We start from the raw sequence: 56,143 nt of genomic DNA on the forward strand, positions 1-56,143 counted from the left end.
CAGCGTGCGCCAGTTGGTTGCCTATGGCCGCAGTCCGCACAACTCGCTGTGGGGACGCCTCAGTGGCAGCGATCAAACCCAGGTCACCCAGGCCATGCAGCGCCTGGAACTGGACAACCTGACCGACCGCGCCCTGGCGGACCTGTCCGGCGGCCAGCGCCAACGCGCATGGCTGGCCATGGTGCTGGCGCAGAACGCGCCGGTGGTATTGCTGGATGAACCGACGACCTACCTGGACATCAGCCATCAGGTCGAACTCATGGACCTGATGTGCGAACTGGCCGCTGAAGGCAAGACCGTGATCACCGTGCTTCACGACATCAATCAGGCCTGTCGTTATGCCGAGCATGTGGCGGTGATGCACGGCGGCAGGCTGGTGGCCGCTGGCACGCCGGCGGCGGTGATCAATGCGCAGTTGATGCGTGAGGTGTTCGAGGTGCAGGTGCAGATCATCAATGAGCCGGTTTCCGGTACGCCGATGTGCGTCGTGGAAAAAAGCACCCGCACTCACGGCTGACGCGGTCAAAAAATGTGAGAGGGCGTTTGCCCCCGCTCACCACAACAGCCCATTTGCCATTGGATCTCAGTGGGCTTCGGGATTCCACACTGCCTGCTTCACCTCGATCGCCTTGGGCAGCAACCGGTTCTGGAAAAACAAATCCGCCGTTGCCTGCTGCGCCTGAATGATCCCCTCATCAATCGGCAAAATCGGCGAAGGCGGGCGGTTGTCCATATAGCGCGCAACCACGTCGGCGGGCAGGCCCATGAAGTGGGTCAGCACGTTAAGGCTGTCCTCGCGCTGGCTGCGGGTCAATGCTTCGGCGGCGGTCAACTCACCCAGCAGGTCATGCACGAACCCAGCATTGTCCCGCGCGTACTCACGCCGTGCGGTGTACACCGGCCCCGACAACCCCAGCCCTTCACCATTGGCCAGCACATGGCTCGGGCTTTGGCTCAACGCTAGGGACGAGTAGGGCTCCCAGATCGCCCAGGCATCCACGCTACCTTGCTCAAACGCGGCGCGGGCATCGGCGGGTGGCAGGTACACCGGCTGGATGTCCTTGTAGCTCAGGCCTGCTTTATTCAGCGCGCGCAGGATCAGGTTGTGGGAGCTGGAGCCTTTCTGGAAGGCGACCTTCTTGCCTTTCAGATCCGCCACCGAACGCAGTGGGCTGTCATTGCGCACCAGAATGGTTTCGGCGCTGGGCTTGGGTGGTTCGGCACCGATGTACACCAGGTCGGCGCCAGCGGCCTGGGCGAACAGCGGCGGGATGTCGCCGGTGGAGCCCACATCCAGTGCCCCCACGTTCAGCGCTTCAAGCATCTGCGGGCCGGCGGGGAATTCGATCCACTTCACGTCCGTCTGCGGGAAGCGTTTTTCCAACAGGCCATGTTCCTTGGCGAGGACCAGGGCGATGGAGCCTTTCTGGTAGCCGATGCGCAGGGCGGCGGGCGCGGCCGCCCACGCGGTCTGACTCATCAGCAGGGCCAATAACAGTGCTGGGACTTTCATGCTTGAGCCTCCTTGAAGCGATTTTTCGGGCGGGCCAGACCGAGGTTTTCGCGCAAGGTCGTGCCGCTGTATTCGGTGCGAAACAGTCCGCGTCGTTGCAGTTCAGGCACTACCCACTGGGCGAAATCTTCAAGCCCACCGGGCAGATGGGGCACCAGGATATTGAAGCCGTCCGCCGCGCCGTTTTCGAACCAGTTTTGCAGTTCATCGGCGATCTGCACCGGCGTGCCGATCAGGCTGTAATGCCCGCGCCCACCGGCAATGCGCCGGCCCAACTGCGCCAGTGTCAGTTGTTTGCGGTGGGCCAGTTCACTGAGCAATTGCTGGCGGCTGCGTTGCCCGCTGTCGGTCAATGGCAGTTCCGGCAGCGGCCCGTCCAGCGGGTAGCCGGACAGGTCGAAATTGCCCAGCATGCGCCCGAGCAATGCCACGCCGACCTCGGGTTCGACCAAGTCCTGGAAGGCCGCGAATTTTGCCTGGGCCTCGGCCTCGGTATGCCCGACCACCACAAACACGCCGGGCATGATTTTCAGCGAGTCCGGCGCACGTCCGTATTGAGGCAGGCGCCCCTTGAGGTCGGCATAAAACGCCTGGGCATTGCCCAGCGACGTCTGCGCGGTAAACACCACCTCGGCGGTTTGCGCCGCCAGATCGCGGCCGGTTTCCGACGAACCCGCCTGCACGACCACCGGCTGGCCCTGGGGCGAGCGCGCCACGTTCAACGGGCCTTTGACCCGGAAGTGTTCGCCTGCATGGTCGAGCACGTGCAGCTTCGCCGGGTCGTAGTAGTTGCCGCTGGCTTTGTCGCGCACAAAGGCGTCGTCTTCCCAGCTGTCCCACAGGCCCGTCACCACCTGATGAAACTCGCGGGCGCGGCGGTAGCGCTCGGCATGGTCCACGTGTTCATCACGGCCGAAATTCTGCGCCTCGGCAGCGGCGTCCGAGGTCACCAGGTTCCAACCCGCGCGCCCTCCCGACAGGTGATCCAGCGAAGCGAATTTGCGCGCCACGTGGTAGGGCTCGTTATAGGTGGTGGTTGCGGTGGCGATCAGGCCGATATGTTCGGTCACTGCACTCAACGCCGAGAGCAGGGTCAGCGGCTCGAAATGATCCGAGCGCGCCATATGGCTGGCGATCTCGCCGGTGGGCGTGGCAATGCTGTCGGCCACGAACAGCGCATCGAACCGGGCCGCTTCGGCCACCCGCGCCAGGTGTTTGTACTGGGCGAAATCCAGCCCTGCATTGGCCGGTACGTCCGGATGGCGCCAGGCGGCCACATGGTGCCCGGTGGCCATGAGAAAGGCGCCGAGTTTGAGTTGACGGCTCATGTCAGAAATCCTTGCGCAGTTGCACGCCGAAGTAACGTTCATCGTCACGGGGTACGGCGCGGTAGATGTAGTTGCCGCCGCTGGCCAGCAGCGGCGAGTAGGATTTGTCGGCGAGGTTTTTCGCCAGCAGCGCCACGCGCCAGCCGTTGCTGTAGTCGGCCAGGGCCACGCTGGCGTTCCAGATGCCGTAGGCGCCTTGCTTGGTGTCGAGGTTCTGGCTGATGTCGTACTGCACTTCGCTTTGCCAGCTGTAGTCGGTGCCCAGTTCGATATCCAGGCCGTTATCCAGCGGGATGGTGTAGTCGGCGCGTACGTAGCTTTTCCAGTCCGGGCTGTAGGGCAGCGGTTTGCCATTGACGTTGCAGGTGGCCGCCGCGCCCGCCGGGCAGGCGAATTCATCGATGCGTGCACGGGTGTAGGCCAGGGCACCGGAGAGCTTGAGTTGCTGGGTGGCCTGCAAGGCGTAATCCAGCTCGACGCCTTCGGTGCTGACGCTGCCGGCGTTGATCAAACGGGTCACCACTTGGCCGGCGACCGTGTCGAAAAAGTTGGCCTGGTAGTTGTCGTAGTCGCTGTGGAATACCGCCAGATTGGTGGTCAAGCGGTTGTTCCAGGCGGTGGCCTTGATCCCGGCTTCCCAGGTATTGGAGGTTTCCGGCTTGAGCGCATCGGTGTCGCGCGGCTGCATGTTGAAGAACACGTTGTAGGCCGGGCCCTTGTAGCCGCGTGAATAGGTCAGGTAACTGGTGACGTTATCGCTGATGTCGTACTGCACGCCGAGGCGGCCGGACCAGCCGTCTTCGTCTACCGAGCCGGAGCTGGAGGTGGCCGGTTGAATCCCGCTGACGGTGGTGGCCGAGGTGGACACACGGCGGTGATCGTATTTCAGATCGTCATGGGTGTAGCGCAGGCCGGCGATGCCGCGAAAGCGCGAGGTGAAGTTGAGTGTGGTTTCGCCGAACGCGGCGTAGCTGTCGCTGGTGGTGCTGTAGTCGGCGACGCCACGCTCGGTGCGGGTGGTGGTGGTGAGTGTGGTTGTAGTGAGTGCGCGCTGGTAGGTTTCTTCGTCCTTGCCGTGCATGTAGAACAGGCCGCCGACGTATTCCAGGAATTCACCCTTGGGCGAGGCCAGGCGCAGCTCTTGGGAGTATTGGTCGAAGTCCAGCTGACCCTTGTCGGCGGTGCCGGGGAACGCGGCGGTCACACTGCCGAGGCGGTCGCCGTCCTGGTACTGGGTGTTGTCCCAGCCGCGCCAGGCGGTGATCGAGGTCAGGGTGTAGTCGCCGAGGTTCCAGTCCAACTGGGCGGATAAACCTTTGTTGGTGTCCTGCACATGGCTGCGGGTGTCGGTGTTGATGTCGCGGTTGTCGCTGGACGCGCGCACCGGGCTCAAGGCGTTGCTGAAGGCCGGGCTCAGCGACTTGCTGACGACACCGTTCGGCGCGTCGTCGTGGGACTGCATGTAGTCGGCGATCAGGGTCAGCGTCATGTCGTCATTGGGGGTGAATTCCAGCTTGCCGCGAATGCCCTTGTGGTTGTAGCCGTTGACCTCCTGGCCGTTGTGCTGGTTGTCGACGTTGCCGTCGTAGCTGCCGAACAGCGTGCTGACCGAGCCCTTGAGCACGTCCGGCACCAGGCTGCCGCCGATGCCGAAGCGGGTGCGGCTTTCATTGCCGCTGTAGTAGGACTGGTCGATATAGCCGTGGGTCTCGGCGGTCGGCGCCTTGCTGGTGATATTCAGCACACCGGCCGAGGCATTCTTGCCGAACAGCGTGCCTTGGGGACCGCGCAGCACTTCGATGCGCTCCAGGTCGAGCAGGTCGAGGGTGGCCTGGCCGGGGCGCGCGTAGACCACGCCGTCGATCACCGTGGCCACGGTCGGCTCCACGCCAGGGGAGGTGGAAATGGTGCCGACGCCCCGCACAAACAGCGAGGTGTCCTTGTTCGATGCTCCCGTGCGGAAATTCAGCGACGGCACTTGTTGCGCAATGCTTGCCACGCCGTTGCGGTTGTCGCGCTCCAGTTGCTCGCCGTCCAGTACCGAGACCGCCACCGGGACTTTCTGCAGGGATTCTTCGCGCCGGGTGGCGGTGACGGTCACCGTTTTGAGGGTGGCTTGCGGCTCGTCGGCGGCAGCGGTGCCGGCCACTGGAAGCGCGGTCAGACCGGCAAGAAACAATAAGTGAGAGTGTTTGTGCATGCTGTGCCCGCTCAAAAGAAATGCCCTGGTCCGCTGCGGTTCTGCGACCGTCAGCGCCTGTGAAACTGTCGTGGGCATTCGCTTGAGCGAGTAGCAGACAGCGCGCTTTGTTAGCGCTAACATCGGCATTATTGTGAGCTCTGCTTTAGAGCGTCAAATACTTAAAAATTAGTCCTATATTCTTTTTGGTTGTTAACAGGGTTTACCCGTGAACGAAGACAAACCGCGCAAACGCCGTGGCGCCGGGCGCGTCACCTTGAATACGGTGGCGCGCCAGGCCGGGGTATCGGCGATCACCGTGTCGCGTTACTTCAACCAGCCCGAGCAGGTGTCGCCTGAACGGCGTGAACGCATTGCCCAGGTGGTTGCCGAGCTGGGTTATGTGCCCAACCTGGTGGCTGGCGGGTTGGCGTCGGCGCGTGGGCGGATCGTGGCGATGGTGATCCCGAACATCTCCGGGCCGATTTTTGCCAACACGATCCAGGGCTTCAGTGACACCCTCAGCCAGCACGGCTATCAACTGTTGCTGGCGTCGAGTTACTTCAGCGCCGAGCAGGAAGAAAGCGCGGTGCGGGCGTTTCTCGGCTGGTCGCCGGCAGCGTTGGTGCTGACCAGCCGCTTCCACAGCGCGGCCACTGAAAAGATGATCGCCGACGCGGATATCCCAGTGGTGGAAACCTGGGACTACGTGCCCGAACGCGCGCCGGTGCAGATCGGTTTTTCCCACTATCAGGTCGGCGTCACCGCCGCACGCTACCTGCATGACAAGGGCTATCGGCGCATGGCCTTTGTGCACAACAGCGTGGCGGGTGACTTCAGCGCCCAGGAGCGTGGCGAAGGCTTTGCCGCGACCCTGATCGAGCTGGGCCTGCAGCCCGAGGCGTTTGTCCCGGACGCCGACCGCGCAGCGTTCGACGCGGGCAGGCAGGCCATGGAAACCTTGATGGGCCGCGCCACACCGCCGGACGCGATTTTCTTCGCCAACGACAACCTGGCCGCCGGTGGTCTGCTGGCCGGGCAGCGTTGCGGGTTAAAGTGTGCGGTGCTGGGGTTCGGTGACTACCCGTTTGCCGAGATGCTGCTGCCGAGCCTGAGCACGATCAAACCGCCGGCCCTGGAGATCGGCGTCCTCGCGGCAACCCGCGTGCTGCAAAGCCTGGGCGTGTTGCCGCAGGCCGTACAGCGTTTGAACCTGTTGGACTGCCACTTGATCGAACGGGAAAGCGCCTGAGCTTTTCTGCCGCCCACAAGGATTTGCCCATGACCGAACCTGCCCCCAAGACCCGCCGTGCGCCCAAAGGTGAAAAACGCCGCGAAGAGCTGCTGGACGCTGCCTTGCAAGTGTTTTCCCTGGAAGGCTACAGCGGTGCGTCGATGGCCCAGGTGGCGGGCATTGTGGGGATCTCGGTGGCCGGGTTGCTGCATCATTTTCCCAGCAAGATCTCGCTGTTGATGGGCGTGTTGCAGCGGCGCGATGAGGTCAACCAGCGCATTGCCGATGAAGTGCGTGCGGAGAAATCCCTGAATGGTTTGCTCGGCAGCCTGCGGGCGATCAATCGCTCGAATGCCACGGCGCCTGGCGTGGTGCGCGCGTTTACCATCCTGAATGCCGAAAGCCTGCTGGACACCCAACCGGCGTGGGCCTGGTTCCAGGCGCGCTACGCGGCGATTCACCAACGCATGCAAGGGCAGTTTGCCGACCTGGTGGCGGCGGGGGAGGTGCGCGGTGATGTGGACATCGCCGGGCTGGTGGAGGAGATCCTGGCCATGATGGATGGCCTGCAGATCCAATGGCTGCGGTTTCCCGAGCAAGTGGACTTGGTGGCGCGCTTCGATACCTACATTGCGCGGGTCGAAGCGGCCATCCGAACCTGAGGCCAAACCTGGTCCAAATGTGGGAGGAGCAAGCCCCCTCCCACAAAAAGCACCTTCTGTTACCCGTCAGTTACCGGCAGCGCTGCCCTGGGTTGTGTCATCGCTCATGTCATAGCCATCACCGTCGCTGGTGCCGCCATCCCCTTCATTCTGATGCAGCACGCCGCCGGTTTTAACCGTCGATTCACGCAGCGTCGAATTAAGCGCCGAACGCGGCAGCGGGTTGCTGGTGGTGGTCGACAGTTCCTGGCGGAACGGGTTGACCAGCTTGGCGTTCAGGCGGATGTCCTGGGACGACGCGCCCACCGACAGGTTGAAGCTGTCAGCGTCCACCACCCATTGCTTGCTCTTGACGTCGTAGTAGGCCAGCGAGCGGTCGTTAAGCTCGATGGTCACACGCTTGCTCTCGCCCGGCTTCAGGAACACCTTCTTGTAGCCCTTGAGTTCCTTGAGCGCACGCTCGACTTTCGGGTTGTTCTGGCCCACGTACAGCTCGGCGACTTCGGCGCCTGCCACCTTGCCGGTGTTGGCTAGGTCAAACGACACCTTGATCGGCGCCCCTGCAACCGCCACCCCCGGCGTCACGCTGATGTTGCTGTAGCCGAAGGTTGTGTACGACAAGCCATAGCCGAACGGGTAGAGCGGCTTGATGCCTTTTTTCTCGTAGCCGCGATAGCCCAGGAACAGATCGTCCTTGTAGCTCATCTCGGCCAGGGTTTCCTGGTTGTCGAACTTGGGGAAAGTCGCGTAGATCGGGTTGTCTTCGATGTTGCGCTCGATGCTGATCGGCAGCTTGGCCGACGGGTTGACCTTGCCCAGCAGGATCTCCGCCAGCGCCTGGCCGCCGTTCTGCCCAGGGTAGAACGCATGCAAGGCGGCCGGTACCTGCTCGATCCAGTCGCTCATCTTCAGCCCGGTGCCGCCGTGCAGGGTGACCACGGTATTCGGGTTGACCTTGGCGATGCTCTGGATCAGTTGGCCTTGGAACTCCGGCAGGTCGAAGCTGTGGTCGAAGCCTTCACCTTCGTATTCATTGCTGTTACCCGCCGCCACCAGCACGGCGTCGTACTTGGCCAGGTCCTGAGGTGCGACCAGCGACGCCCAGCTCATCTGCACGCCCACCAGACCGCCCATGGTCGAGAGGTAGCCGTTGCGGCGCGAGTATTCGAGCTTGATGTCTACGGCTTTGCCGGCTTCCAGATTAACCTTGGCGAATACCGGAATGGTCGGCGGGATGCTGTTGTTGGGCAGCGGCTTGCCGTCACCGTTATCCAGCACTTTCTTGCCGTTGACGTAGAGGCGCACGGCACCGTCGGCGCGGACCTTGAACACTTGCTCGCCACTGACCGTCGGGGTGATCTGACCGCTGTAGCGGATCGAGGTGGCCGCCGTATCGCCGTTGACCGGCAGGCTGTCGGTGGACCAGTCCAGGTCGACATGGCGGTCGGTGCGGCTGGCCGCCGGGTCGCCGGACCAGTTGGTGTTGCTGAAGAACTCGGTCTTCACGCCCTTGACGCTGTTGCCGTCGTTGTCGGTGTGGGTCCAATTGGAGGCCGTCGGGTCCAGGGACAGGCCGTCGATAAACTCGACCTTGGCACCCGGCGCCAATTGCTGCAGGCCGCTCAGCTCGCTGATGTAGTTGGCCGCCATCACATTCGCGCTGCCGAAACCGGTGGGCGGTGCGTACTTGGCCAGGTTGCCGACCACCGCGATGGTCTTGACCTTCTTGGCATCCAGGGGCAGCAGGTTGTTCTGGTTTTTCAGCAGCACGATGCCTTCGCGCGCGGCGTTCAAGGCCACGCGGTTGCTGGTGGCGCTGTTCATGTTGTGGCTGGTCAGCGGCGCTTTGCTGTCGAACTTGTACAGGTAGATCTGCTTGAGGATGCGCCGCACCTTGTCATCGATGGTCGCGCTGCTCAGCTCGCCGCTGTCCAGGAACGGCTTGAGCACCGTGCTGTTCATCTGGTAGCCCATCATGTCCAGGTCGGTGCCGGCCTGTGCCGCCGGCAAGCCGTTGACCACGGCGTTGTAGTCACTCTGCACGAAGCCTGGGTAGCCCCATTCGGTCTTCAGGATGTCGCGCATCAAGTGTTTGTTCTGGCAGGCGAACTCGCCGTTCACCTTCTGGAACGCGCACATCATCATCGCCACCTTGCTGTTCTTCGAGGCGGACTCGAAGGGCGGCAGGGTCATCTCGCGCAGCACCCGCTCGCTGATGATCTCGTCGAGGTGGAAGCGGTTGCTTTCCTGGTCGTTGGCCGCGAAATGCTTGGCGTTGGCCCACACACCACGGGACTGGATGCCGTTGATCACCGCCGGCCCCAGGCTGGCGCCGAGGAACGGGTCTTCACCGGACAGGTACTCGAACGCACGGCCGCTGTAGGGCATGCGGTACAGGTTCACGCCGGGGCCGGTGACGAACTGATAACCGCCGCTGGCGGTGTCATAGCCCAGGGCGCGGCCCAGGTCGATGGCGCGGCGCGGGTTCCAGCTGGCGGCCAGGTTCGGGCCGGAAGGGTAGACCACGCCCTGGGCGTTGCCTTCACTGGTGTAGCGCACACCGACGCCGCCGTCGGCACCGTGGATCTGCGGGATGCCGTATTGGCTCAGCGGCTTGACGTCCCAGCCCCCGGTACCGCCGATGTAGGCGAGTTTTTCTTCCATGGTCATCTTCGCCAGGGTTTTGTCCGCAGCCTTTTCCGCACGGTTCACCCGGCCTTCGTCCAGGGCGGGGCTGGTGGCTGCATGCACCTGGGACACGGCCAGCGTCAGCAGGGCAAATGCCGACTGTGCACCGATCATTTTGCGTTTATTCATGGGTTTCTCCGACAACAGTTCAGTAAAAATAGGACGACGCTCGTCACTTTTTCGTGGGCAATAGTTCGCCTTGATCGCAATGTTTAACCGATGGCTAATTGCAATTACTTGGCGGATTTTGCAGATTCTGTAAGTTTAATAATTGTATTAGTTATTGTTATAGATGATGTCTTGGCGATATCACGAGATGGCATTTTGAACCGCGAAAACCGCATAATTAAGGCAATTCTTGCGGTTATAAGTCAAACAAAAGCTAATTTTTGCGTGAAATAAGAAATATTTCATTACGATTTTGAACTAAGGCTAAACCTACCAGTCGATTGGTTTAAGAAAATAGTTGCTGGCATGGCGAACTAGTGGCTTTGCTCGGTAGTTCTAAAAGGCCATGTTTTATACACGCTGTCATACACAACGCTTTGGTGTAGGGTCTTGAACCAATTCAAGGCGCCACTTGAGCGGTTCGCGTTTTTTTATCTGGAGAATGTTTATGAAGAAGTCCCTGCTGGGTGCCGGTTTTGTGCTGGGCGTTGCATTGAGCGGCGCGGCCGTTGCGGCTGAAGCCACCGACGCGGATGCCAAGTCCGGCACCGCCGATTCCACCGTGCTGACCCAGACCCATGACGCCAAGGCCGCGAAAAAACAGAAGGCCGAAACCACCAAAGGCGGGCGGCCGTTGAATGGCACCCAGAGCGCGCCGAAGACCTCAAACTAACGGGAAAAACGCAATCCCCTTGTGGGAGGGGACTTGCCCCCGATAGCGGTGTATCAGCCGGAGTATGCGGCAGCTGGTCCACCGCTATCGGGGGCAAGCCCCCTCCCACAGGGGTTCCCAGAGTCCTTCAGAACATAGCCCCTCAGATAGTCACCCATGCCAAGCCCCTCAACGCCCATCAACGCCTGCGACATGCACATTCCGCACACCGAACAGGTCTGCGCATGGCTGTTGCAGCACGCCGGCTTGAAAACCGTTGATCTGGAACGCGCTCGGCGCCTGTCCCAGGAGTCGGACGACGCCGAATTGCTCGGCCTGCTCACGCGGCTTGGGCTGGTCTCTGAAGTGGAACTGGCCCGCGCCTGGGCCGACCTGCTTGGCGCACCGCTGTTACTGGCGGACGCCGCGCCACCGTTGCTCGACCCGTTGCCTGCCTTGACCGAGCGCTTCATGCGCCATTATCAGGTGGTGCCCGTGGGCTGGAGCCAGGGCGGCTTGCGGGTGCTGGCGGCCAACCCGGCGCTGGTCTATCCGTTCCAGGCCATGGCCTATGCCTGCGGCGTGCCGGTGTGGCTCTCGGTGGGGCCGCGCAACGAAGTCGACAGCCTGATCGAGCGCTACTACGGCCAGGGCCGCTCGGCCATGGGCACCCTGATCGAAAACCTCGACGAGCAGGGCGGTGCGCTGGAAGACATCGAACACCTCAAGGACATGGCCTCCGAAGCGCCGGTGATTCGCCTGGTCAATCTGATCCTGCAGCGCGCGGTGGAACATCGCGCCTCGGACATTCATATCGAACCTTTCGAAAACCAGCTCAAGGTGCGCTACCGCATCGACGGCGTGCTGCACGAGGCCGAGGCGCCGCCGTCCAGCTCTTCGGCGGCGGTGATTTCGCGGGTCAAGATCATGGCGCGGCTGGACATCGCCGAACGCCGCCTGCCCCAGGACGGGCGGATCATGCTGCGTATCCAGGGCAAGGAACTGGATTTGCGCGTGTCCACGGTGCCCACCAGTTTTGGTGAATCGGTGGTGATGCGTTTGCTGGATCGCCAGACGGTGCAGTTCGATTTCCAGAGCCTGGGCTTCGACGGGCAGCGCCTGGAAACCTTCCTCGAAGTACTCGAACGCCCCCACGGCATCCTGCTGGTCACCGGCCCGACCGGCTCGGGCAAGACCACTACGCTGTACACCGCGCTGTCGCGGCTCAATACCGCCGAGCGCAAGATCATCACCGTGGAAGACCCGGTGGAGTACCAGCTCGAAGGCATCAACCAGATTCAGGTCAAGCCCGCCATCGGACTCGATTTTGCCGGCGCGCTGCGCTCGATCGTGCGCCAGGATCCGGACGTGATCATGATCGGCGAGATCCGCGACCTGGAAACCTGCCGCATCGCCATCCAGTCCTCCCTCACCGGCCACCTGGTGCTGTCCACCCTGCACACCAACAGCGCGGCGGCGAGTATCACGCGCCTGCTGGACATGGGCGTGGAGAGCTACCTGATCGCCTCGACCGTCAACGGCATCCTCGCCCAGCGCCTGGTGCGCCGCCTCGACCCGGCCACCCGCGAAGCCTTCGAAGCGCCGGCGGAATTGATTGCCGAACACGGCCTGGAGCGCTTTACCGAGCAGCGTCCGATCCTGCTCTATCGCCCTCGCGCCGACGCACCGGGCGGTGGCTACCACGGGCGCAGTGCAATCACCGAATTACTGGTGATGAACGAGGAACTGCGCAGCCTACTGATGCGCCAGGCAGACGCCGCCACGCTGGAGCAGGCCGCCCGTCGTGGTGGCCTGCGCACCTTGCATGAAGAAGGCCTGCGTCAGGCCGTGGCCGGGGTCACGTCCCTGGAAGAAGTGCTGCGCGTGACACGCGGGGAGGGCACGTGAGCCTGTTCAAATACCGCGCCCTCGACAGCCAGGGCACCCCGCACAATGGCACCCTGGAAGCCAAGGACCAGGACGCCGCCGTCGCCGCGCTGCACAAGCGCGGCTTGTTGTTATTGCACATTGATCTGGCCGGCGCCCAAGGGCTGCGCAACGCGTTTGGGCGCGGGCAGTTGAACGGCGCGGCGTTGGTCAGTTTTACCCAGCAACTGGCCACGCTGCTGGGCGCCGGGCAGCCGTTGGAGCGCTCCCTGGGCATCTTGCTCAAGCAGCCCGGCCAGCCCCAGACCCGTGCGTTGATCGAGCGCATTCGTGAACACGTCAAGGCCGGTCAGCCCTTGTCCAAAGCCCTGGAAGAGGAGGGCAGCCAGTTCTCGCCGCTGTACCTGAGCATGGTGCGTGCGGGGGAAGCGGGTGGCGCGTTGGAAAACACGTTGCGCCAGCTCAGTGATTACCTGGAACGCAGCCAACTGCTGAGGGGCGAGGTGATCAACGCGCTGATCTATCCGGCGTTCCTGGTGGTCGGCGTGCTCGGCTCCCTGGCGCTGTTGCTGGCGTATGTCGTGCCGCAGTTCGTGCCGATTTTCAAGGATCTGGGCGTTCCGATCCCGTTGATCACCGAAGTGATCCTCGGCCTGGGCCAGTTCCTCGGCGCCTATGGCCTGGCGGTGTTGGCTGGGCTGATCGTCGGCATCTGGGGGTTGCTCGCTCGCCTGCGTGATCCCCGACGGCGTGAACGCTACGACCGCCGTGTGCTGGGCATTCGCCTCATCGGCCCGCTGCTGCAACGGGTCGAAGCCGCCCGCCTGGCGCGCACCCTCGGCACCTTGCTCAGTAACGGCGTGGCCCTGCTGCAAGCCCTGGTCATTGCCCGCCAGGTCTGCACCAACCGTGCCCTGCAAGCGCAGGTCGCCCAGGCCGCCGAGTCGGTCAAGGGCGGCGGCACCCTGGCCAGTGCCTTTGGCACGCAACCACTGCTGCCGGACCTGGCCCTGCAAATGATTGAAGTCGGCGAACAGGCCGGCGAACTGGACAGCATGCTGCTCAAGGTCGCCGACGTGTTCGACGTCGAAGCCAAACGCGGCATCGACCGCCTGCTCGCCGCGCTGGTGCCGTCCCTGACCGTGGTCATGGCGGTGCTGGTGGCGGTGATCATGCTGGCGATCATGCTGCCGCTGATGAGCCTGACCAGCAATATATGAACCCCCGAGGACCCACCCCCATGCGCTCAAAACCTGCACGCCGCCAAAGCGGTTTCACCCTGTTGGAAATGCTTGCCGTCATCGTGCTGCTGGGCATCGTCGCGACCATTGTGGTGCGCCAGGTCGGCGGTAACGTCGACAAGGGCAAATACGGCGCGGGCAAAGCGCAACTGGCCAGCCTGTCGATGAAAATCGAAAGCTACGGGCTGGATGTCGGCTCACCGCCCAAGACCCTGCAGCAACTGGTCGAAAAACCCGGCAACAGCGCCGGTTGGGCCGGGCCATACGCCAAGCCGTCGGACCTCAAGGACCCGTTCGGCCATGCCTTCGGCTATCGCTTCCCCGGCGAGCACGGCGCGTTCGACCTGATCTTCTACGGCCAGGACGGCCAACCCGGCGGCGAAGGCTACAGCGCCGACCTGGGCAACTGGGAATAACCCATGGCCAGCGCCCAACGCGGCTTTACCCTGCTGGAGATGCTGGTGGTGGTCGTCTTGATCAGCATCGCGGCCGGGTTGGTCGGGTTTGGCCTGCAACAAGGTCTGCGCGCAGCGAAAGAGCGCCAGGCGGTGGGGCAGATCGTCGAGGCGCTGCGCAGCACGCGGGCGCGGGCGATTGTCAGTGGCACCACGGAAAGTACCGTTTTCGATTTGCGCAACTTGAGCGTCCAGGCGCCCGGTCGCCCGAAACAGCACTGGCCGGCCGGTTTGCAAGTGACCCTGCACACCGCCGAGCAAGCGGGCTCGGCAGTGGATTTCTATCCCGATGGCAGCTCCACCGGCGGCAACCTGCTACTGGCCAACGGCAGCCGGCGTTGGCGCATCGACATTGGCTGGCTGACCGGCAGCGTCCAGTCCAGGGCCCTGCCATGAAGCACCAGCGCGGTTTCACCCTGCTGGAAATGCTCGCCGCGCTGACGCTGATGGCGATCTGTAGCACGGTGCTGCTGGTCGCCTTTGGCCAAAGTGCACGCTCGCTGTTGCAGGTGGCCCATAGCGACCGCCTCACCCATGCGGCCTTGAGCGTGATGGATCAGGAGGGCACGGGCCCGCTGGCGAGCGGCACGCGCCAGGGCGAAATGGACGGCGTCGCCTGGCAACTGCGCATTGCCCAACAGCCGAGCCGCATCGGCCAGGCGCACCTGTTTCGCCTGGACCTGAGCGTCAGCGAAGGCCCGCGCCAGGCGCAGTTCAGCACCCTGAAACTGCGTGCTGCCGGGGCCGGTTTGTGAAGCCTCGCCAGCAGGGTTTTACCCTGCTCGAAATCATGATTGTGCTCAGCCTGCTGGGGGTGTTGCTGACGTTGGTTGGCGGCGCGTTGCTCGGTGCCAATCGCGCGGTGCTCAAGGCCCAGCGTTACACGGTCAGCCTGGACGAAATGCGTGCCGCCCAGCAGTTTTTGCGCACCGCCATCAGCGAGGCGTTACCGCTGGATGTGACCGAGGACGACAGCCAGGTCGATGGTTTTTTCACCGGCGAGCCGCAGCGCATGCAGTTTGTCGCGACCCTGCCCGGTGTGCTCGGCGGCGGCATTCAGCGTTTCACCCTGCAACTGACCGGGCCCGAGGCGCCGCGTGATTTGCAGGTGGCGTTCGCCCGGTTTGAGTCCCTGGCGCAAGTCAGCGTACCGGCCTCGCGCAGCGAGCCACAGGTGTTGCTCAGGGGCGTCGAAGACCTGCAATTGAGCTATCGCGGCCTGTCGCCCAAGGGTCAGGCCACCGGCTGGATCAGCGCGTGGCCGTGGCCCAAGCGCCTGCCCTACGCGGTGCGGATTGCCGCCCGGGTCAACGGTCCGGTGCCGTGGGTGACCCAGGTGGTGGCCTTGCGCTTGAACCTGTCCGGCGGGGCGCCCGAATGATCAGGCATCAACGCGGTGTGGCGCTGTTGCTGGTGCTGTGGGTGCTGGCCTTGCTCAGCCTGTTGCTCGGCGGATTGGCCGGCTGGGTGCAGTTGGAAACCCGCCAGGCCGCGTGGCATCGCCAGCATACCCAGGCGGTGCTGGCGGCAGAGGCGGGCGTGGCGCTGGCGATGCAAGCCGTGGCCGACCCGTCGCAGCGCAAGCAATGGATTGCCGACGGGCGTGAAATCCCGCTGGTGTTTGACGACGCGCAGTTGCACGTAAGCCTGCGCAGCGAGCGCGGCAAGTTGTACCTCAACAGCGCCGAGGTGGGCGATTTTGCTCGCCTGGCCCTGGCCTGCGGTGCCACCCAGGCCCAGGCCAAGCAATTGGCCAGGGACCTGGAGATGCGCCGCAACCAAGGCCTGGCGCCGTTTCGGGTGGTGGAAGAAGTCCGGCAGTTGCCGGGCATGACCCAGGCGCTGTACAGCGCGCTGGTGCCGGAAATCAGCCTGTGGAGTGGCCTGGACCGGCCCGACCCGGCCTTCGCCAGCCCGTTGATGCGCCACGCCCTCAACCTGCCACACGCCAGCGCGGTGGGTGCCGACCCCGGTGATGTGCTGGTGGTCAGCAGCCGCGCCCAACGCTCCGGCGGTTACCACGCCGAGCTGCAAGCCACGGTGTTATTGAGCCCCGCGCAAGGCAGCGCACAACCTTATCGAGTCCTACGTTGGCAAGAATGAATAAATACCTGGAGCCCGCCGTGCAGCGTTGGCAAGGCAGCCTGTTGCAACAGGGCTGGGACCTGTGGCTCAAGGAGCTGCGTGGCTGCCTGCCTGGCTGGTTATTGCCCCATGACATGCCCGAGCGCGTCTACCCATGGCCGCTCACTGCGCCTGTGCAAAAGCTCCCTGGCGAGGCACGCCAGGTGTTGTTGCTGGCACCAGACGCGGTGCTGGTGCAGAGCCTGCAATTGCCGGTGGCGGCCGCACGCAACCTGTCGACGGTAGTCGGCTATGAACTGGACCGCTTCACCCCGTTCGACGCCGCCCAGCTGTACTTTGTCGCCCGCCAGGAACGCCGCACAACCACCCATCTGCAGGTGACGCTGGTGGCAATCCTGCGCGAGCGCCTGGACCAGATCCTCGACGACTGCGCGGCCCTTGGCTTGCAACCCCACGCCGTAGATGTCTGCGACAGCGCCGGCGTGCCCATGGGCATCGACCTGTTGCCGGCGCCGTTGCGTCCGCGCCAGCGCCCGGCGGGCAAGGGCCTGCAACGCAGCCTGCCGTGGCTGTGCGGCGCCTTGCTGATTGCCGCCATGCTGCTGTGGCTCAACGATCGCCAGCGCGTACTCGACGCCATGCAACACAGCGTGCAGTCCCAGCGCGCCCAGGTCGCCGAAGTCCAGGCCCTGCGCCAGCAACTGCTCAATACCCGCGGCGCCGCGCAGTACTTGATCCGCCGCAAGGCCGCGCAGCCGCCCCTGGCCGCGCTGCTCAGCGAGCTGACCGCCTGCCTGCCGCCCGACACCTGGATCGACCAGTTGGAAGTCAACGACGGCGCCGACGTGTCCTTCTCCGGGCAAAGCGCCAAGGCCAGCGCGTTGATCACCCGCATCAAGAACTGCCGCAGCCTGGAAAACGCCCAGTTCGAAGGGGTGATCCAACCCGATGCGCAAACCGGCAAGGATCAGTTCTCCTTGCGCGCCCACCTGCACCAGGAGGCCGCCGATGCGCCGACAACTGACACCCCGTGAACGCCGTGGCGCCGCGTTGATCGCCCTCGCGCTGGTGCTCGGCGCCGCCTATTGGCTGTTGATCGACAGCTGGTTTGCCGGCCCGTTGCGCACCTTGGGCGAACAGGCCGAGCAACTGCGCGAACAGCAACAGCGCTACGCCGGCGTGTTGCGCCAGGGCGACAGCCTGCGCCAGCAACTCGAAGAAGCGCGCCAGGACCCGGCCAGCAGCACCAGCCTGTTGCCCGGCGATGACCCCAGCGCCGTGGCCGCCGACTTGATGCAGCGCATCGCCGACCTGATCAACAGCCGCGCCGGCCTCGGTGGCGGCTGCAGTCTGACCCAGCGCATGCCCATCACCCCTGAGCAGGACGATGCGGAGCCCTATCGCCAAGTCAAAGTCAGCCTGACCCTCAACTGCGCCATCGAGCCCTTGACCGCGATCCTGCATGAGCTGGAGTACCAGCGGCCGTTTCTGTTTGTCGATGAAATGAGCATCCGCCGCGCCCCGAACGCCCCTGCTAGTGGCGGCGCGGGCAAGCTGGTGGTGCACCTGTTGGTGCGCGGCTACCTGCAACCGGCCGCCGCCGCGCAGGTGCGCCGATGATCAGCACCTTGCGTCCCCTGGAATGGGGTTTGATCGGCGTGGCCGGGCTGTTGGGTGTGCTCATGGCCGGCATCCTCAGCAGCCTCGGCGACGCGCCGCAGTGGTTACCGCCGCCCGCGCCCGATAGCCGCGCCAATGCCTCGGCCAAGGTGCTGGTGGCCCCGAGCGCAACCCTGGACAGCCTGGCCGGTACGTGGCAGGCGCCGTTGTTCAGCCCCGACCGCAGCCCCGACCGCGCGGTGGGCCAAGGCGCTGTCTCCAGCCTGTCGAGCCTCACGCTGACCGGCATCGTCCTCGACGGTGACCTGCGCGTGGCGTTGCTCAAGCGCGCCGACGGCCCACCCTTGAAAGTCCACCAGGACCAGACCCTGCCCAACGGCTGGCGCCTGGAACACCTGACCCCCCGCGACGCCCGTTTCGTACTTGACGGCCGCAGCCAGACCTTGAGCCTGCGGGCCCTGCGTTTGCCGCCGCCGTCCAGCACACCGCCGATTACCCTTCCTCACGAGTCCACCCCTTGATCGATACTTTCCCTGGCGCCTTGCGCACCACCGCATTTTGCCTGGCCACCGCCGTCGCCCTCGGTGGCTGCGGGACATTCCCCGAGCACCTCGACCCGGACGACGCCCTGCTGCACGAAGCGATGCAGGGCACCGGCTCACAACGTCCGCCCGTGGACCCGGCCAGTGAACAGACCCCGGTCGACAACGGCCAGCCCCAGGCAAAAACGCCGCCTCAGCGCCAACTGATTCGCGGCAACCAGCAGTTCGTGCGCCAACCGGTTGCGGCGGCGTCTGCGAAGGAGGAGGGCGGCGGCGACATCGTGTTCAACTTTGCCGACCAGCCGATTGAAGCGGTGATCAACAGCGTGATGGGCGACCTGCTGCATGAGAACTACAGCATCGCCCAGGGCGTGAAGGGCAACGTCAGCTTCTCCACCTCCAAACCGGTGAACAAACAGCAGGCATTGTCGATTCTGGAAACCCTGCTGTCCTGGACCGACAACGCGATGATCAAGCAGGGCAGTCGTTATGTGATCCTGCCGGCCAACCAGGCGGTGGCGGGCAAGCTGGTGCCGGAAATGCGTGTGTCGCAACCGTCCAGCGGCCTGTCGGCGCGGCTGTTTCCACTGCGCTACATCTCTGCCACTGAAATGCAGAAACTGCTCAAGCCGTTCGCCCGGGAAAATGCATTCTTGCTGGTGGACCCGGCGCGCAATGTGCTGAGCCTGGCCGGTACCCCCGAGGAACTGGCCAACTACCAGGACACCATTGACACCTTTGACGTGGATTGGCTCAAAGGCATGTCCGTCGGCGTGTTCGGCCTGCAACGGGCCTCGGTGGCCGAGCTGATGCCCGAACTGCAAAAGATGTTCGGCCCCGACAGCGGCATGCCGTTGGCGGGCATGGTGCGATTCCTGCCGATCGAGCGCACCAACTCGGTGGTAGCGATTTCTTCGCAACCGCAATACTTGAGTGAAGTCGGCGACTGGATTCACACCATCGACGAAGGCGGCGGCAACGAGCCGCAAATGTACGTGTACGACGTGCGCAACATGAAGGCCAGCGACCTCGCCAAGTACCTGCGGCAGATCTACGGCAGCGGCGCGATCAAGGACGACACCCCGGCCAAGGTCGCCCCCGGTTTGCGCACCGCGACCTTGTCGTCGCCGGGCACCAACAGCACGTCCGGCAGCACACCGGGTGGGCTGAACACTACCCAGCCGGTGGTCGATGACGAAGCGCAGGAGCCCGAAGCCGAGGACAGCGCCGAACCGCAAACCACCGAAGGCGCCCCGGCCAAAAGCCTCGACGCCGGCACACGCATTACTGCGCAGAAAAGCAGTAACCAACTGCTGGTGCGCACCCGTCCGGTGCAGTGGAAAGAGATCGAATCGGCGATCAAACGCCTCGACAATCCGCCGCTGCAAGTGCAGATCGAGACGCGCATTCTTGAGGTCAAACTCAGCGGTGAACTGGACCTCGGCGTGCAGTGGTACCTGGGACGCCTGGCGGGTAATTCCACCAGCACCACCGTGGCCAACGCCTCCGGCAGCCAAGGTGCACTGGGCGGTGGCGGGGCCGGGTTGGGGGCGGCGGATTCGTTGTTCTATTCCTTCGTCAGCTCCAACCTGCAAGTGGCGCTGCATGCCCTGGAAACCAACGGCCGCACCCAGGTGCTGTCGGCGCCGTCGCTGGTGGTGATGAACAACCAGCCGGCGCAGATTCAGGTGGGGGACAACATTCCCATCAGCCAGACCACTGTGAATACCGGTACTTCAGACACCACGTTGAGCAGTGTTGAATATGTGCAGACCGGGGTGATTCTGGATGTGGTGCCGAGGATCAATCCGGGTGGGTTGGTGTACATGGATATTCAGCAGCAGGTCAGTGATGCACAGGACCAGGCGTCCACTGGCAGCGATACGCCGACGAACCCGCGTATCTCCACGCGCTCGGTGTCGACCCAGGTGGCGGTGCAGAGTGGGCAGACGGTGTTGTTGGGGGGGTTGATCAAGCAGGACAACGCGGAGTCGGTGAGTGCGGTGCCGTATCTGGGCAAGATTCCTGGGTTGCGGTGGTTGTTTGGGAATACCAGCACGTCCAAGGATCGGACCGAACTGATCGTTTTGATTACACCTAGGGTGATTACCAGCAGCAGCCAGGCCAGGCAGGTGACGGATGATTATCGGCAGCAGATGCAGCTGTTGAAGCCGGCTAACTGAAGGAACGTGGTCAAAAGTGTGGGAGGGGGCTTGCCCCCGATAACGGTGTGTCAGTTGATGCAGACGGTGACTGAACCACCGCTATCGGGGGCAAGCCCCCTCCCACATTTTTAACCGAGTACACCAGACACACACACACGCGGCCTGACAGCCGACCAGAATGTTGGATCTGACCGAGTACATATCCGTTGCTGCGGTAACGGCTATCTACGGATTATCCTGATGAAGTTGCGTAGAGACCTATGTTGCGATGGCAATGTCATTGGCTAGCGAAGCGGCAACATCAACGTAATCGGCGATAGCCCTGGGCACGGTATGAACCCTGCGTACTTGGTATAAAAGCTCGAAAGGCGCTCGTTCAGTGGATGAACAATCAGTGCGCTGGACCCGATGGCATTCGAGGCGCTGATGGCGCGCTCAATGGCGTCCTGCAGCAGATCGATGGCATAGCCCTGGCCTTGAGCCGCTTGAGTAATACCCATGCGCCCCAGCAGGGTTACAGGATGAACGCTTGGCGAATTGCGTTGATGGTTCTTCGGGGCGACATTCGCGCGGGCGATGGAACCACTCGAGAGCGTGTAATACCCCATGACAATCGAGGTGTCCTTGCGGCAGACGACGTAAACCACAGCTTGTTTGGCTGCCTGAGCCTTACGCGCCTGCCTTTGCAGGTAATCGTCGATCGACCGTTCACCTGAATCGAATTGATCCAGGATGTGTTCGCCGTTCAGCTTTTCGGGGGCCCTCAGCTCCACCTTTTGGGTCTTTCGAGAAGTTGATGCAGGCATTCGTTACCTCGTATCGGGTTGGCATCCATGGCCTGTTCGAATGCGTCAAATGCGACGTCGTCAAGAAGGAACAGACGCTTATCCAGGATGACTTCTTCTGCTTTTTGGCAAGCAGCCTCCAGAATGAAGCTGGTCCGATCCCGACCGGACAGGGCCGCCGCCAGATCGATCAGGTTGCGCTTTCTTTCGTCCGCTCTCATGTTGATCGGAACGGGTTTGGGTTTTTCAATAATTGCAGCCATGCTGGGTTCCCACCTTGGAAGGGTTGTTTTCAGGTCTTAGCCTCCTCGGGTGGATAGTAAGGTGCCTGTGTATCTTATGTCTATACGAGTATATCTGTTGGATATACGTTTCTGCGTGTCAGATAGACGTTCAACTGCGCTTTCAATCCGCCGAAAACGCAGCAATTCTCCATAAACTCATTGCCTGTTCCTGATTGAATTCTCCCTTCAATGCGTTGTTGATCATGCTGGATCCCAGAAAAACATTATTTAAATGAATAAAAAATATAAAAATAATAAAATTAGAGAATATTAGATTATACCAAAACAGCATTATATTTCCCCAACCCATTCCGTTATGTTTGATCGCAACAGCCTACCCCTGACCTCGGATGGTACCCAGCGTAATCAAGATTCTGCGCGCCATAACCGGGTGATCATCCCCCGCAGCAGAATCGTTGGAAGGGAGTTCAACGTATGTTGCCAATTCAACCCCCGCACTCGCCCTAACCCCAAATCGCCGCAACACGCCCAAAAAAACCGAGCACCGCGCCCCGCCGCGTGAGTGCCCGACTTCGCGAATTGGAAAGACAGGCACGCCCATGAAGCAAACGCTGAAACCCACCACCCTCCTGACACTGGCCGTCCTGGCCAACGCCGCCCACGCCCAGGACGACAGCACCCTGTCCACCGTGGTGGTCACCGGCAACCGTGGCGCCGAGCAGCGCACGGTCACCAGCAGCCCGGTGCCGATTGATGTGGTCAGCGCCAAGCAACTGCAAAGCACCGGCAAGCCCGGTTTGATGGAGGCGTTGAGCGCGGTGATCCCATCGCTCACCCTGCCGGAAAAAACCGGTTGGGACGCCAGCGGCATTGCCCGCGCTCCCAACCTGCGGGGCATGAGTGCCGCCGAAGTGCTGGTGCTGGTCAACGGCAAACGTCGCCACACCGCGGCCACGTTGAACATCAACGGCATCAACACTGGCGCCGCGCCGGCCGACCTGGACCTGATCCCCATCAGCGCCATCGACCATGTGGAAGTGCTGCGCGACGGCGCCGCCGCGCAGTACGGCTCCGACGCCATTGCCGGGGTGATCAACGTGATCCTCAAGGCCGATACCAGCGGCACGTCGGTGACCAACGCGGGCCTTGGCTACGACGGCAAAAAGCAGACCGTGCAACAAAGCCTCAACAAGGGTTTTGAAATCGGCAACGGCGGCATCGTGCAACTGGCACTGGATGCGCGCAGCCAGAACGATGACAACAAGGCCAGCGCCAACGGCTACACCTATGCCCAAGCCTATGAGCAGGCGGGGCGTTCCACCTATGGCGGCTACGGCACGCCGAAGACCAACCTGCTGACCCTGGGCTACAACGCCGAGCTGCCGATCGACGACGATTTGAGCCTGTATTCGTTCACCACCTATTCGCGGCGCAAGGCCGAGCAGGGGCAGAATTTCCGCCTGCCGACCATCACCAACACCATCACCACCGGGCCCAATGGCTACCCCGGCGGCTACACGCCGACCTGGTACATCGACGAAGACGACTTCCAGGCCGCGTTCGGCGGCAAAGGCACCGTCGGCGAGTGGGACTGGGATTTGTCCACCACTTACGGGCGCAACGAAGCGGAGCAGGGCACCACCCATAACCAGAACCCGTCGTTGGGCGAGGCCACGCCGAACAGCTTTACCTCCGGTACCTGGATCAGCACCGAGCTGACCACCAACCTCGACTTCAAGCGCGGCTTCGATATCGGCCTGCAAAAGCCGCTGGATGTGAGCTATGGCTTCGAGCATCGGCGCGATACCTATGAAGTGCAGGCCGGTGACTACGAGTCCTACGCCAACGGTGGCTACTGCGTGGCGCCGGGCAATTGCGCCTCAAGCGGGGCGCAGGTCACCAACGGCATTTCACCGGATGAAGAAAGCAGCGCCTCGCGCAACAGCCTGGCCAGCTACGTCGACGTGGGTTTCAACCCGGTGCCGGACTGGTACGTGGGCACCGCGTTTCGCTACGAGCATTACAACCAGGGCGTCGGCGCCACCCGCAGCGGCAAGTTGACCACCCGCTACGATTTCACACCGCAATTCGCGGTGCGTGCCACGGTAAGCAATGGCTTCCGTGCGCCGTCCCTGGCCAACAGCCTGTTCAGTGCGCGTTCCACCACCTATGGCGTGGTGGACGGGGTGTATCAGTCAATCAACTACGGCGTGCTGCCCACCGGTTCGGCGGCGGCCCAGGCCCTGGGCGCCCAGGATCTGAAGCCCGAGCGCTCGACCAACTTCAGCCTCGGTTTCACCCTCACGCCCACCGACCGCCTGAGCTTCACCGCCGACGCCTACGTGATCAACCTGCGTGACCGCATCACCCTGACCGGCACCTTGCTCGGCCCGGAAATTACCCAGGTGCTGCAAGGCAACGGCATCACCTCCACCTCCGGCGGCCAGTACTTTATCAACGGCGCCGACACCCGCACCAAAGGCCTCGATCTGGTCGGTAACTACAGCCAGGACCTGGGCCAATACGGCGCGCTGAAGTGGACCGCAGCGTTCAACTGGAACCAGACCAAAATCCTCAACTACAAGGAATCCACCACGATCCTGGGCACGTCCTACGACCTGATGGATCGCCAGGCGCGCAACCTGATCACCGGCGTGCAGCCCAGCACCAAGCTGATCCTGGGCGGTGACTGGAGCATCGGCCGCTTCAACCTCAACCTGGCCTTGACCCGCTACGGCGCCTACAAAGAGGTCAACGTCTCTGCCGACCGCAGCCTCGACCGGGTCTACGCGGCCAAGTGGATCACCGATCTCGACCTTGGCTACAACCTCACCAAAGACCTCAACGTGGCCATCGGCGCCAAGAACCTGTTCGACGTCTACCCCAAGAAACAAGGCGTGCCCAGCAGCACCATGGTCAGCAGCTACGGCACTTATTCGCCCTACGGATTCACCGGCGGGTACTACTACACCCGCTTGACCTATGCCTTCTGAGGCCGAGGAATACACCATGCCTATCGTCGCCAAACCCTATGACCTGATTGACCCACCCCGCGTGGTTCGCCAGGCCCGTGTCGCCACACCGATCAAAGCCCTGCACGTGGTGCCCGCCCGCCATCCGTGGCGTTGGGCCGGGTCGATCTTTGCTGCGCTGGTGCTGCTCGCCATTGCGCATTCCCTGGCCACCAACCCGCGTTGGGAGTGGGGCGTGTTCGGCCAGTGGTTCTTCTCGCCGTCGGTGCTGCGCGGGCTGGGGCAGACGTTGTTGCTGACGCTGCTGAGCACGGTGTTCAGCGTGATCCTCGGCACGGCGCTGGCCCTGGCGCGGCTGTCGGGCTCGCCGCTGCTGGCGGCACTGGCCTGGGGCTACATCTGGTTTTTCCGTTCGATGCCGGCGTTGCTGGTGCTGATCATCCTGTACAACTTTGCCTACCTGTATGACCACATCGTGCTCGGCGTGCCGTTCACGGGCGTGGTGTTTGCCGAGTGGTCGACGGTGGACGTGCTCAGCCAGTTCACCACGGCGGTCCTCGGTTTGAGCCTGATGCAGGCAGCCTACGCGGCGGAGATCATTCGCGGCGGCCTGATCGGTGTCGACGCCGGCCAGCATGAAGCGGCGGCAGCCTTGGGCTTGCCCGCATCACGACGCATCTTCCGGATCATCCTGCCCCAGGCGCTGCGTTCGATCCTGCCGTCGGGGTTCAACGAAATCATCGGCCTGGTCAAGGGCACGTCCATCGTCTACGTGCTGGCCTTGCCGGAGCTGTTCTACACCGTGCAGGTCATCTACAACCGCACCCAGGCGGTGATCCCGCTGCTGATCGTGGCTACCGTGTGGTACCTGATCATCACCACCGTGCTCACCAGCGCCCAGTATTACGTCGAGCGGCATTTCGCACGGGGCACGGCACGGGTGCTGCCGCCCACGCCGTTGCAGCGCCTGCGCGGCTGGCTCAAGGAGAAATCCCATGAGTGAAGCGCGCGCAGGACGTATCCAGATCCAGGGCGTGGGCAAGCGCTTTGGCAGCCAGCAGGTGCTCAAGGGCATCGACCTGACCATCGACCCGGGCAAGGTCACGGTGATTCTCGGGCCGTCCGGCTCGGGCAAGTCCACCTTGCTGCGCACCATCAACCACCTGGAGAAAATCGACAGCGGCCACATCACCATCGACGGTGAATACGTCGGCTATCGGCGCAAGGGCGACCTGCTGTACGAACTCAAGGAACGCGAGATTCTCAAGCGTCGCATCGACGTGGGTTTTGTGTTCCAGAACTTCAACCTGTTCCCGCACCTCACCGCCTGGGAAAACGTTGCCGAAGCGCCTTTGGCCCACAAACGCTGGAGCAAGGCCGAGGCGCCGGCCAAGGCGGTTGAGCTATTGGCCAAGGTCGGTCTGGCGGACAAGGCCGATGCCTATCCGCGCCAGCTCTCCGGCGGCCAGCAACAGCGCGTCGCCATCGCCCGCGCCCTGGCGCTGGACCCGAAGGTGCTGCTGTTCGACGAGCCCACGTCGGCCCTCGACCCCGAGCTGGTGGGTGAAGTCCTCGACGTGATCAAGGGCCTGACCCAACTGGGCGTGACCCTGGTGATCGTCACCCACGAGATCGGCTTTGCCCGCGAAGTGGCCGACCACGTGGTGTTTCTCTGCGACGGCCAATTGATCGAAGAGGGCCCGCCCGAACAGATCTTCCGCCAACCCCGACATCCCCGCACCCAGGCCTTTCTCGGCAAGGTGCTTTAGTTCAAGGAGTGACTGCCCATGTTTATCACCACTGCTCGCGTGGCCTTATTGGCGCTTGCCGTCAGTACCGCGCAAAGCGCGTTTGCCGTGCAACAGGTCGACCTCAGTCCCGACCGCGTGCGCATCCATGTGCCACGCAACGAGGCGGCTATCGCGCAGATCCCGCCGGGCTTCAAGTTCGCCCAGCCGGGCAAGTTCACCGTGGCCGTGTCCGGCGTGGCCGGGCCGCCCCTGGCGCTGCTGGCCAGCGATGACAAGACCACCATCGGCAGCGAAGCCGACACCGCGCAACTGGTGGCTGACAGCCTCGGCCTGCAACTCAACGTGGTGCAGACCAGTTGGGAGGATTGGCCCCTGGGCGTCAGCTCGGGCAAGTACGACGCGGTGATCAGTAACGTCACCGTGACCGAGGCGCGCAAGAAGCGTTTCGACTTCGCCACTTATCGCCAGGATGTGCTGGGGTTTTACGTAAAGGCCACCAGCAAGATCACCGAGATCAAACAGGCCGAGGACATCGCCGGGCTGAAGATCATCGTCGGCTCCGGCACCAATCAGGAAAAAGTCCTGCTGGCCTGGAACGAAGCAAACGAAAAGGCCGGCCTCAAGCCCGCGCTGTTGCAGTACTTCGACGACCAGGCTGCCGCGCAATTGGCGGTGCAGTCCGGACGCAGCGACGCGCTGTTCGGGCCTAACTCGGTCTACGCCTATTCGGCGGCAATCACCGGTGGCATCAAGCGTGTCGGCACGGTCAACGGTGGCTGGCCGTTGCAGGCCGATATTGCCGTGACCACGCGCAAGGACAACGGCCTGGTCAAACCGATCCACACCGCCCTGGAAGGCGCGATTGCCGGCGGCCAATACGAGCAGGTGCTGCAACGCTGGGGCCTGGACGTGGAGCGCGTCGACAAGTCGCTGATCAACCCACCGGGCCTGCCGGATTAAGGAGCAATCGACATGGGACTGACACGACGTGAAGCGCTGTCGAGCATTGCGGCGGTAGGCGGCGAAACAGCCGTCAAGGATGCACTGGCGGTATTGGGATTGGGGCCGTCATCGCACCGCCGTCCGCAACCGTTGAAGTTGAAGGAAGGCCTGGGGCAGGGCACCCGTGTGCTGGTGCTGGGCGCCGGGATCGCCGGGCTGGTCAGTGCCCTGGAGCTGAGCCGCGCCGGGTTTGACGTGCAGGTACTGGAGGCCCGCGAGCGGGTCGGCGGGCGCACCTGGACCCTGCGCCATGGCGACCGCGTGGACTACAAGAATGGTCGTACGCAAACGGCGGCGTTCGACCAGGGGCATTACTTCAACGCAGGTCCTGCACGAATCCCCAGCCAGCACCGTACGATCCTCGACTATTGCAGCGAACTGGGCGTACCCCTGGAAGTGCTGATCAACAGCAGCCATGGCGCGCAAGTGCGGCCCGATGTGCAACAGCCGGCGTTCAGCGTCGGCCAGGCGATCAACGATGCGCGCGGGCACTTGTCCGGTTTGCTGGCCAAAGCGGTGCAGCGTGATGCCCTCGATGATGTGCTGAGTGCTGAGGAGCGCACGCGGTTGCTGGCGTTTTTGCAGGTGTATGGCGACTTGTCCCAGGAATTGGCCTTCGAGGGCACGATCCGTTCAGGGCACCTTGAGTCTCCCGCACACCCGGGCGCTTTGCCCGCCAGTCGCAGCCCGTTGTCGCTGGATCAACTGCTGCACCCGGAGCTGTGGGGCGCGTTGCTGCACACCGAGTTTCCGGAGTTTTCGGCGACCATGTTCCAACCGGTCGGCGGCATGGACCGCATCACCGACGCCTTCTACCAGCGCGTGCGTGACCATGTGCAGCCAGGTGCCGTGGTCCGCCAGATCCGTCAATTGGAAGACGGCGTAGCGGTGACCTATCACGACCGGCACAGCGGCCGCGAACAGGTGGTGCGTGCCGATTATCTGATCTCGACCCTGCCGTTGCCGCTGCTGGCCAAACTCGACACTGACTTCAGCGACCCGATCAAAGCCGCGCTGCGCAGCACCCGCAGCGACCAGGCGACCAAGGTCGCGTGGCAATCCCCGCGCTTCTGGGAAACCGACTACCGCACCTACGGCGGCCTGTCGTGGATCGAGCATCCGGCGCGCCTGCTGTGGTACCCGAGTAACGACCTCAACACCCGCGAGGGCCTGCTGGTGGCGGGCTACGTGACGGGCGAGGGTGCCGATGTATTTGGTGCCAAACCCTTCGCCGAGCAGTACGCCGCGTCCAGGGAAGCCGTGGAGCTGCTGCACCCCGGCTACTCCAAACACCTGCGCCACCCACTGGCGGTGACCTGGGAACAGATCCCCTTCAGCGAGGGCCCATGGCTGCAACGCGAACACTTCCCGGCCGACGCCAGCAGCCTGCTCGAAGCCGGCCACGGCCGCGTGTATTTCGCCGGTGATGGCCTGGTGCAAAGCGGGGTGGGCATCTGGCAGGAATCGGCGGCCAACTCGGCGCGGCATGTGATCGCGCAACTGGCCGAACGCGTTACCCAACAACGACAGGTCGCGGCACTCGCCGCCTCTTAAGGAGACACACCATGAGCGACAGCATTCAACGCACCAGCGTCGGCGATTTCCCGATCTCGCAGACCGTCACCGTACCGGCGTCCGCCAGCCTGATTTTCGTCAGCGGGACCTTGCCGGACCTGGCTGATCCAACGGTTCCAGGGGGGGGTGGCAACACCGAAGCGCAGACGGTTTCGGTGTTCAACAAGCTGCGCCAGATCCTGCGCCAGCAAGACCTGGACCTGGGCGACATCGTGCAGTTGCGGGTGTTTCTGGTCGGCGCCGAAGAGACCGACGGCAAGCTGGATTTCGCCGGGTTGCAGCGCGGGTATACGCAGTTCTTCGGTACGCCGGAGCAGCCGAACAAACCGGCGCGCACGGCGTTGCAAGTCGTCGCGTTGCCCTTGCCTGGTGCGCTGGTGGAAGTCGAAGCCATCGCGGCCCGTACAGCCGATTAAAAACTGTGGGACATGGATATCTACACAAACATCAAAGGCTGAATCATCACTCTGTGGTGAGCGGGCACCTGGGGCTGCCGGTGCCGGTGAAGCGGCATACGGCGGCACGAAGTGTGGCGGCTTGAGGATTACCACCATTTCCAGCGGCCCTGTTGTTTCAGAGTCGCGATAACGCCCTTGCGTTTATGCCTGATTTCCAACATCTCTCGGCGCATTTGTCGCTGGCGTTTGCTGTTCAGGCATAGAAGCCCGATCAACGGACTTAGTAAGGCAAGGGTAAAAAGGAGGTGATCGGGGCTGTATAGAATTGTTGGCATTACGAGCAGCAAGTCGATGATGAACACACCAACCTGAAGCCACACCCATCGTGGATAACCGTGAAGGACCAAGCTCTGCGCGACGCCGAATAGCACACACGCAATCCCGCCTGTGATGAAGAACGCATCACGGGTCAGTTCATCGGATGCGTGGGCGAAGTAGGTGAGATTCATCAGCGTGGCGGTGCTGGCAATCGAAACGCACAAGGCTATTAAACCGCCAAACAACGCCAGTCTGTGACGAGCCCAAAGAGGACGAGGATCTATAAGGTAAAGGGGCTCCTGGCGGTTCTTCATTCGCTGAACTCTTCGTAGATACCGATGGCCAGCGTCTTGGTGTTTCCGGACATACCGCTGCTGGCGAGGCCCAGTGCTGCTGCAATGGAATCATTGCGATGGGTCGCGATGATTGGTTTTATCTGTGTTGCTGGAATGCGTTTTGGCGCGTTACGTGCGGCTTGCTTGAGCTTGAACTCCATCGGCCCCACATACCTCGGCGCTTCCCGCAGCACCAGCTTGATCGGCTGCACCCGGCAAATCGCCTGGAACTCACGCAATACCACCACGTTGAAATCCCCATCGATATACACCACCCCCGCACCGATCAACGCCGGGTCGGCGTCTATGGCGAAGAACAATCGCCGCAGGTCGAGGCTGTTTTCAATGTGTTGGCGTGTGGTGCGGTGGGCTGAGGGGAATCCATCCTTGAACAGGGCGACGGTCATTCCTTAACTCCTTTTTTGGGAGCTTAGAGAGTAAAGACGCCGCAACTGAGATGAATGTCGGAAGCTTCGCCATTTGCAGTCGGGCGCTTCCTGAAGCGGTTTTGACGTCTTGTAAGCCCGCTCCCGATTGAGGAAAAGTGCGCCCCACGTCACTTGCGACGTACCACAGGACAAGGAGCCAACATGGCAGTCGATATGTTTTTGAAACTGGGCGATATCAAGGGCGAATCGCGGGACCAAGCTCATCGTGACGAGATCGACATCACCAACTGGGGCTGGGGTTTGTCGCAAACCGGCTCGATGCATTCCGGTACGGGAGGCGGCTCGGGCAAGGCCGACTTTGCCAACCTGAACCTGACCAAACCCCTGGATAAATCCAGCCCCAACCTGATGATGGCCTGCGCCACCGGCAAGCATTATCCCGAAGCCAAGCTGGTGGTGCGCAAGGCCGGTGGAGCCAGCCCGGTGGAGTACCTGGTGATCACCTTGAAGGAAGTCATGGTGGTGTCCTACAGCACCCGTGCTGAAACCGCCGATGATGTGTTGTACGAAAGCATCGCGTTGAACTTCGCCACCGTCGACGTCAGCTATCAGCCGCAGAAGGCGGACGGCACCAAGGACGGCGGGGCTGTGAAGTTTGGCTGGAATATTCGGCAGAACGTCAAAGCTTGAGTAGGTGAGCCTCAGGGAGAGCGCTGTTGTTGTCGACAGCGCTGTTTCAATGGGTGCGGTAGAAAGATCACCACCATTTCCAGCGACCCTGTTGTTTCATAGTTGCGATGATGGTTTGGCGTTTGTGGCGCAGTTCGAGAGATTTGTGTCGTAGTTCGCGGCAGCGTTTGCTGTTGAGAATGAGCAGGCCGACAAGTGGGCAGAGCAGGGCCAGTGCGTACAGATAGGTGTTGGGGCGCCACAATATGGCGGGTAGGGATATCAGCAGGCAAAGTAGGTAGATCGCAACGTTTATCCAGACCCAGTGGATACGGCCGTAGAGCACTTCGTATTTGGCCAGGGCGAATACTGCGCCCAAGCTCGCGGCGCCGAAAAAGCATGTTTTGGCGACAAACTCTACGGGGTGATTAGGCAAATACGTAAGCATCACCAGGATCGTCGTCAACGCGATCGAGAAACACCCTGCCAATGCATCACCTCCAATCACGGGCATGAACCGTTTGAGGAGTTGCCAAGGATCCTCAATAAAGAGTGATGAGTAATATTGACCTTTTATCTTGCGTTGTTGGCTCACAGGTTAACTTCCTCGTAGATGCCCAACGCCAGAGTTCTTACGTTCCCAGAGACTGTGCTGCTGGTAAAACCGAGCAAGGCCGCAGCTATGTCCATTTTGTGTGCGGCAGTTGCACGCTGCATTTGAATAGCGCTGATACGTTTGGCCACATTGCCGGAGGTTTTTTCCAGCTTGAGTAACTTGGTCGTTAGTCTTGGATCTCGGATTTTAAGCAGCTCATTGTTCAATTTTGCCCGCTCTTGCCGTGTCAGGCCTCTAAGCACTTGCCTAGCTGTTTTTCCGGTTGCTTTTGTGGTCGTTGTGACGACTTTCACGGTGACTAATGCCGAGCTGGCAACGCCCATCAAAGCAATACCGTCCAACACCGCTGTTGCGGCCTCATACCACGTCTCGTTATCCAAGTAGTCATTAACCTCCGCAAAGGCTAACTCTGATGCTGTCCGTAGAGCGCCACCGATGCATTGAACTGTACTTGCAACGGCAGCAGCTTTACCGATAAACGAAATTATCGAGCTAGCACCAGCTGTAAAAGGCATCAGCGCAGCCCCACTCGCGATGACCATCCAACTCAACACTACTCCGGTGCACGCAATTGCCGTATTGATAGCTTCCGCCGCCAACCTCGACTCCCGAGGCTCATGCTCCAACATTCGCTTGAACTCCACCGGCCCCACATACCTCGGCGCTTCCCGCAGCACCAGCTTGATGGGCTGCACCCTGCAAATCGCCTGGAACTCACGCAATACCACCACGTTGAAATCCCCATCGATATACACCACCCCCGCGCCGATCAACGCCGGGTCGGCGTCTATGGCGAAGAACAATCGCCGCAGGTCGAGGCTGCTTTCAATGTGTTGGCGTGTGGTGCGGTGGGCTGACGGGAATCCATCCTTGAACAGGGCGAGGGTCATTCCTTAACTCCGGAGTGTGCGGGAGTCGAGAGGGTAATGATGTCGTGGAGAAAATTAATGTCGGACGTTTCGCCTTTTCGAGACGGCCACTTCTCGAACCGGTCTGACGGCTTGCCGCCAGGTAAAGGGAGCGCCGTTGCGACGCTCCCTCGGTGGTTTACTCACCAAACCCGACAATGGCCTTGGTTTCCAGGTATTCCTCAAACCCATGGACGCCGTATTCCCGACCATTGCCCGAGCGCTTGTAGCCACCAAACGGCGCCATCGGGTTCCACGCGGGGTAGTTCAGGTGCACTTGCCCGGCGCGAATGCGCGATGCCACGGCACGTGCCTGTGTCAGGTCCTGGGCCTGGACGTGAGCGCCCAGTCCGTAGACCGTGTCGTTGGCGATGGCGACGGCTTCATCCAGCGTTTCATAGGCGATGATGCACAGCACCGGGCCGAATATTTCTTCCTGGGCGATGCGCATGGCGCTGTCCACTTCGGAGAAAACCGTCGGCCGGGTGTAGAAACCCTTGTCGAACCCCGCCACCCGTCCAGGCCCGCCGCACACCAGTTTGGCGCCCTCGTCGAGGCCGGCGTGGATCAGGGTCTGGACGCGATTGAATTGGGCTTCGTTGGCAATCGGGCCCAGTTGCGTATCTTGCGAATTCGGGTCGCCCACGATCAGTGCATTGGCGGTGGCCGCCGCCAGGGCTTCGACTTCGGCCAGGCGGTTTCTTGGCACGATCATGCGCGTCGGCGCGCTGCACGATTGGCCGACGTTGCGAAACGCCGACATCACCCCCAGCGGCACGGCCTTGGCGAAGTCGGCGTCGGGTAGCAGCACGTTCGGGGACTTGCCGCCCAGCTCCTGGGTGACGCGCTTGACCGTAGGCGCCGCCGCCTGGGCCACCAGCGCGCCAGCGCGGTTGGAACCGGTGATTGAAATCATGTCGATATCCGCATGGGCCGCCATGGCAGCGCCCACCTCGGCACCGCTGCCGTTGACCAGGTTGAACACGCCCGGCGGCAGGCCCGCGTCATGCACCAATTGCGCAAACAGCAGGGCGCTGAGGGGCGACAGTTCGCTGGGTTTCAACACCACGGTGCAGCCGGCGGCGAGGGCGGGGGCGACTTTTGCGGTGATCTGATACAGCGGCCAGTTCCACGGTGTGATCAGGCCGCACACGCCGATGGGTTCGCGCTCGATGGCGGTGCCGCCTTCCACCGTCTGGAAGCGATAGCTGGACAGCAGGTCACGGGCGACCCGCACGTGCTCGGCCGCCAGCGGCACTTGCATCGCCCGGGCAAAACCAATGGCAGCGCCCATTTCCAGGGACAGCGCCTGGGCCAGTTGCTCTTGGCGCTCAAGGATCAGCGCGTGGATGTTCCCCAGCACCTGCGCTCTTGTTTCAGGCAGGGTCGTGGACCAACCGGCAAACGCAGCCCGTGCAGCGGCGACGGCGCGGTCGACATCCTCGGCCGACCCGCGCGCGACGTGGCCAACCACTTCCTCGGTGGCCGGGTTGACCACCGGCAGGCTGGCCGTAATGGCAGGGGGAACCCAGCGCCCGTCGATGTAAAACTGCCGGGACGTGTGCGGGTCAATGCTGTAGCTGTTCGAAGGGTGTGTGGTCATCCAACTGGCTCCCTGGAGCGGTAATAGGCACTGCGAACAGCACGGCCCTGTGTCTGGATAAGCTAACAAAAGGCACCTGCCCTAAGATGCCGTTATTCAACGCTGCAAGGGATAATCTGCTGAATCTCGCGGGCTGGCTGTGCGACCTGACCGATTGCTTGCGTGACCCGTGCAAATTGGCTGATGTCGCCGCTGGGCTCCAGCGGCACCGGCTCGCCGAAGCGTTCGGATAAGCGGGCGGCCCAGGCGCCGGCGGTAATCAACAGTTGCTCTGCGACAAACAATTGCCCGTCGGCGACTTCGGTTTTTTCCTCGATTCGCGCCCCGAGGCGCTGGGCTTGTTGAGCAACGATGGCAGCGTCGCCCGGCGTTGGGCCGAGCAGGGCTTGGGGTTGGTGCTGCGTTCGCAGTGGGACGTCAGTGATGCCGTGGCCAGCGGCAGCCTGGTGCGCGTGTTGGCGGACTGGAGCTTTGACAGCGCACCGATCCTTCTACTGGTGCCGTCGCGCAAGCTTCGCAGCCCGCGCGTACAGGCATTGATGGCGTTTCTTGAGGACGCGCTGAAGGCCTGATCCGGGCCTTATTGGACGGCGTAGACCTTGCGCACATACACCGTGCTGGTCCAGGCGCACGGCGCGCCCTTGGCCACGAATACGGTATCGCCGGTATTGACCGTGACTTCGCCACCTTCGCTGTCCTGCAGAGTGACGCTGCCTTCAAGCAGGTGCATCAATTCATGCAGTTTGTGCGGGCGGCCATGGCGGGCGTAGGGGGTCGAGTCCCAGATACCGATGCGCAACTCGGTCACGGCATCGTCGAACAGATTGAGGGCACGGCACTGTGGGGTAGGGCCGATCAGGATCTGCGGTTCCGGTGCCGCAGAAGGGTTGAGCAGGGTGTACCGGTCGAGCAGGGTCAGGCCCGGACACGCGGGGGCATCGGCCCGGTCGACCGCGCAGAACGCCCAGAGGCTGCCGGCGCTCGCCTGCACGGTCAAGCGTGTGCCACGGCCGATCACCGCGCTGGTGCCGACGTCCAGTTCCAGTGTCTGGTCAGCGCTGCTGAGCACCACATGCCCGGCGTGCACCACCAGGGTTTCGCTGTGGGGGAAGTCTTCAATCACGGCTTCGCCGCTAAATGGCACCAGGCCTGCGGACACGCCGTCGTCGCCTCGCCAGGCGAGCTGGCGGAGGTCGCCGAACGGGTCCGGCGCGCTCAGGGCACCCGTGTTGAAGGACGTGGCAACGCGGCTGCCGTCGGCGCGCGCCAACAGCAGGATCTGGGGAGATGACATCAGGAGTGCTCCGGTAGAAAAGTCAGCCGATGGCCTGGGTGATCAGGGCAAAGGGGTATACGCCCTGGCTGGCCTGGGGCGGCGTGCCTTTGGCCATCTGCGCGACGGTGTCGATGTTCTTCAGACCGGCCTGTTCGAGCCAGTCGCTGAGACCGCAGACGACGGGAATGTCGATGCGTACAAAGGCGTCCGGTACCTGGGCGAGCAGGGTGGCGATCAGGTGCTTGGCCTGATCGATGGTTTCGGCGACCACCGGGCCGATGCAGCGACCGCGCCCAAACGGTCGCAGCAGGGCGAAGCCGCGCAACTGACCGTCGCGCTCGATACCCACGGCGTGTTCTACCTGCAGGTCGCGCAGCACGTCACGCCGGTCCATCCCGCTGGCGGCCTTGGCGAGCGCGAGCAGGGCGGTGTGGTCATCAGCATTCAGTGCACGACAGCTTTCGCCCTCGGCCAGGGTTGGCCGCTCGGGCACTTGTACCTGACCCTGGTGTTGTTGCACGTGACCGAACTCGACAAAGCCTTGGCTGGCATACAGCGGCGCACCCGCGAGGGTCGCATTGAGCACCGGTGTGCGTGCCCCGCAAGCGGCAATGGCCTGTTCCATCAACCGGCGACCGATGCCCTGGCCCTGGTAGTCATTGCTGACGATCACCAGGCCAATGGTGGCGTAATCGCCCTGGGGGCAGGTGAACGCGCTGCCAATCAACCGCTCGCCGTCGATTACCACGAAGCCATCGCTGACCCGTTGCAACATCGCCCAGTCTTCCAGGCGGTGGGGCCATTTGAGTTGCACCGACAGGGCGTGGGCGGCTGGCAGGTCGGCCACGGTCATCGGGCGGTAGACATAAGCGGGGTGTGGCAGGGCGGACATGGCGAGCCTCCATAGAGCAGTGTGTGTGCGGTGTCAGGTTGCTTGTATCCCACCTGGGTTGGAGGCTGGCAAGGGGGCTGGAGATATTCGGTAGATTCCTTGGGCGGGGAGGGGGTTGGGCCACAGGTCGTACTTAATTCTTGTGGGGCGGCGGTAGTAAATGCCATGGGGTTCCGGTCATCGTGGTTGACGGGGCGATTCGAGATCAAAAGCAAGAGCGCGGCAGCTTTAGAGCCGACCGGGTTTTTAAGTCGAACTCGGTCCAAATGTGGGAGGGGGCTTGCCCCCGATAGCAGTGGTTCAGTTACAGATGCATCAACTGACACTCCCTCATCGGGGCATAGGTATCTACACAACTGCTTGCTCTTACGCTGTTGCTGTTGCTGTTGCTCTGGCTTTTGATCTTGATCTCGGGCACACCGAGCCTAAGCGAGGTGCCGAGTGTTGGGGCGAAGGCCTTTTGGTTACTTTTGTGCCTTTACAAAAGTGACACGCCGTAAGGGCGTAACCCTAAGTAGCCGTTACCGCAGAAACGGATATGTACTCGGTCAGATCCAACATCCTGGTCGGCTGTCAGGCCGCCATCGGGGGCAAGCCCCCTCCCACATTTTGATCTCCATACATCAGGCAGATAGTTCATAGCCTGCTTTGATCTGCGCTTTTGATTGTGATCTTGATCTCAGGCGCCCGTTAAACACGCTGGCCGCACGCAGGCTTGAATTCGTGGACCACACTTTCTGCCGCCCCCAACCCCCATCCCAAAGCCCCGCACCCCGCAAAGCCCCCTAAAAGCGCACAAACACAGGCCCCGCCCAAGCCTGGCACACACCGCAAACTCTGCTGAGCCCAACCCCCAAAACGGTGGTTTGTATTGAGCACAGCCTGTTTTAGACGGCATATGCTGATTTCACAGTGGTGTAATGAACCTGTGCTGCAACGAGGCCGACGCGCCGCCAGGGCAGTGAACCCTTGTCACACTCAACGAACTTCAGGACCGCACTCCATGAGCTTTCTTCGTCCCAAATTCATTACGTTCGACTGCTACGGCACGCTGACCAACTTCCATATGGGCACCATGACCCGCGAGCTGTTCGCCGACCGCATCAAACCCGAGCAGATGGACCAATTCGTCAAGGACTTCTCCGCCTACCGCCTCGACCAGGTCATGGGCGACTGGCGCCCCTATGACGAAATCCTCAAGACCGCCCTGGCCCGTACCTGCAAGCGCTGGGGCATCGACTACCGCGAAGAAGGCCAGCTGTATTACGACGCCGTACCCACCTGGGGCCCTCACGCCGATGTGCCGGCCGGTCTGTCGAAGATTGCCGACAAGATCCCCCTGGTGATTTTCTCCAATGCCAGCGACAGTCAGATCATGTCCAACGTCGACAAGCTCGGCGCGCCGTTTCACAAGGTGTTCACCGCCGAACAGGCCCAGGCCTACAAGCCACGCCTGGCGGCTTTCGAGTTCATGCTCGATAACCTCAACTGCGGTCCGGAAGACATCTTGCATGTGTCTTCGAGCTTCCGTTATGACCTGATGCCGGCCCATGACATGAAGATCAAGAACAAAGCGTTTGTTGCCCGGGGCCATGAAGTGCCGGGCAACGCGTTCTACGGCTATCAGCAGATCACCGATATCGGTGGGCTGCCGGCGCTGGTCGGCCTGTAACGCACACAAGGGGCAAGACATGGGCAGCGAATCCTATTGGCTCGACACCGCACCGGCGTTTACCGGCGCCCAGTTGGGTGACTTACCCAAGCAGGTCGATGTGGCTGTGGTCGGCGGCGGTTTCACCGGCCTTGCGGCAGCGCGGGCGTTGGCGCTCAAGGGCGCCAGCGTGGTGGTGCTGGACGCCGGACGGGTGATCGGCGAGGCCTCGGGGCGCAACGGTGGGCAGTGCAACACCGGCGTGGCCCAGGATTATGCCGGGCTGCACGCCAGCCTCGGTGCGGCCAAGGCGCGAGCCTATTACCAGGCCTACGAAAGTGCGGTGCAGAGCGTGGTATCGCTGGTCGAGCAGGAAGGAATCGCCTGCGACCTGGTGCGCAACGGCAAGCTCAAGCTGGCGGCCAAGCCTATGCATTACGAAGGCCTGGCCCGCACCTGTGAGCTGATCCGCCGCGAGGTGGATGCCGAGGTCGAACTGCTCAATGCCGAACAGACCCGTGCTGAAGTCAGGTCGATGCAGTTCCATGGCGGCTTGCTGCAACGCAACGGCGTGCAGATGCATGTCGGTCGCTTCGGTGTCGGCTTGGCCGAAGCGGCGGCGCGGCGTGGGGCGATGATCCACGAGCACACCGAAGTCAGGGACTGGAAAGCCCAGGCCGGCGGTTATCAGGTCAACACCGCCAAGGGCTCGCTGCACGCCGGGCAAGTCCTGCTGGCGACCGGCGCCTGCCAGCACGGCGACCTGGGTTGGTACCGCCGGCGCATCGTGCCGGTAGGCAGTTTTGTCATCGCTACCGAAGTCTTGCCCCAGACGCTCATCGACCAGTTGCTGCCGCAACACCGGGCGTATGTGACCAGCCGCATGATCGGCAACTACTTTCGCCTGACCCCGGACAACCGCCTGCTGTTTGGCGGGCGTGCGCGGTTTGCGATGTCCGACAGCGTCTCCGACGCCAAGAGCGGCAAGGTGCTGCAAGCGGCGATGTTGAACATGTTCCCGCAGTTGGCGCACGTGAAGATCGACTACTGCTGGGGTGGCCTGGTGGACATGACGTCCGACCGCCTGCCCCGTGCCGGCCAGCATGGCGGCGTGTTCCATTCCATGGGCTACAGCGGCCATGGCGTGCAGATGTCGGTGCACATGGGCCAGGTGATGGCCGAGGTCATGGCCGGCAATGCCGCCGCCAACCCGTGGCGCGAACTGGAATGGCCGGCGATTCCCGGGCATTTCGGCAAGCCCTGGTTTTTGCCCTTTGTGGGCGCCTACTACCGCTTCCAGGACTATTTGCACTGAGTTGCCGTTGTTGCGTCACCGTCGTTTGCGTTTCCAGGACGCTCCGGACATCCGTGAGCACTCGATTCTTCCGATTATCGACAGGTAGCCTTGCTATGACTGACAACAAAAACACCCCCGACCTCATTTCCGGCCAGGACAGCCTGCGGATTTTCGAAGGTCTCAATCGTGGCATGTCGCGCCGCAACGCCCTGCAGATGCTCGGCGTGGCCGGTGTGGCCGCCGCCGGGGCGGGTAGCCTGTTCGGTGCCGCCGGCAAGCTGTTTGCCGATGAAGCCGCGGTGGACGGCAAGGGCAAGCCGGGCGGCAAGATCCGCGTGGCGGGTATGTCCAGTTCCACCGCCGACACCCTCGACCCGGCCAAGGGCGCGCTGTCCACCGACTACGTGCGCCATTTCATGTTCTACAACGGCCTGACCCGCTTCGATAAACACCTGGTGCCGCAACTGGAGCTGGCCGAGCGCATCGACAATGTCGACGCCACCCAGTGGACCATCACCCTGCGCAAGGACGTGACCTTCCACAACGGCAAGCCACTCACCGCCGCCGACGTGGTGTTCTCCCTGAGCCGCCAGAAAGACCCGATCACCGGTTCCAAAGTCATGGCCCTGCTGGAGCAGTTCACCGAGATCAAGGCCAGCGGGCCCAACGAAGTGCAGATCCGCCTCAGTGCACCCAACGCCGAGTTGCCGTCGATCCTCGCCGTGTCGCACCTGCTGATCGTTCCCGAAGGCACCACCGACTTCAACAAAGGCATCGGCACCGGGCCGTTCACGGTCGGCGAGTTCAAGCCGGGCGTGCGTTCGATTGCGGTGCGCAACAAGAACTACTGGAAACCGGGTCTGCCGTACCTCGACGAGATCGAATTCATCGCCATCGGCGACGAGCCGTCGCGGGTCAACGCGCTGCTGTCCGGCGACGTGCACATGATCAACGAGGTCAACCCGCGCTCCACCACGCGCATCAAGGCCAGTGCCAAACACCGCGTCGTCGATGCGCCGTCGGGCAACTACACTGACTTGATCATCCGCCAGGACCAGATGCCCGGCAAAAGCCCGGAATTCACCCAGGCCATGAAACTGCTGCTGGACCGTGAACAGGTCAAGTCCGCAGTGTTCCGTGGCTTTGCGGTGGTGGGTAATGACCAGCCGATTGCGCCGGGTTCGCGTTACTTCAACACCGACCTGCCGCAGACGGTCTACGACCCGGAAAAGGCCAAGTTCCTGCTGAAAAAAGCCGGTATGGAAAGCATCACCATGCCGCTGATGGCGTCGCCCGCCGCGACCGGTTCGGTGGACATCGCCGTGTTGTTGCAGCAATCGGCGAAACAGGCCGGGCTCAAGCTCGACGTGAACCGCCTGCCCAGCGATGGCTACTGGTCCAACCACTGGATGAAGCACCCGTTGAGCTTCGGCAACATCAACCCACGGCCCAACGCCGACGTGATGTTCTCGCAGTTCTTCCAGTCCAAGGCGCCGTGGAACGAGTCCGGCTGGCAGAACGATCAGTTCGACCAATTGCTGATGCTGGCACGCGGCGAAACCGACGACGCCAAGCGCGCCAGGATGTACGCCGACATGCAGACCCTGGTGCATGACCACGCGGGTATCGGCATCCCGGTGTTCATCAGCAACATCGATGGCGTGGACCAGCGTATCAAGGGCTACGACAGCAATCCGCTGGGCGGCTTCATGGGCTACATGTTCGCCGAGCAGGTGTGGTTGGACGCTTGAGGAGGGCGGTGCGATGAACAGCAATACACTGTGGTTGATCGGCCGGCGCCTGGGCGCCGGGGTCGTGACCTTGTTGATCGTGTCCATGGTCGTGTTCGCGATCACGGCGGTACTGCCAGGGGACGCGGCGCAACAAGCCCTGGGCCAGTTCGCCACCCCGGAACAGGTGGCGGCGCTGCGCCTGCAACTGGGGTTGGACCAGCCCGGTGTGTTGCGTTACCTGCACTGGTTGATGAGCCTGCTCACCGGCGACATGGGCGTGTCGGTATCCAACGCCATGCCGGTGGGTGAACTGATGGCGGGCCGGGTGCCCAACACCTTGATGCTGGCGGGCGCCACGGCGCTGGTCTCGGTGCCGGTGGCACTGATACTCGGCATCGGTTCGGCGATGGGCCGGGGCGGGCGCATCGACAGTTGCCTGAGCTTCGTCACCCTGGCGATGGTCGCGGTGCCTGAATTTCTGGTGGCAACCCTGGCGGTCCTGATTTTCGCGGTCAACCTCGGTTGGCTGTCGGCACTCTCGTATGCCAGTGACATCAGCTCACCGCTGCAATTCATGCGCACCTATGCCTTGCCGGTGATGACGCTGTGCTGCGTGATCATCGCGCAAATGGCGCGCATGACCCGCGCTGCGGTGATCGACCAACTCGACAGCCCCTACGTGGAAATGGCCCGCCTCAAAGGCGTCAGTCCGATACGTATCGTGCTGCGCCATGCCTTGCCCAATGCCATCGGGCCGATTGCCAATGCCATCGCCCTGAGCCTGTCTTACCTGTTGGGCGGTGTGGTGATCGTCGAAACCATCTTTAACTACCCCGGCATCGCCAGCTTGATGGTCGATGCTGTAACCAACCGCGACATGGCGCTGGTGCAGGCGTGCACCATGTTGTTTTGCGCGGCCTACCTGGGCCTGGTGCTGCTCGCCGACCTGTGCGCGATCCTGTCCAATCCGAGGCTGAGAAACCAATGAATCCGCTCATTGCGAAGTCCAAGCCCCTTTCCTCTGCCCTGGCGCTCGCCAAGGTCTCCAGTGGCCCGTCGTGGCTGGGGCTGGTGGGCGGCATGGTGTGCGTCACCTGGCTGCTGGTGGCACTGCTGGGTCCGTGGCTTGCCCCCCATCCGGTGGGTGAGGTGGTGTCCGATAACATCTTTGAAGGCTTCAGCCTGGCGCACCCGTTCGGCACCGATTACCTGGGCCGCGACATGCTCAGCCGGGTGATGGTGGGCGCGCGGTTCACCGTCGGGCTGGCACTGGTGGCGGCATTGCTGGCCAGCACCTTGGGCACCGGATGTGCGCTGTTGTCAGTGGTCTCGCCCAAGTGGCTGGACGAAATCATCAGCCGCATCATGGACGCCTTTATCTCGATCCCCAGCAAAATGCTGGCGCTGATCATGGTCTCGGCCTTTGGTTCATCGGTAACGCTGCTGATCTGTACGGCCGTGATCAGTTATATCCCCGGCTCGTTCCGCGTCGCCCGCAGCATGGCGGTCAACATCGAGGCCCTGGAGTATGTGCAGGTCGCGCGTACCCGTGGCGAGAGCCGGTTGTATGTGGCGTGCATGGAGATCCTGCCGAATATGCTCAACCCGGTATTGACTGACCTGGGCCTGCGTTTCGGCTACATCGTGCTGTTGCTCAGCGGCATGAGTTTCCTCGGCCTGGGCGTGCAACCGCCCGATGCCGACCTCGGCTCCCTGGTGCGGGAAAACATCGGCGGCCTCAGCCAGGGCGCGCTGGCCATCATCATTCCGGCGCTGGCCATCGGCACGCTGACCATCGGCGTGAATCTGCTGATCGACTATCTGTCGTCCCGACATAGTCGACGCTCGGGAGGCCATTGAAATGACCGAATTGATTCGCGTCGAAGACCTGCGCGTGGTCGCCTGTGGCGAGCGCGGCGAGGTGGAAATCGTCAAGGGCGTGAGCTTTGCCCTGCAAAAAGGTGAAGTGCTGGCGCTGATTGGCGAGTCTGGCTCGGGCAAGACCACCATCGCCCTGGCGTTGCTGGGGTATGCGCGGCGTGGCTGCCGGTTGTCCGGCGGAGTGGTGCAGGTCGGTGAACACGACATGCTCGCCCTCAGCGAAAAACAGCTGCAAGGCCTGCGCGGCAATCGCGTGTCCTATATCGCGCAAAGCGCGGCAGCGGCCTTTAACCCAGCGAAAAAGCTCATCGACCAAGTGGTGGAGGGCGCCCTGATCCACGGCCTCGGCACCCGCGCCGACTTGCAGGCCAAGGCCATCGGCCTGTTCCACGACCTTGCGCTGCCGGATCCCGAACACATCGGCCAGCGCTACCCGCACCAGGTCTCCGGCGGGCAACTGCAACGGGTGATGGCCGCGATGGCGCTGATCAGCGACCCGCTGCTGGTGGTGCTCGACGAGCCGACCACGGCGCTGGACGTGACCACCCAGATCGACGTGCTGCGCGCCTTCAAGCGCGTGGTGCGCGAGCGCGGCGCCACGGCGGTGTATGTGTCCCACGACCTGGCGGTGGTGGCGCAGATGGCCGACCAGATCGTGGTGCTCAACGGCGGCCAGATCCTCGAACAGAGCGCCACCGCGCCGCTGCTCCAGGCCCCGGCACACGCCTACACCCGCAGCCTGCTGGCGGCGGCGCGGCCCGACACGACGATTCGTCCGCCTTGCGGGGTGGCTGAAGACGCGCCTTTGCTGACCATCAGCGGCCTCACCGCTGGCTACGGCAACAAGAACCTGCACGGCATGCCGGCGATCCGCGTGCTCGAAGACATCGACCTCACCGTGCGCCGTGGCCAGGCTATCGGTGTGATCGGCGAGTCGGGCTCGGGCAAGTCGACCCTGGCGCGGGTGGTCGCCGGGCTGTTGACCCCGGCCCTCGGCGGTCTGACCTTTGACGGACAACCCCTGGGCGCCAGCCTGTCCGCACGCACCCCGGAGCAATTTCGGCGGATCCAGATGGTGTTCCAGAACGCCGACACCGCGCTCAACCCGATGCACAGTGTGGCAACCATCCTCAGCCGACCGCTGAAGATGTACTTCGGCCTCAAAGGCGCCGCGTTGCAGGCGCGCATCGGCGAACTGCTCGACCTGGTGCGCCTGCCGCGGGACCTGGCCGAGCGGCGCCCCAACGAACTGTCCGGCGGGCAAAAACAGCGGGTCAACCTGGCCCGGGCGCTGGCGGCCAAACCGGATCTGATCCTGTGCGATGAAGTCACCTCGGCCCTCGACACCGTGGTCGGCGCGGCGATCCTCGAACTGCTGCGCGACCTGCGCCAGCAACTGGGCGTGTCCTACCTGTTTATCAGCCACGACATCTCCACCGTGCGGGCGCTGTGCGACGACATTGTGGTGATGTACAGCGGCCACAAAGTGCAGGCCGGCAGCCGCCAGTCGTTTGCCGAGGCACCGTTCCATCCCTACACCGACCTGTTGATCCACTCGGTGCCCGAGTTGCGCCAGGGTTGGCTGGAAAACTGTGGCACGACGTGCAGCGAGCTGCCGCCGATCGGCGCGCGGGCCAACGTGCCGGAACTGTGTACCTTCCTCAACCGCTGCCCGGTGCGGATCGACGGCCTGTGCAACCGCACCGCGCCGAACCGTCGCCACCTGGACAACGGCAGTGAAATCCTCTGCCACCACGACAGCGCCCACTTGCTGAACACCCAGCAGGGCGTCACGACCATGACCTTGGGAGCTTATGCATGAACGGGCGTTTTGTGAGGCTGGCCGAACAGGGCCGGCCGACGGTCAGCCTGACCGTGGATGGTGCACCCATCGAAGCGTTGCAGGGCGATACCCTAATGGTCGCGCTGCTGACCCGGGGCACGGCCTTGCGCCAGTCCGAATTCGACAGCGGCCGCCGCGCCGGCTTCTGCCTGATGGGCGCGTGCCAGGACTGCTGGGTGTGGACCCGCTCGGGCGAACGCCTGCGTGCCTGTTCCAACGAAGTCCGTGACGGGCTGGACATTGTCACCACACAACCGGAGGCGACATGGCCACTGCACGGGTAGTCATTGTGGGTGCCGGACCTGCCGGCGTGCGTTGCGCCGAAACCCTGCTGGCCGCCGGTATCCGCCCGATTGTCATTGATGAAAACCGCCGCGACGGCGGGCAGATCTACCGTCGCCAGCCCCAGGGCTTCACCCGCGACTACGCCACCTTGTACGGCAGCGAAGCGGCCAAGGCGCAGGACCTGCACCAGAGTTTCGACCGCCTGCGCGACGCCATCGACTACCGCCCCGACACCCTGGTGTGGAACCTCACGCCGGGGCAATTGTGCTGCGTCAGCCAGGGCCGCCACAGCACCGTGGACTACGACGCGCTGATCCTCTGCACCGGCGCCACCGACCGCTTGATGCCCATCGATGGCTGGCAACTGGCGGGCACCTACAGCCTCGGCGGCGCGCAGATCGCGCTGAAAAACCAGGCCGTGTCCATCGGTCACCGCGTGGTGTTCATGGGCAGCGGGCCGCTGCTGTATCTGGTGGCCAGCCAGTATGTGAAAGCCGGTGCCACGGTGGCGGCGGTGCTGGATACCGCGCCGATAAGCCTGCGGATCAAGGCCTTGCCCAAGCTGCTGGCGCGGCCGGGATTGCTGTTCACCGGGATCAAATTGTTGGCGCAACTGTATCGGGCCAAGGTCGCGGTGCACGTGGGAATCAAGCCGCTGCAGGTGCTGGGCGATGCCGCCAATGGCGTGATGGGCGTGCGCTTCAGCACCGGCAACGGGCGGACCGAAACCGTGCAGGCCGATGCCGTGGCGCTGGGGTATCACCTGCGCCCGGAAACCCAGTTGGGCGACCTGGCCGGCTGCGCCATGGCTTTTGATCAGGCGTCGAGCCAGTGGTGGCTGGCCACCGACGCCGCCGGGCGCACCTCGGTGAAAGGCGTGTATGCGGCCGGCGACGGCTCGAAAATCCGTGGCGCCGACGCCGCCGAGCACGCCGGACGCCTGGTGGCGTTGGCGCTGTTGGAGGATTTACAGCAACCGGTGGATAAGGTGCTGCGTGAGCAACAACAGCTGGCCCTGGCGGTGATGGACCAATTCCGTCTCGGCCTGGCCCAGGCGTTCCCGTGGCCCAGCGAACAGGCCAAGGCACTGCCGGACAGCGCCATTGTGTGCCGCTGCGAAATGATCAGCGCCGGAGAGTTGCGGCGTACCGTGAACGAAAAGGGCGCCTGCGAAGTCAACCGTGCCAAGGCCTTTAGCCGGGTCGGCATGGGCCGCTGCCAGGGCCGTTATTGTTCCCAGGCGGGCGCCGAAGTGATCGCGGCAGCGGCAGGCGTGCAGGTGCAGGACGTCGGCCGCCAGCGCGGCCAGGCGCCGGTCAAACCGCTGTCGATGCTGATCACCGAGGAGGTATCGCTATGAGTGTGCAAAAAGCCGATGTGGTGATTGTCGGCGGCGGCCTGATGGGCTCGGCGACCGCGTTTTTCCTGCGCCGTCGCGGGCAGTCGGTGATCCTGCTGGAGCGCGACCAGATCGGCCAGTACGCCAGCGGCGTCAACTTCGGCAACGTGCGCCGCCAAGGGCGTTTCCTCGGGCAACTGGCCTTGGCCAACCGCTCCTGGGCGTTGTGGAAACGCCTGCCGGAACTGATCGACGATGACCTGGAATTCATCCCCAGCGGGCATATGCGCGTGTGTTATCGCGAAGACGAAATCGCCGAGCTGCAAGCCTATGCCGCCGCGCCGGAAGCTGAACAGCTGGACCTGAAGATCTATCGCGGCGCCGAGTTGCGTCAGCGCTTCGGTTTCCTGGGCCCGGACGTGAAGGGCGGCTCCTACGCGCCCCACGACGGCCATGCCAACCCGCGCCTGGCGGCACCAGCCTTTGCCCGCGCTGCCATTCGCCTGGGCGCCCGGATTGAAGAGCGCACCGAAGTCGCCGAGGTACAAAAACTCGGCGCAGATTTCCATATCTCCACCACCGACGGCCGCCAGTTCCAGGCCGCGCAACTGCTGATCACGGCTGGCGCCTGGGGCCAGAAACTCTCGGCACAGTTCGGCGAACCGGTGCCCCTGGACACCCACGGCCCGCAGATGGCGGTGACCGAACCGGTGCCCTACGCCTTGCCCACAGTGATCGGCGTGTACACCAAGATCCCCGAGGAAGTGATCTACTTCCGCCAGATTCCACGCGGCAATATCGTCATCGGCGGTGGTTATCGCAGTAAACCGGACATGCAAAACCGCCGCGCCTATGTGGAGCCGCGCAGTATCCTCAACCAGATCAGCCAGATGCGCCGCTTGCTGCCGGGCGTTGGCAACCTGAATATCATCCGCGTGTGGAGCGGCATCGAAGGCTACCTGCCGGACTCGCTGCCGGTGATGGGCCCCAGCGGCACCGTCGACGGGCTGTTCTATGCTTTTGGTTTTTGCGGCCATGGCTTCCAGCTCGGCCCCGGCGTCGGTGATGTGATGGCCGAACTGCTCGCCACCGGCAGTACCAGCACGCCGATTGCGCCGTTTTCCATCAGCCGTTTTGCCTTACCTGCCGAACAACGGAGCCAGGCCTCATGAAACCCCGCGTACTGGACATCCTGAAAACACTCATGGCCTTCGACACGGTGTCGTCCGAGTCGAACATGGCCCTCATCGAGTATGTGCGCGACCTGCTGCTGACCAAAGGCATCGAGTCGCTGATCGTCAAGGACGAGAGCGGCAAGAAGGCCAACCTGTTTGCCAGCACCGGGCCCAAGAACCAGCCTGGCGTGTTGCTCTCCGGGCACACCGACGTGGTGCCGGCGGCGGGGCAGGCGTGGACCTTTCCCGCGTTCGCCGCCACCGTGCAGGACGGGCGCATCTACGGGCGCGGCAGTTGTGACATGAAGGGTTTTATCGCGCTGGCCATCGACACCATGCTCGATGCTGCCGAGCATCCCTTGAACCGCCCGCTGCAACTGGCCTTGTCCCATGACGAGGAGATCGGCTGCGTTGGCGTGCGGCGCTTGCTCGATGTGCTGCATCTGGCGCCGGTGCGACCGTTTCTGTGTGTGATCGGCGAGCCGACCAATATGCAGTTCGTGCTCGGGCACAAGGGCAAGGGTTCCTACCGCACCTACTGCCGTGGCCTGGAGGCGCATTCGTCGCTGGCGCCGCGTTCGGTCAATGCCATCCATGTGGCCTGCGACTTTATCGCCGCCCTGCGCGACAGCCAGCAGCAACTGCAACGCCATGGCGCCCAGGATACCGACTACGACGTGCCCTACAGCACCGTGCACGTGGGACAGATCGTCGGCGGTAAAGCGCTGAATATCGTGCCTAACCTGTGCACCCTGGATTTCGAAGTGCGCAACTTGCCCGCCGATGACCTGGATCAGTTTCTGGAGCAGATGCGCGAGCGCGCCGAAGTCATCGTGCGGGAGGCGCAGAAGCTGTCCAGCGTGGCGGCCATCGAGATTGAAACCGTCAACGTCTACCCAGGCCTGGATACCCATCCGAGTGTCGAGGCGGTGCGTTTTCTCAAGCAATTCGCCGCGCCGGACACCGGCACGTCCAAGGTCTCGTTCGGCACCGAGGGTGGCCTGTTCAAGCAGCGCCTGGACGTGCCGGTGGTGGTCTGCGGGCCGGGCTCCATCGAGCAGGCGCACAAGCCCGATGAGTTTATCGAAATCAGCCAGATGGACGCCGGCGAGCGCTTTTTGCAAGGTTTGCTCGGCTCGTTGAAGGCCTAGCAGAGCCTGCCGTCCTGGGCGTAATTTCAGCACGGCACGCTGCTGTATCCGCGCTTTCGGCATCCTCGCCCGTGGCACCTCCCTAGACTGGAGCGTGTCTCGGATCAGGATCTCGACCATGCTCACCACCCGCTTGCAAGACCCCAGCCTGTTGGCTGAACTCGCCTATGTGGACGGCCAGTGGATCGCCGCCGACAGCGGTGCCACCCTGGACATCCACGACCCCGCCACCGGCCACCTGCTGGCACGGGTGCCCGCCATGGACGCGGTGGACACCCACCGCGCCATCGCCGCCGCCGAACGGGCCTGGCCCGCCTGGCGCGCACGCACGGCCGCCGAACGGGCGGCGCTGCTGGAGCGCTGGTACCAGGCGATGCTCGACAACCTCGACGACCTTGCGCTGATCATGACCTGGGAACAGGGCAAGCCGCTCAACGAAGCCAAGGGCGAAGTGCGCTACGGCGCCGGGTTCGTCAAATGGTTCGCCGAGGAAGCGCGCCGGGTCTACGGCGAAACCATGCCGGCGCCCGGCGGCGATCGCCGTCTGCTGACGTTGAAGCAACCGGTGGGCGTGTGCGCCGCCATCACCCCGTGGAATTTCCCCAACGCGATGATCACCCGCAAGTGCGCCCCGGCGTTGGCCGCCGGGTGCCCGATCATCGTCAAACCCTCGGACCTCACACCGCTTTCGGCGCTGGCCCTGGCGGTACTGGCCGAGCGCGTGGGCATCCCCGCTGGCGTCTTCAATGTGATCACCGGGCTGCCCGCCGGCATCGGCGAGGCCCTGACCGGCAGCCCGGTGGTGCGCAAGATTTCCTTCACCGGCTCCACCGCCGTCGGCCGCTTGCTGATGCGCCAGAGCGCCGAGCACATCAAGCGCCTGAGCCTGGAGCTGGGCGGCAACGCCCCCTTTGTGGTGTTCGATGACGCCGACCTGGAACAGGCGGTTGCCGGGGGGATGATCAGCAAATTCCGCAACGCCGGGCAAACCTGCGTGTGCGCCAACCGCATCCTGGTGCAGGACGGTATCTACGCGCGTTTCGCCGCGCGCCTGGTGGAAGAGGTGGGCAAGCTCAAAGTCGGCAATGGGCTGGAAGACGGCGTGACCATCGGCCCGTTGATCAACCCGGCGGCGGTGAACAAAGTGGCGCGGCACATCGACGATGCCCTGAGCCAGGGCGCGACCCTGCTGTGCGGCGCGATCCCCACGGGCGACAGCCAGTTCGTGCAACCCACGGTACTCGGCAACTGCCACGCCGAGATGCTGCTGGCCAATGAAGAAACCTTCGGCCCGGTGGCGCCGCTGATGCGCTTTACCGACGAGGCCGAGGCGCTGGCCCTGGCGAATGCCACGCCCTATGGCCTCGGCGCCTACTATTTCACCCAGGACATGCAGCGCTCGTGGCGGTTCGGTGAGGCACTGGAGTTCGGCATGGTCGGGCTCAACACCGGGATCATTTCCATGGAAGTTGCGCCGTTCGGTGGCATCAAACAGTCGGGGCTGGGGCGTGAAGGCAGCAAATACGGGCTGGATGAGTACCTTGAGGTCAAGGCTTTCCACATTGGCGGGTTGAACTGAAAGGGGTATGCAGCATGACTAAAGCATTCAGAATCGCCGCGATTGCCGGCGACGGGATTGGCAAGGAAGTGTTGCCCGAAGGGCTGCGGGTATTGGAGCAAGCCGCCAGAATCTGGGACTTGAACCTGAGCATCGACGTGCTCGACTGGGCCCACTGTGATTACTACCTGGAACACGGGCAGATGATGCCCGATGACTGGTTCGAACAGCTCAAGGGCTTCGATGCGATCTACTTCGGCGCGGTGGGCTGGCCGGATAAAGTCCCGGACCACATCTCGCTATGGGGCTCGCTGCTCAAGTTCCGCCGCGACTTCGACCAGTACGTCAACATCCGCCCGGTGCGGCTGTTCCCCGGCGTGCCGTGCCCGCTGGCCGGGCGTGAACCGGGGGACATCGACTTCGTGGTGATCCGTGAGAACACCGAGGGCGAGTATTCGTCGGTGGGCGGCAAGATGTTTGAAGGCACCGACCATGAATTCGTACTGCAGGAATCGGTGTTCACCCGGCGCGGCGTGGACCGCATCCTCAAGTTCGCCTTCGACCTGGCCCAGACCCGCCCGCGTAAAAAACTGACGGCGGCGACCAAGTCCAACGGGATTTCCATCAGCATGCCGTATTGGGACGAACGCACGGCGTTGATGGCGGCGAACTATCCCGAGGTGAGCTGGGACAAGCAGCACATCGACATTCTGTGTGCGCGGTTTGTGCTGCAGCCGGACCGGTTTGATGTGGTAGTGGCGTCGAATCTGTTTGGCGACATCCTGTCCGATTTAGGCCCTGCGTGTGCGGGGACGATCGGGATCGCGCCGTCGGCGAACCTGGATCCGGAGCGCCGGTTTCCGTCGTTGTTCGAGCCGGTGCATGGGTCGGCGCCGGATATCTATGGGCAGGGCATTGCGAATCCGATTGCGATGATCTGGTCGGGGGCGTTGATGCTGGATTTTCTGGGGAATGGCGATGCGCGGTATCGGGCGGCGCATGATGGGATTTTGCGGGCGATCGAAGAGGTGATTGCTTCCGGGGTGGTTACGCCGGATCTGGGGGGCGTTGGCTCGACTCGGGAGGTTGGGGTTGCGATTGCCGGGGGGCTGGTTGAATGAATACATATCCGTTGTTTGGGTAACGGCCAACCCGGCGTCCTCGGTTAAAAATGTGGGAGGGGGCAAGCCCCCTCCCACATTTGAATCTCCATTTTCAGGAAGATGTGATTCGGCTCTGGCTTGTGATCTGCTTTTGATTCTGACCTCAGGCGCCCCGTCAAAAAACACGCTGGCCGCTAGCTAAATAACGGATCAATACCCCCGTACCCGATCCACCTCACCCAACATATCCTGCCCCCGTTGATGACGCCGAATATCCTCCAGCAACCCCCCAAACGCACTCGCCGGCTGGGTCATCGCGGCAATATGCGGCGTCAGCACAATCTGCGGATGATCCCAGAACAGATGCTCGGCCGGCGCCGGTTCCTCTTGCAGCACATCCAGCACCGCACCACTCAATTGCCCACTCCCCAGCGCCTCCAGCAAATCCGCTTCGACCAGATGCCCTCCACGGCCCATGTTGATCAGCGCCGCACCTCGGGGTAGTTGCTCAAACAGGCGGCGATCCAGAATCCCTCGGGTCTGCTCCGTCAACGGCAGCACACACAACAAAATATCGCACTGGCCCAGAAACGCCGGCAACTGCGCCTCGCCCGCGTAACATTCCACACCCGCCAGATGATGAACGCTGCGCGCCCACCCCGACAGCGCAAACCCCAGTGGCGCCAACGTCGCCAGAATCTGCTGCGCCTGCGCCCCCAGCCCCATCACCCCCACGCGCCGGTTCGCCGCCGGCTGCAACAGGTGCCCCTGCCAGCAACGCGCAACCTGCTGCTGACGGTAACGCAGCATGTCCCGGTGCACACTGAGCACCGCCCAGCTGGCGTATTCGCACATGCCACGGGTGATGCCTGGATCCAGCAGGCGCACCACCGGGAGTTCCGGCGGCAGGCGGGACAGGTCGAGTTGATCGACCCCGGCCGACAACGCAAACAACACCTTCAGGTTGGGCAGCAATTGCGCCACATCGTCCGGCGCTTGCCAGGCGGCGAGGTATTCGATGTCTGCGGGGTTGCCGATGTCGGGCCAGGCGCGCCACTCAATGTCGGGGGCGTGTTCGGCGAACAGTGCCTGCCAGTGTTTACCGCGCACCGGGTCGGCTTTGTAGAGCAAGGCCATGGGGAGTTCCTGCTGGATAAAGGAGACGCTCATGATCGCCCAAAGCCCGGCGCAGGATCTGTTGAAAGGCCAGGGCAAAACAGTGGATCCGCATTTCTCACGGGCCAAGTTCGGCGTAGTTGGTTGCCCGCACGCCGTACTCTGAACAGCATCGCAATCACCTTCCGGTTGCCGCACTCACGATGGGAAAAGCCATGAACAGCAAAGTCGACGAAACCCCTCATTTGCTCCGTCAGCGCGAGCAATTCGTGCCCCGTGGGCTGGTTACCGCGCACCCGCTGGTGATCGACCGCGCCCAGGGCGCCGAGTTGTGGGACGTGGATGGCAAGCGCTATCTGGATTTCGTCGGTGGCATCGGTGTGCTCAACATCGGGCATAACCACCCCAAGGTGGTGGAGGCGGTGCAGGCGCAGTTGCAGAAAGTCTCCCACGCGTGTTTTCAGGTGGTGGCGTACAAGCCTTATCTCGACCTGGCCCAGCGCCTGTGCGAAATGATCGGTGGGCAGGAGGCCTATAAGGCGGCGTTTTTCACCTCCGGCGCCGAAGCGGTGGAAAACGCGGTGAAGATCGCCCGCGCCCATACCAATCGCTCGGCGGTGATTGCCTTTCGTGGCGGTTTCCACGGCCGCACGTTGCTGGGCACTACGCTCACCGGCATGAGCCAACCTTACAAGCAGAACTTCGGGCCGTTCGCGCCGGAGGTGTTCCACACGCCGTACCCGAATGCCTATCGCGGCGTGACCAGCGAGCTGGCGCTCAACGCCCTGCACGAGTTGTTCGCCACCCAGGTGGCGCCGGAGCGCGTCGCGGCGATCATTATCGAACCGGTGCAGGGCGATGGCGGCTTCCTCACCGCGCCGCCCGAGTTTCTCCAGGCCTTGCGCGCACTGGCCGACAAGCACGGCATTGTGCTGATCCTGGATGAGATCCAGACCGGTTTCGGCCGCACCGGCAGTTGGTTCGGTTTCCAGCACGCCGGTATCCAGCCGGACCTGGTCACCGTGGCCAAGAGCCTGGCCGGTGGCTTGCCGTTGTCCGGCGTGGTCGGCAAGGCGCAGATCATGGACGCACCGCTGCCCGGCGGGCTGGGCGGCACTTACGGCGGCAACGCCCTGGCCTGTGCGGCGGCATTGGCAGTGATCGATGCCTTCGAGCATGAGCAATTGCTGGCCCGTAGCCAAGTGTTGGGTGAACGCCTGCGCCAGGGCCTGCTTGGTTTGCAGGCGCGCTACCCGCGCATCGGCGACGTACGCGGCACCGGTTTTATGCTGGCAATGGAGTTGATCAAGGATGACCCGGCGCGCACCCCGGATGCCGACCTCAACCAGCGCGTGATCGATGAAGCCCGCGCCGGTGGTTTGCTGGTGATCAAATGCGGTGTGTACCGCAACGTACTGCGCTTCCTCGCGCCGTTGGTGGCCACCGAGGCCCAGATCGACGAAGCCCTGGAAATCCTCGACGGCGCGTTGGCACGGGTCTTGAACTGAGCCTGTGCCTGTTCAGGGTGAACTGCATCATTGGAGGCTTGACCCCACATGGGACTGACAGATTATCGAGCGTTGCTGATCGATTGCGATGAAGTGCTGGTGGACCGCGATTCGGGGGTGTGGGCGGCGCTGCAACCGCTGCTCGACAGCCGTGGCGGGCAGTCGTCCAGGGAGCAGGTGCTGACCGAGTATGGCGCGGTGGTCGCAGCCTTGTACCCGCGCTTCGCGGAGTTGGGCTTCAGTGGCGTGCTGTGTTTTGCCCACCGTCAACTCGCCGAACGCTGGGGTGTGCACGCCAGTTGGGAGGAGGGCATGACGTTCGCCCGTTCGGCGGGCAATTGGTCACTGTTCGAGGACGCGCCAGGGGCTATGCTCTACTTGCGCAAGTTCTACCGCTTGCGGGTGCGTGGCGACCGCGATGCCGAGGATCGTGGCGTGTTGTGCGAGCGGCTGGGCATTGCACCGGAAGATTTCATTTCCCTGGCTGATGACCCGCAATGGCTCAACGAACAGGCAGCAGAGATGCAACCGGTGCTGCATGTGACGGGCCCGTCGGTCGGCGCAGAGGGTGCGCTGGACCGCTGTTTGATCGGCCGCCAGCGGGCCCGGCAGCCTTCGCCGTGCGCGGCGGAGTATTGCATCAACAGCATGGCGGATCTGGTGGCGCAGCATCAGCTGTCTTTACGGCGCTGATTTTGCTAGAAGATTGCTTACAAACGGCAGTCAAGAGGTAGGCAATGGAAGGGCAAGTCAAGCTGGACCGTATCGACATCAGTATTCTGGTCGAACTGCAAAAGGACGGCCGGATGACCAACGTCAGCCTCGCCGACGCCGTGGGCCTGTCGGCCAGCCCGTGCCTGCAACGGGTCAAGCGGCTGGAGTCGGCGGGGTATATTTCCAGCTACAAGGCGCACTTGAACCTGGCCAAAATCACCGACTCGGTCACGGTGTTCACCGAGATCACCCTCAGCGACCACAAACGCGAAGACTTCGCCAAGTTCGAATCCAATATCCGCCTGGTGGACGAAGTGCTCGAATGCCATTTGATCAGCGGCGGCTACGATTACCTGGTGCGCTTTATGACCCGCAGCATCCAGCACTATCAGGAAGTGGTGGAAAGCCTGTTGGACAAGAACATCGGCATCTCCAAGTACTTCAGCTACATCGTGATCAAGTCGCCGGTGCTCAAGGATGGCGTGCCGCTGCGCAAGTTGCTGCGGCACTGAGTCCGGTTACTCCTGCAAATCCAACGCCTGTTGCTTGAGCTGGCGTTGGCGTTCGAAGGGCAACTGTTCATCATCCCGTAGGTTGGGTTGGGTTGGGTTGGGTGCAGCAGGAATCAGGTAGGGCTGCGCCAGTGCGGATGCGCATGTTCATCAATCATCCAATGCGGCTGGCCGGGGGTGATACGCACGCCGCCGACCCAGCGCTCTTGCGTGGCGTGGTCGGGCCAATACGCTTGGCCATGGAGCACGTCCTGGCCCAATGCGGTCAGCGCCAACAGGCGCTGCGGCCAGGGTTTTTGTGGGTCGGTCTCGGTCAGCAACGGGTGCTCTGTATCAATCAGCGGCCGCATCAACGCATGAAACATCATGTCCCCCAGGAACGGCAGCTGCTCGCGCTTGGCCATCAACTCGGCGAACACCCGGCCAAACGGCGTGGGTCCGGCTTCGGCGAGGTAGGTGAGGGCCAGGCGCTCGGTCAGTGATAGACCGTCGTGTGTTCCCGGCAATTCCTGCAGCTGGCGCAACAGCGCCGGGGCCAGCAAGGGCAGGGCGGTGTGCTTGCCGTGGGCCAACTCGGCCCATGCTATTGGAGAACTGTCGCAATAGGCCGACCAGGCCTGTTTGGCCAAGTGCACTGCGTCGTCTGCGATTGGCTTGCGCTGTGGCCAAAGCCAGGCGAGCACATCAGGCGCCAGCTGGCCGATGCCGATAAAGCGCTCGACGCCGGGGATGCGGTCCACTTCGATCAACTCCAGCTTGCGCGGCGCCCGCTCAAGGCCGGCCAGTGCGCGGATCAGGAACAGTTGGTCATACGCATCCGCCTCGCACCACAACACGCTGTGTTCGGCGCTGGCCAGGGTGTCGAGGTGGTTGTACTCATCGTCGACGCGGCGCGCGGCATCGGCGGGGGCGATGCTGAACGACTGGCTGATAAACGTACTGCGCATGGCACGGAATGCCTGGCTCGGCAGGTCACGCACCGGGCCCATGCACAGCGGGTCGCTGAGCATCTGGAACCGGCCCTTGAACCCCGCCACTTGCAGGCTATGGGCGATGTCATTGCCGCAGCGCCAGTGGGTGGTGCGGGCTTCATCGCTGGCGTCGAAACCAGGGTGGCGGGCGGC

52 protein-coding genes and 2 pseudogenes (2 of these 54 only partly in view) are annotated in these 56,143 nt (G+C 63.0%); 38 read left to right on the forward strand and 16 right to left on the reverse strand.

Translation table 11 applies throughout. The annotated features are described in order from the left end of the window. Positions 1-517, forward strand: partial view of a Fe(3+) dicitrate ABC transporter ATP-binding protein FecE gene (gene fecE, locus AOA60_RS24620; protein WP_099586527.1) — the 3' portion only. The gene continues 275 nt to the left of window position 1, outside the view; 517 of the gene's 792 nt are visible here — the last part of the coding sequence; the start codon falls outside the window, past its left edge; the stop codon is at positions 515-517. A 66-nt stretch (positions 518-583) separates the two neighbouring features. On the opposite strand, the gene AOA60_RS24625 is transcribed toward fecE, so the two are convergent. The 3 genes from AOA60_RS24625 to AOA60_RS24635 are packed head-to-tail and all read right to left on the reverse strand — an operon-like array spanning position 584 to position 5,041. Then, positions 584-1,513 carry a sulfonate ABC transporter substrate-binding protein gene (locus AOA60_RS24625; protein ID WP_099586528.1) on the reverse strand — a complete coding sequence of 310 codons (930 nt, stop codon included), beginning with the start codon at positions 1,511-1,513 and terminating at the stop codon, positions 584-586. Then, a complete protein-coding gene (locus tag AOA60_RS24630) occupies positions 1,510-2,841 on the reverse strand; it encodes an LLM class flavin-dependent oxidoreductase (RefSeq protein ID WP_099586529.1) in 1,332 nt (443 codons plus the stop codon). Before AOA60_RS24630 ends, AOA60_RS24625 begins: the two co-directional genes overlap by 4 nt. Before the next feature lies 1 nt (position 2,842). After that, a complete protein-coding gene (locus AOA60_RS24635) occupies positions 2,843-5,041 on the reverse strand; it encodes a TonB-dependent receptor (protein ID WP_099586530.1) in 2,199 nt (732 codons plus the stop codon). A gap of 208 nt (positions 5,042-5,249) precedes the next feature. Here AOA60_RS24635 and AOA60_RS24640 point away from each other — a divergent pair, with 208 nt between their 5' ends. Further along, complete coding sequence (locus tag AOA60_RS24640; protein ID WP_099586531.1) at positions 5,250-6,272, forward strand: LacI family DNA-binding transcriptional regulator; 1,023 nt, start codon at positions 5,250-5,252, stop codon at positions 6,270-6,272. Between the two features lie 29 nt (positions 6,273-6,301). Further along, positions 6,302-6,916: a TetR/AcrR family transcriptional regulator gene (locus AOA60_RS24645; RefSeq protein ID WP_099586532.1), complete on the forward strand. Its 615-nt coding sequence runs from the start codon at positions 6,302-6,304 to the stop codon at positions 6,914-6,916. A gap of 66 nt (positions 6,917-6,982) precedes the next feature. Here the strand turns inward: AOA60_RS24645 and AOA60_RS24650 are convergent, their stop codons facing one another. Next, complete coding sequence (locus tag AOA60_RS24650) at positions 6,983-9,733, reverse strand: glycoside hydrolase family 3 protein (protein ID WP_099586533.1); 2,751 nt, start codon at positions 9,731-9,733, stop codon at positions 6,983-6,985. A gap of 487 nt (positions 9,734-10,220) precedes the next feature. Between AOA60_RS24650 and AOA60_RS24655 the strand changes: the two genes are divergently transcribed. The 12 genes from AOA60_RS24655 (at position 10,221) to gspD (ending at position 20,437) form a co-directional block, all read left to right on the forward strand. After that, a complete protein-coding gene (locus tag AOA60_RS24655; protein WP_099586534.1) occupies positions 10,221-10,445 on the forward strand; it encodes a hypothetical protein in 225 nt (74 codons plus the stop codon). A gap of 192 nt (positions 10,446-10,637) precedes the next feature. Next, positions 10,638-12,332 carry a type II secretion system ATPase GspE gene (gspE, locus tag AOA60_RS24660; RefSeq protein ID WP_178075420.1) on the forward strand — a complete coding sequence of 565 codons (1,695 nt, stop codon included), beginning with the start codon at positions 10,638-10,640 and terminating at the stop codon, positions 12,330-12,332. Continuing rightward, a complete protein-coding gene (gene gspF / locus AOA60_RS24665) occupies positions 12,329-13,531 on the forward strand; it encodes a type II secretion system inner membrane protein GspF (protein WP_099586536.1) in 1,203 nt (400 codons plus the stop codon). Before gspE ends, gspF begins: the two co-directional genes overlap by 4 nt. A 20-nt stretch (positions 13,532-13,551) precedes the next feature. Further along, positions 13,552-13,968, forward strand: coding sequence for a type II secretion system major pseudopilin GspG (gene gspG / locus AOA60_RS24670; RefSeq protein ID WP_095185610.1), 417 nt, complete (start codon positions 13,552-13,554; stop codon positions 13,966-13,968). A gap of 3 nt (positions 13,969-13,971) precedes the next feature. Then, positions 13,972-14,403 (forward strand): GspH/FimT family pseudopilin, encoded by a 432-nt coding sequence (locus tag AOA60_RS24675; RefSeq protein WP_099586537.1) that lies wholly within the window; start codon positions 13,972-13,974, stop codon positions 14,401-14,403. Further along, positions 14,400-14,762, forward strand: coding sequence for a prepilin-type N-terminal cleavage/methylation domain-containing protein (locus tag AOA60_RS24680; RefSeq protein WP_099586538.1), 363 nt, complete (start codon positions 14,400-14,402; stop codon positions 14,760-14,762). The genes AOA60_RS24675 and AOA60_RS24680 overlap by 4 nt, the downstream gene beginning before the upstream one ends. After that, on the forward strand, positions 14,759-15,388 hold the full coding sequence (locus AOA60_RS24685; RefSeq protein WP_099586539.1) for a prepilin-type N-terminal cleavage/methylation domain-containing protein: 630 nt from the start codon (positions 14,759-14,761) through the stop codon (positions 15,386-15,388). The genes AOA60_RS24680 and AOA60_RS24685 overlap by 4 nt, the downstream gene beginning before the upstream one ends. Next, positions 15,385-16,110, forward strand: a complete 726-nt coding sequence (locus AOA60_RS24690; protein ID WP_099586540.1) for a general secretion pathway protein GspK — start codon at positions 15,385-15,387, stop codon at positions 16,108-16,110. Before AOA60_RS24685 ends, AOA60_RS24690 begins: the two co-directional genes overlap by 4 nt. Further along, the gene (locus tag AOA60_RS24695) at positions 16,107-17,126 is read left to right on the forward strand and encodes a PilN domain-containing protein (RefSeq protein ID WP_099586706.1); all 1,020 of its coding nucleotides are present in this window, start codon (positions 16,107-16,109) and stop codon (positions 17,124-17,126) included. The genes AOA60_RS24690 and AOA60_RS24695 overlap by 4 nt, the downstream gene beginning before the upstream one ends. After that, positions 17,101-17,712, forward strand: a complete 612-nt coding sequence (gene gspM / locus AOA60_RS24700; protein WP_099586541.1) for a type II secretion system protein GspM — start codon at positions 17,101-17,103, stop codon at positions 17,710-17,712. The genes AOA60_RS24695 and gspM overlap by 26 nt, the downstream gene beginning before the upstream one ends. Next, positions 17,709-18,233, forward strand: a complete 525-nt coding sequence (locus tag AOA60_RS24705) for a general secretion pathway protein GspN (RefSeq protein WP_099586542.1) — start codon at positions 17,709-17,711, stop codon at positions 18,231-18,233. Before gspM ends, AOA60_RS24705 begins: the two co-directional genes overlap by 4 nt. Further along, a complete protein-coding gene (gene gspD / locus AOA60_RS24710; protein ID WP_099586543.1) occupies positions 18,230-20,437 on the forward strand; it encodes a type II secretion system secretin GspD in 2,208 nt (735 codons plus the stop codon). The genes AOA60_RS24705 and gspD overlap by 4 nt, the downstream gene beginning before the upstream one ends. A 266-nt stretch (positions 20,438-20,703) precedes the next feature. Here gspD and AOA60_RS24715 read toward each other — a convergent pair whose 3' ends face one another. Both AOA60_RS24715 and AOA60_RS24720 read right to left on the reverse strand, forming a co-directional pair. Further along, positions 20,704-21,225 carry a GNAT family N-acetyltransferase gene (locus tag AOA60_RS24715; RefSeq protein ID WP_099586544.1) on the reverse strand — a complete coding sequence of 174 codons (522 nt, stop codon included), beginning with the start codon at positions 21,223-21,225 and terminating at the stop codon, positions 20,704-20,706. Then, on the reverse strand, positions 21,183-21,467 hold the full coding sequence (locus AOA60_RS24720; protein ID WP_099586545.1) for a DUF1778 domain-containing protein: 285 nt from the start codon (positions 21,465-21,467) through the stop codon (positions 21,183-21,185). Before AOA60_RS24720 ends, AOA60_RS24715 begins: the two co-directional genes overlap by 43 nt. Positions 21,468-22,048: 581 nt before the next feature. On the opposite strand from AOA60_RS24720, the gene AOA60_RS24725 reads away from it, so the two are divergent. Genes AOA60_RS24725 through AOA60_RS24750 form a run of 6 tightly spaced genes read left to right on the forward strand, consistent with a single transcriptional unit; the run spans position 22,049 to position 29,165 of the window. Continuing rightward, positions 22,049-24,442: a TonB-dependent siderophore receptor gene (locus AOA60_RS24725; protein WP_099586546.1), complete on the forward strand. Its 2,394-nt coding sequence runs from the start codon at positions 22,049-22,051 to the stop codon at positions 24,440-24,442. Positions 24,443-24,458: 16 nt separating this feature from the next. Further along, complete coding sequence (locus tag AOA60_RS24730; RefSeq protein ID WP_099586547.1) at positions 24,459-25,424, forward strand: amino acid ABC transporter permease; 966 nt, start codon at positions 24,459-24,461, stop codon at positions 25,422-25,424. After that, a complete protein-coding gene (locus AOA60_RS24735; RefSeq protein WP_099586548.1) occupies positions 25,417-26,190 on the forward strand; it encodes an amino acid ABC transporter ATP-binding protein in 774 nt (257 codons plus the stop codon). The genes AOA60_RS24730 and AOA60_RS24735 overlap by 8 nt, the downstream gene beginning before the upstream one ends. An 18-nt stretch (positions 26,191-26,208) precedes the next feature. After that, complete coding sequence (locus AOA60_RS24740) at positions 26,209-27,132, forward strand: ABC transporter substrate-binding protein (RefSeq protein WP_099586549.1); 924 nt, start codon at positions 26,209-26,211, stop codon at positions 27,130-27,132. A 12-nt stretch (positions 27,133-27,144) separates the two neighbouring features. Then, positions 27,145-28,728 (forward strand): FAD-dependent oxidoreductase, encoded by a 1,584-nt coding sequence (locus tag AOA60_RS24745; RefSeq protein ID WP_099586550.1) that lies wholly within the window; start codon positions 27,145-27,147, stop codon positions 28,726-28,728. Between the two features lie 11 nt (positions 28,729-28,739). Further along, positions 28,740-29,165: a RidA family protein gene (locus AOA60_RS24750; RefSeq protein WP_099586551.1), complete on the forward strand. Its 426-nt coding sequence runs from the start codon at positions 28,740-28,742 to the stop codon at positions 29,163-29,165. 128 nt (positions 29,166-29,293) lie between these two features. On the opposite strand, the gene AOA60_RS24755 is transcribed toward AOA60_RS24750, so the two are convergent. Both AOA60_RS24755 and AOA60_RS24760 read right to left on the reverse strand, forming a co-directional pair. Continuing rightward, the gene (locus AOA60_RS24755) at positions 29,294-29,779 is read right to left on the reverse strand and encodes a hypothetical protein (RefSeq protein WP_256592885.1); all 486 of its coding nucleotides are present in this window, start codon (positions 29,777-29,779) and stop codon (positions 29,294-29,296) included. Next, positions 29,776-30,207 (reverse strand): hypothetical protein, encoded by a 432-nt coding sequence (locus AOA60_RS24760; protein WP_099586552.1) that lies wholly within the window; start codon positions 30,205-30,207, stop codon positions 29,776-29,778. The genes AOA60_RS24755 and AOA60_RS24760 overlap by 4 nt, the downstream gene beginning before the upstream one ends. Before the next feature lie 183 nt (positions 30,208-30,390). On the opposite strand from AOA60_RS24760, the gene AOA60_RS24765 reads away from it, so the two are divergent. Beyond that, the gene (locus tag AOA60_RS24765) at positions 30,391-30,879 is read left to right on the forward strand and encodes a type VI secretion system tube protein Hcp (RefSeq protein ID WP_099586553.1); all 489 of its coding nucleotides are present in this window, start codon (positions 30,391-30,393) and stop codon (positions 30,877-30,879) included. Positions 30,880-30,946: 67 nt separating this feature from the next. On the opposite strand, the gene AOA60_RS24770 is transcribed toward AOA60_RS24765, so the two are convergent. The 4 genes and pseudogenes from AOA60_RS24770 to AOA60_RS24785 form a co-directional block, all read right to left on the reverse strand. Further along, the gene (locus tag AOA60_RS24770; RefSeq protein ID WP_099586554.1) at positions 30,947-31,453 is read right to left on the reverse strand and encodes a hypothetical protein; all 507 of its coding nucleotides are present in this window, start codon (positions 31,451-31,453) and stop codon (positions 30,947-30,949) included. After that, positions 31,450-32,364: an NAD synthetase gene (locus tag AOA60_RS24775; RefSeq protein ID WP_099586555.1), complete on the reverse strand. Its 915-nt coding sequence runs from the start codon at positions 32,362-32,364 to the stop codon at positions 31,450-31,452. Before AOA60_RS24775 ends, AOA60_RS24770 begins: the two co-directional genes overlap by 4 nt. 157 nt (positions 32,365-32,521) lie before the next feature. After that, positions 32,522-33,985 carry an aldehyde dehydrogenase family protein gene (locus AOA60_RS24780; protein ID WP_099586556.1) on the reverse strand — a complete coding sequence of 488 codons (1,464 nt, stop codon included), beginning with the start codon at positions 33,983-33,985 and terminating at the stop codon, positions 32,522-32,524. Positions 33,986-34,173: 188 nt separating this feature from the next. Then, a pseudogene (locus tag AOA60_RS24785) lies at positions 34,174-34,332 on the reverse strand (sarcosine oxidase subunit beta); the annotation flags it as partial. Here AOA60_RS24785 and AOA60_RS24790 point away from each other — a divergent pair. Beyond that, a pseudogene (locus AOA60_RS24790) lies at positions 34,324-34,557 on the forward strand (LysR substrate-binding domain-containing protein); the annotation flags it as partial. The pseudogenes AOA60_RS24785 and AOA60_RS24790 overlap by 9 nt on opposite strands. Before the next feature lie 8 nt (positions 34,558-34,565). Here the strand turns inward: AOA60_RS24790 and AOA60_RS24795 are convergent. Both AOA60_RS24795 and AOA60_RS24800 read right to left on the reverse strand, forming a co-directional pair. Beyond that, complete coding sequence (locus tag AOA60_RS24795; RefSeq protein ID WP_099586557.1) at positions 34,566-35,279, reverse strand: cupin domain-containing protein; 714 nt, start codon at positions 35,277-35,279, stop codon at positions 34,566-34,568. 22 nt (positions 35,280-35,301) lie between these two features. Next, positions 35,302-36,153: a GNAT family N-acetyltransferase gene (locus AOA60_RS24800; RefSeq protein ID WP_099586558.1), complete on the reverse strand. Its 852-nt coding sequence runs from the start codon at positions 36,151-36,153 to the stop codon at positions 35,302-35,304. A gap of 1,003 nt (positions 36,154-37,156) precedes the next feature. Here AOA60_RS24800 and AOA60_RS24810 point away from each other — a divergent pair. From AOA60_RS24810 to AOA60_RS24865, 12 genes are all read left to right on the forward strand, one after another. Beyond that, positions 37,157-37,825 carry a haloacid dehalogenase type II gene (locus AOA60_RS24810; protein WP_099586560.1) on the forward strand — a complete coding sequence of 223 codons (669 nt, stop codon included), beginning with the start codon at positions 37,157-37,159 and terminating at the stop codon, positions 37,823-37,825. Positions 37,826-37,844: 19 nt separating this feature from the next. Next, complete coding sequence (locus AOA60_RS24815; RefSeq protein WP_099586561.1) at positions 37,845-39,119, forward strand: FAD-binding oxidoreductase; 1,275 nt, start codon at positions 37,845-37,847, stop codon at positions 39,117-39,119. Positions 39,120-39,214: 95 nt separating this feature from the next. Beyond that, positions 39,215-40,852, forward strand: a complete 1,638-nt coding sequence (locus AOA60_RS24820) for an ABC transporter substrate-binding protein (protein WP_099586562.1) — start codon at positions 39,215-39,217, stop codon at positions 40,850-40,852. Between the two features lie 13 nt (positions 40,853-40,865). Continuing rightward, a complete protein-coding gene (locus tag AOA60_RS24825) occupies positions 40,866-41,822 on the forward strand; it encodes an ABC transporter permease (protein WP_099586563.1) in 957 nt (318 codons plus the stop codon). Then, entirely contained in the window at positions 41,819-42,694 is an 876-nt protein-coding gene (locus AOA60_RS24830; protein WP_099586564.1) for an ABC transporter permease, read from the forward strand. Before AOA60_RS24825 ends, AOA60_RS24830 begins: the two co-directional genes overlap by 4 nt. Position 42,695: 1 nt before the next feature. Then, complete coding sequence (locus AOA60_RS24835; RefSeq protein ID WP_099586565.1) at positions 42,696-44,537, forward strand: ABC transporter ATP-binding protein; 1,842 nt, start codon at positions 42,696-42,698, stop codon at positions 44,535-44,537. Next, positions 44,534-44,842 (forward strand): (2Fe-2S)-binding protein, encoded by a 309-nt coding sequence (locus AOA60_RS24840; RefSeq protein WP_099586566.1) that lies wholly within the window; start codon positions 44,534-44,536, stop codon positions 44,840-44,842. Before AOA60_RS24835 ends, AOA60_RS24840 begins: the two co-directional genes overlap by 4 nt. After that, positions 44,824-46,203, forward strand: coding sequence for an NAD(P)/FAD-dependent oxidoreductase (locus AOA60_RS24845; protein WP_099586567.1), 1,380 nt, complete (start codon positions 44,824-44,826; stop codon positions 46,201-46,203). Before AOA60_RS24840 ends, AOA60_RS24845 begins: the two co-directional genes overlap by 19 nt. Further along, a complete protein-coding gene (locus tag AOA60_RS24850) occupies positions 46,200-47,354 on the forward strand; it encodes an FAD-binding oxidoreductase (protein ID WP_099586568.1) in 1,155 nt (384 codons plus the stop codon). Before AOA60_RS24845 ends, AOA60_RS24850 begins: the two co-directional genes overlap by 4 nt. Next, a complete protein-coding gene (gene argE, locus AOA60_RS24855; RefSeq protein ID WP_099586569.1) occupies positions 47,351-48,508 on the forward strand; it encodes an acetylornithine deacetylase in 1,158 nt (385 codons plus the stop codon). The genes AOA60_RS24850 and argE overlap by 4 nt, the downstream gene beginning before the upstream one ends. A gap of 118 nt (positions 48,509-48,626) precedes the next feature. Then, positions 48,627-50,087 carry an NAD-dependent succinate-semialdehyde dehydrogenase gene (locus AOA60_RS24860; protein ID WP_099586570.1) on the forward strand — a complete coding sequence of 487 codons (1,461 nt, stop codon included), beginning with the start codon at positions 48,627-48,629 and terminating at the stop codon, positions 50,085-50,087. Positions 50,088-50,101: 14 nt separating this feature from the next. Next, positions 50,102-51,187 (forward strand): tartrate dehydrogenase, encoded by a 1,086-nt coding sequence (locus AOA60_RS24865; protein WP_099586571.1) that lies wholly within the window; start codon positions 50,102-50,104, stop codon positions 51,185-51,187. Positions 51,188-51,379: 192 nt separating this feature from the next. On the opposite strand, the gene AOA60_RS24870 is transcribed toward AOA60_RS24865, so the two are convergent. Next, on the reverse strand, positions 51,380-52,306 hold the full coding sequence (locus tag AOA60_RS24870; protein WP_099586572.1) for a glyoxylate/hydroxypyruvate reductase A: 927 nt from the start codon (positions 52,304-52,306) through the stop codon (positions 51,380-51,382). Positions 52,307-52,500: 194 nt separating this feature from the next. Here AOA60_RS24870 and gabT point away from each other — a divergent pair, with 194 nt between their 5' ends. Genes gabT through AOA60_RS24885 form a run of 3 tightly spaced genes read left to right on the forward strand, consistent with a single transcriptional unit; the run spans position 52,501 to position 55,019 of the window. Continuing rightward, entirely contained in the window at positions 52,501-53,793 is a 1,293-nt protein-coding gene (gene gabT / locus AOA60_RS24875; protein WP_099586573.1) for a 4-aminobutyrate--2-oxoglutarate transaminase, read from the forward strand. A gap of 48 nt (positions 53,794-53,841) precedes the next feature. After that, the gene (locus AOA60_RS24880) at positions 53,842-54,486 is read left to right on the forward strand and encodes a 2-haloalkanoic acid dehalogenase (protein ID WP_099586574.1); all 645 of its coding nucleotides are present in this window, start codon (positions 53,842-53,844) and stop codon (positions 54,484-54,486) included. A gap of 44 nt (positions 54,487-54,530) precedes the next feature. Continuing rightward, positions 54,531-55,019, forward strand: a complete 489-nt coding sequence (locus AOA60_RS24885) for an Lrp/AsnC family transcriptional regulator (protein WP_010449292.1) — start codon at positions 54,531-54,533, stop codon at positions 55,017-55,019. Between the two features lie 113 nt (positions 55,020-55,132). On the opposite strand, the gene AOA60_RS24890 is transcribed toward AOA60_RS24885, so the two are convergent. Continuing rightward, positions 55,133-56,143: the 3' portion of a DUF1835 domain-containing protein gene (locus tag AOA60_RS24890; protein WP_099586575.1), read on the reverse strand. 201 nt of this gene lie beyond the right edge of the window; 1,011 of the gene's 1,212 nt are visible here — the last part of the coding sequence; its start codon lies beyond the right edge, outside the window; the stop codon is at positions 55,133-55,135.

It is taken from the genome of Pseudomonas sp. 2822-17, assembly GCF_002742485.1.
GTDB classification, from domain to species: domain Bacteria; phylum Pseudomonadota; class Gammaproteobacteria; order Pseudomonadales; family Pseudomonadaceae; genus Aquipseudomonas; species Aquipseudomonas cyclaminis.

What these genes read in the sequence shown, in the direction of transcription:
- AOA60_RS24625 (WP_099586528.1), bottom strand. Translation starts at nt 1,513, where the DNA reads ATGAAAGTCCCAGCACTGTTATTGGCCCTGCTGATGAGTCAGACCGCG.
- AOA60_RS24630 (WP_099586529.1), bottom strand. Translation starts at nt 2,841, where the DNA reads ATGAGCCGTCAACTCAAACTCGGCGCCTTTCTCATGGCCACCGGGCAC.
- AOA60_RS24635 (WP_099586530.1), bottom strand. Translation starts at nt 5,041, where the DNA reads ATGCACAAACACTCTCACTTATTGTTTCTTGCCGGTCTGACCGCGCTT.
- AOA60_RS24645 (WP_099586532.1), top strand. Translation starts at nt 6,302, where the DNA reads ATGACCGAACCTGCCCCCAAGACCCGCCGTGCGCCCAAAGGTGAAAAA.
- AOA60_RS24650 (WP_099586533.1), bottom strand. Translation starts at nt 9,733, where the DNA reads ATGAATAAACGCAAAATGATCGGTGCACAGTCGGCATTTGCCCTGCTG.
- AOA60_RS24655 (WP_099586534.1), top strand. Translation starts at nt 10,221, where the DNA reads ATGAAGAAGTCCCTGCTGGGTGCCGGTTTTGTGCTGGGCGTTGCATTG.
- gspE (WP_178075420.1), top strand. Translation starts at nt 10,638, where the DNA reads ATGCACATTCCGCACACCGAACAGGTCTGCGCATGGCTGTTGCAGCAC.
- gspG (WP_095185610.1), top strand. Translation starts at nt 13,552, where the DNA reads ATGCGCTCAAAACCTGCACGCCGCCAAAGCGGTTTCACCCTGTTGGAA.
- AOA60_RS24675 (WP_099586537.1), top strand. Translation starts at nt 13,972, where the DNA reads ATGGCCAGCGCCCAACGCGGCTTTACCCTGCTGGAGATGCTGGTGGTG.
- AOA60_RS24680 (WP_099586538.1), top strand. Translation starts at nt 14,400, where the DNA reads ATGAAGCACCAGCGCGGTTTCACCCTGCTGGAAATGCTCGCCGCGCTG.
- AOA60_RS24690 (WP_099586540.1), top strand. Translation starts at nt 15,385, where the DNA reads ATGATCAGGCATCAACGCGGTGTGGCGCTGTTGCTGGTGCTGTGGGTG.
- AOA60_RS24695 (WP_099586706.1), top strand. Translation starts at nt 16,107, where the DNA reads ATGAATAAATACCTGGAGCCCGCCGTGCAGCGTTGGCAAGGCAGCCTG.
- gspM (WP_099586541.1), top strand. Translation starts at nt 17,101, where the DNA reads ATGCGCCGACAACTGACACCCCGTGAACGCCGTGGCGCCGCGTTGATC.
- AOA60_RS24705 (WP_099586542.1), top strand. Translation starts at nt 17,709, where the DNA reads ATGATCAGCACCTTGCGTCCCCTGGAATGGGGTTTGATCGGCGTGGCC.
- AOA60_RS24715 (WP_099586544.1), bottom strand. Translation starts at nt 21,225, where the DNA reads ATGCCTGCATCAACTTCTCGAAAGACCCAAAAGGTGGAGCTGAGGGCC.
- AOA60_RS24720 (WP_099586545.1), bottom strand. Translation starts at nt 21,467, where the DNA reads ATGGCTGCAATTATTGAAAAACCCAAACCCGTTCCGATCAACATGAGA.
- AOA60_RS24725 (WP_099586546.1), top strand. Translation starts at nt 22,049, where the DNA reads ATGAAGCAAACGCTGAAACCCACCACCCTCCTGACACTGGCCGTCCTG.
- AOA60_RS24730 (WP_099586547.1), top strand. Translation starts at nt 24,459, where the DNA reads ATGCCTATCGTCGCCAAACCCTATGACCTGATTGACCCACCCCGCGTG.
- AOA60_RS24735 (WP_099586548.1), top strand. Translation starts at nt 25,417, where the DNA reads ATGAGTGAAGCGCGCGCAGGACGTATCCAGATCCAGGGCGTGGGCAAG.
- AOA60_RS24740 (WP_099586549.1), top strand. Translation starts at nt 26,209, where the DNA reads ATGTTTATCACCACTGCTCGCGTGGCCTTATTGGCGCTTGCCGTCAGT.
- AOA60_RS24745 (WP_099586550.1), top strand. Translation starts at nt 27,145, where the DNA reads ATGGGACTGACACGACGTGAAGCGCTGTCGAGCATTGCGGCGGTAGGC.
- AOA60_RS24750 (WP_099586551.1), top strand. Translation starts at nt 28,740, where the DNA reads ATGAGCGACAGCATTCAACGCACCAGCGTCGGCGATTTCCCGATCTCG.
- AOA60_RS24755 (WP_256592885.1), bottom strand. Translation starts at nt 29,779, where the DNA reads ATGAAGAACCGCCAGGAGCCCCTTTACCTTATAGATCCTCGTCCTCTT.
- AOA60_RS24760 (WP_099586552.1), bottom strand. Translation starts at nt 30,207, where the DNA reads ATGACCGTCGCCCTGTTCAAGGATGGATTCCCCTCAGCCCACCGCACC.
- AOA60_RS24765 (WP_099586553.1), top strand. Translation starts at nt 30,391, where the DNA reads ATGGCAGTCGATATGTTTTTGAAACTGGGCGATATCAAGGGCGAATCG.
- AOA60_RS24775 (WP_099586555.1), bottom strand. Translation starts at nt 32,364, where the DNA reads ATGACCCTCGCCCTGTTCAAGGATGGATTCCCGTCAGCCCACCGCACC.
- AOA60_RS24780 (WP_099586556.1), bottom strand. Translation starts at nt 33,985, where the DNA reads ATGACCACACACCCTTCGAACAGCTACAGCATTGACCCGCACACGTCC.
- AOA60_RS24795 (WP_099586557.1), bottom strand. Translation starts at nt 35,279, where the DNA reads ATGTCATCTCCCCAGATCCTGCTGTTGGCGCGCGCCGACGGCAGCCGC.
- AOA60_RS24800 (WP_099586558.1), bottom strand. Translation starts at nt 36,153, where the DNA reads ATGTCCGCCCTGCCACACCCCGCTTATGTCTACCGCCCGATGACCGTG.
- AOA60_RS24810 (WP_099586560.1), top strand. Translation starts at nt 37,157, where the DNA reads ATGAGCTTTCTTCGTCCCAAATTCATTACGTTCGACTGCTACGGCACG.
- AOA60_RS24815 (WP_099586561.1), top strand. Translation starts at nt 37,845, where the DNA reads ATGGGCAGCGAATCCTATTGGCTCGACACCGCACCGGCGTTTACCGGC.
- AOA60_RS24820 (WP_099586562.1), top strand. Translation starts at nt 39,215, where the DNA reads ATGACTGACAACAAAAACACCCCCGACCTCATTTCCGGCCAGGACAGC.
- AOA60_RS24825 (WP_099586563.1), top strand. Translation starts at nt 40,866, where the DNA reads ATGAACAGCAATACACTGTGGTTGATCGGCCGGCGCCTGGGCGCCGGG.
- AOA60_RS24830 (WP_099586564.1), top strand. Translation starts at nt 41,819, where the DNA reads ATGAATCCGCTCATTGCGAAGTCCAAGCCCCTTTCCTCTGCCCTGGCG.
- AOA60_RS24835 (WP_099586565.1), top strand. Translation starts at nt 42,696, where the DNA reads ATGACCGAATTGATTCGCGTCGAAGACCTGCGCGTGGTCGCCTGTGGC.
- AOA60_RS24840 (WP_099586566.1), top strand. Translation starts at nt 44,534, where the DNA reads ATGAACGGGCGTTTTGTGAGGCTGGCCGAACAGGGCCGGCCGACGGTC.
- AOA60_RS24845 (WP_099586567.1), top strand. Translation starts at nt 44,824, where the DNA reads ATGGCCACTGCACGGGTAGTCATTGTGGGTGCCGGACCTGCCGGCGTG.
- AOA60_RS24850 (WP_099586568.1), top strand. Translation starts at nt 46,200, where the DNA reads ATGAGTGTGCAAAAAGCCGATGTGGTGATTGTCGGCGGCGGCCTGATG.
- argE (WP_099586569.1), top strand. Translation starts at nt 47,351, where the DNA reads ATGAAACCCCGCGTACTGGACATCCTGAAAACACTCATGGCCTTCGAC.
- AOA60_RS24860 (WP_099586570.1), top strand. Translation starts at nt 48,627, where the DNA reads ATGCTCACCACCCGCTTGCAAGACCCCAGCCTGTTGGCTGAACTCGCC.
- AOA60_RS24865 (WP_099586571.1), top strand. Translation starts at nt 50,102, where the DNA reads ATGACTAAAGCATTCAGAATCGCCGCGATTGCCGGCGACGGGATTGGC.
- AOA60_RS24870 (WP_099586572.1), bottom strand. Translation starts at nt 52,306, where the DNA reads ATGGCCTTGCTCTACAAAGCCGACCCGGTGCGCGGTAAACACTGGCAG.
- gabT (WP_099586573.1), top strand. Translation starts at nt 52,501, where the DNA reads ATGAACAGCAAAGTCGACGAAACCCCTCATTTGCTCCGTCAGCGCGAG.
- AOA60_RS24880 (WP_099586574.1), top strand. Translation starts at nt 53,842, where the DNA reads ATGGGACTGACAGATTATCGAGCGTTGCTGATCGATTGCGATGAAGTG.
- AOA60_RS24885 (WP_010449292.1), top strand. Translation starts at nt 54,531, where the DNA reads ATGGAAGGGCAAGTCAAGCTGGACCGTATCGACATCAGTATTCTGGTC.